A 54,008-nucleotide genomic window follows, 5' to 3' on the forward strand; every position below is an offset into this window, starting at 1 on the left:
TGGTGTGCCCCCATCGGGTGGTCCAGTTTGAATGTTAGTGCATAGTCGGCCTTTGGTCTATCGGGACAATGCTCTTGGGCGCTGGCGGCCGGTATCCTAAGGCGCTGTGGGGCCTGACCGTATTGTAGTGACGCCGCCAGCGTTCGATCAGGATCTGGGCCTCGCGTAACGTGGTGAAGACCTCGCCGTTGAGCAGCTCATCCCGGAAACGGGCATTGAAGCTCTCGCAGTAGCCGTTCTCCCATGGTGAGCCGGGGGTGATGAATGCGGCTTTCGCACCGACGGCATCGATCCAGGCACGCACCTTCTTGGCAATAAATTCTGCACCATTATCCGACCTTATGTATTCCGGCGGGCCGCGTAGGATGAACAAATCCGTCAATGCGTCGACCACATCCGTTGAATTGAGCCTGCGTTTGACCCGGATCACCAGCGCCTCCTTCGTGAACTCATCGATGATATTCAGCGTGCGGAAGATCCGCCCGTCGTGGGTTCGGTCCTGAACAAAGTCATAGGACCAGACATGGTTCGGGCGCTCCGGCCGCAGCCGGACGCAGGAACCATCATTCAGCCAAAGTCGGCCTTTCTTGGGTTGCTTTTGCGGGACTTTAAGCCCCTCCTGCCGCCAGATCCGTTCAACGCGCTTGTGATTTACATGCCAGCCGCTGTTGTTCAGCAGCCCAGTGATCATGCGATATCCATAGCGGCCAAACTCTTCGGCCAACGCGGTGATGTCCTCGGTCAGCCGGGCTTCGTCCGGTAGACCACAGGGCACCTTGCGCTGCGTAGAGCGATGCTGACCTAATGTGCGGCAAACCCTGCGCTCCGATACGCTGAGGGTTTGCTGCACATGGTTGATGCACTGCCTGCGGCGGGAAGGGCTTAGAAGTTTCCCCGTGCGGCCTCGGCCAGGATCATCTTGTCCAGTGTCAGATCCGACACGGCTCGTCTGAGCCGGGTATTCTCAGCTTCCAGCTCTTTCAGCCGCTTGAGCTGATCGCGGCTCATGCCGCCATACTCCTTGCGCCATCGATAGTAGGTCTGAACCGTCACTCCGATCTGCCGCACGGCCTCCTGAACTGATTTGCCTTGCCCTTGCAGCACTTCAACTTGTCGCAGCTTCAGCACGATATCTTCGGGCTTCTCTCGCTTGCCGGCCATCTCGTCGTCCTCCTGAAAACGGGATAATTCTATCCCAAAAGGTGGACCACTTCAGTGGGGGCGTTCCACTTGTCGACGTCAAGGGCCGCAAGACAGGCCTGCGCAATGTCGCGATCCGGGGCCTTAGCTCCAGGAACCGTTGCCCAGCCAGCTTGCATCAGAGCGTCTCGCCGCTTGAACGTCGGAGCCGCTCTGATCGTTGCCAGCTTTGCAGACCGATCCAAATCTGTCTGGGCCATGTTCAGGCAGACCGGCACCAGTGCGGTGACGACATGGTCGCGGGCCATCGCCGCGGATCTGTCGCTCGAGGTTCCGCCGGTTACCCAGCCTCCCCAGGAAAATCCTGCTATGCTGACCATTACTGCGCCGATCGCGACGCCGTAGAGACCGGGTTTAAGCCATTCGGGAGCATTCATTGTGGTTCCTCCAGCGGGGAGAGCGCCGCCTCGCTATACTCAGGTGTTGCGTTTCTGGTCTTGGCCGAGCGCTGCTTCCAAATCCGCCCAAGTAATAGGCCGCATCTCTGTTCGGCCGGGCAAACGCCCCTTGCCGTGTACGGTCAAGTAAATCGCAGTTCTGCGGTAAGCCGTGAAACTCAGCCCTTCGATAAGCTCCTCCTCGACCAGCACTTCGTATTCGCCGGAAGGCAGTTCGTCTGGATATCCGGATAAGGTAAACGGCTGCGGGAAAGTCATGGTGGATTTGATTGAGCGTAAGGCCATCACCGGTCTCCGCGATGTTTGCATGTCTTCCGCGCTGGCTTGGCTGTAGCATTCCGGTTGCAGAGTGGCCGCCAAACTTTGCGGTCATCATACATTATCCCAGAACCAGGCGGGTCGCGCTGACCCATGTTAGCGCCGCCGAGACCAGGGTCGCGCGGGCCAATCTGGACCTGCCCTGCGGCTTGGCTTCAGGGGGGCACCGACTGATCTGCGTCAGCGCGTGATCCGGGCGATGCGTGTACGATCGGAGGTATCCGCAGCTTTTCCCGGCAAGGGGCGGCTCCGCTCACCCGGAACAGCCGCTTTCAAATCCGGGCACATCAAAAGGGAGAATACGCCGATGCCCGCCGCTGGCATTCTTCATCCGCATGACCCGGAGTTTGACCGGTTCTTGCAAGCCTTCGTTGGTGAAGACCGGAATGGCAATGCCGTTACCGTTCTTTCGGCCTTTGCGCGGCTTGAACTCGAACCTTGGGAGGAGGCCGCCACGCTAGCCTCCCTGAAGAAACAGGCCGCGGGCTCGCGACTGGAGATGCTGCTGTTGCAATTCCGTGACGTGCCTGCACTCAAGCAGGATGGTGGATCGGTCGCGCGAAAATTGACTCGCCTTCTCCCCAAACATCGCAGTCTCGTGACGGCCGTTTCTGGTGGCGCAGAAACCGGATCGGCAAATTTTTCCGGTTTGATCTGGGCGGTACTGACGCTCCTCTTTCTGATTTTGCAGTTTATACTCGCGGGCATTCAGGGAACTGGCCAATGATAGTGGGCAAAGCACAGAACGGCGACCGCAAGCAGGGTGGCCTCTCCGCCCGGGACAATGCGATCCTCTGGGATCAGGAGGAGCGGTGCTGGACCAGCGGCGCGGAAAGCGCCCGCACCGTGACTGCAAAAAACGCAGTGATGGTGCTTCCCTATCCGCCGGGCATCCTGCAGGGCGGGCAGATCATTGAGCATGTGAAGCAAAACACGGGCTGGCGAACAGTGGTAATGAAGGACCGCAGCCAAGTCAGGCAGGGACCGGTTGCGGTGCTTGCCTACCGCGTATCTGCTGAAAAGTCTGGATTACCGATCTATGAGGCGCTTTGCACGTCCTCATATCTGCAAGACAACGGGCGTTGGCTGCGCCTGTCACATCAGCAAACCCCCACCAGCTGACGTCGGCTGCTTGAATCCTCACCACGGAGCAAAACCTTGAACGCGCATACCGGCATGTGAACGGGCTGCTGAAATGTTCGTTCAAAAATCACCGGTCAGAAGACCCGGATCCCGCCTCAAGCTAACCTGAGTCAGTGCTGCGCTGCGCGGAAGATGGGTACATGGGCCCGTGCCCGCCGAATCTCCGGCGGCACTCATTTTCGGGCAATAGTGAAGCGCGGGATGCGTGCGGTTCCTCAAACGGACTGTACAGCACTGCGCGTTCTATTCTCGGAATGTCCAGGAAAGGACAATCCAATGACACCTGAACAGACCAATGCCACCGAAAAGATGACCTCGGTCAAAGCAGCCTGTGACAAAGCAACCGCCGGTCCCAAAAAGGACCGGGCCTTGAAACATTACCAGGCTGCAGAAAAAGCGCATGAGGCGCATAACTACGCCGAGACGAACAGGGAACTCGACGCGGCGAAGAAAGCAATCTCCTGACACGTCCTCGTTCTAAATGAAAATCAGGTCGCCCCAAGTTATTCCGGGGGGGGGGCGACCTTCGTCGTTTCAAGAGCGGGCCTGTCTGGTCCAGATATGCCGGATCGAAGCCCGAAAAGTCGATCAATCCGTTATAATTGTCGAACCTCACACGGCCGTCCCGAAAGGTTAGCAGGCCGCTGTCGCGAAGCTGCCGCAGAACGCGGTTCACATGGACGGCGCTTAAGCCGAGTGCATCAGCAAGCTGATACTGGGTCAAAGGACAGGCGTACCCTTTTTTGCTCCCCATTCCGACCAGTTTCAGCCTTGCCCCCAGTTCCAGAAGGAAATGGGCCATGCGTGCATCCGCAGCGCGTCGGCCAACTCCGACGAGATGCTCGACCACCATGGCTTCGTCCCGTGATGCCGCCCAGAGAATGGCTGCCGCCAGGCGAGGCGTCTTCTCGAAGGCTTCCAGAAGGTCGTCCGCGAAGACTTCGACAGCCTGAATATCCGTGACCGGCTCAAAGCTGTGGTCGGACGTGCGCAGCAGCACGCTGCGCAATCCAAGAAAATCTCCTGGTATCTGGAAATCCACGATCTGGCGGGTGCCGTCCGGCTGAAGCTTGTAGGAACACACCCAGCCGGCGACCAGAATGTAAGCGGCCTGATCCGACTGCCCCTGATGCACCAGATCACGCCCCGCCACAAAGGACCGGCGGCGCAGATGCAAACGCTTCAAGACGCCTAATTCATCATCAGACAGGGCGACAAAAACTTGCAGCTTGCGTGTAAGCGGGCTTTCTAAGATATCCGTCATCGGGGCCTCGCAAGCCGGAAAGAAACTCCAGACGCAATGGCGCGGAGACTGCTTTCGGTTAGCCCAGCATACCATTTTTTCTGCGAAGATGCTTGGGACAAGCGAGGCCATTCGGCCGCGCATTATTTTACCGTCACCCGGAAGGAATACATGAAATGCTTAGCGAGAAGGACTTCCCGGGAGTGGCCGCCCTTTCGATCTGCGAAGCACTGCTGCTGGCTATGAACGATAACAAAGTCCTGCCTGAACACGAGATCGTGGGTATCCTGCGCGATGCGGCAAAGACACATGAGAACGCAGCTGGCACTGACAACGATATAGAGGCGCACCTGGCCGTGGCGGCTCTGATTAACCGGATCATCGCTGGTGGTAACTCCGTTCGGAGGCCGCCGACATGACATACTCAATCGCAGCGGGTTAGACATCGCCTATGCCGCTTACGTCCGACTCGTACGATGCACGGGGCCAACAGCCCGGTCTGCAGGACATGCCGGATGGCACATGCCGCCAAGACGGCAGCGTCCAAACTGACAAGCAGGATGCCGGATCCGCCTCAAGGGCGCGGCAAGCGCGGATCCAGCCACGACAGTTGCCTGTCAGTGGCGGTGCAGGCGTTTATTGGTAGGCCAACCGAAGGAGACCGTTATGCAACTTCCAAATTCCAGGCTGGAACAACTACATTCAGAAATGTGCTCTGCGCATACGGAACGTCAGAGTGAACAGTTACGGACACGGCAAACTGACAGCGCTGCATCCGAAAAGCTTGAACAGGTCCAAGCAGAGATTAAGAGCTGGACTGACGATGCCCGCAAGGTTGAAGCCGATGACCGCGACGAGCAATCTGTCGCTGATTTGTTGAAGCGAGCCAGGGAAATAAACCGGGAACTTAGTGAGGGCTATGCATAATTTGGCCAAACCTTCTGCATTGTGATCCCGATCCAAGATGCCCGCAGCTTTCTGACCTCGTGGCCACCATTCGCCTGAGCTGCAGGCCCCAAGCGCAATCGGAAATTGCGGAGTCCAATCGTTTATTTACCGTAACGCGCAACTTTCGCGAAAGGAGATTGATATGAACTGGGACCAGATCGACGGTCGCCGAGAAGCGCTGGCAGGCAAGATCCAAGAGCGTTAAGTCGCGCGTCTATCCTGTCCAGACGCCATGCAGCGAAAGCGCGGTTTTGATCTACCTTTCGAACTCAGCAAGCATTAACCGTTTCCGTAACAAGGGCTGCAAAGCAGCGAGAAGCCCGCCGCATGTGCAAAGCGATGCTGCGTCAGCGAAGAAGAAAAATCCAAGGTCGGCGTTGTCCCGCATCCCTTCCGTTCGATTATGATTGGTGGCTGCGCGTGCGGCGAAGGTCTGCTCCTTTCATTGCTCGTGCAGCATGGGATCGCCGCCCGGCTGGCAGACCCCAAGACTTTGCAAACGTCGCTGTCTGCGCTTCGTTGCCATTCGAACCAGGCGCAGCATCGCCTTCGCTGCGCCTGGTTCGAGTGTCGAGATTGGGCTGTCTGCCGTCAACCAGCGGCCGGGACCGAGTGCGGTATCGCTGCAACCATGCTGCCGCAACGCCGCAATTCCCCAATAAGTTCAAGCTGATGTCCGCCGGGCGCATCGGCATCCGGAACCATCCGCACCTGCGAAATTAGCGCCCGCAGCGCTGCCGTGGCTTCCCGCTTCACCTCCGGCGCGTTCAGCGACCGAGCGAGATCCTCGACCAACTCGCGGTAGCGCTGCAAAAGGCTGGGGCCTGAGCCTAACGAAAATCAGCCGCCGGCAGACCAAGCGCGGTTCGCGAGGGCCAGGGCTGCTTCTATTGGATCGATGAACGCCAGGCCCAGCTCTTTCGATAGGTCGGTGGCCAACCCGCCCATGCCTGCGCAGCCCAGGACCAGCGTGCGGGTTCCGGCGAAGTCATCGCAGGCCTTCTTTGCCGTTTCGGCCAGCCGGTTCCGCGCGCTGGCGCGGTCGTGTTCGAAATCCAGCACCGGCACTCCGGAGGCGACAACCGCAAGACAGTGGCGTTCCAGACCGTAGCTTGTGATATTGGCTTCCAGCACCGGCACCGACAATGCCGAGGTGGTCAGCACGACAAAAGGTGCTGCCCGTTCATCCGCCTGGGTGAAGCTTGCCTCGCCCAGGCCTAGGATCGGCACCGGGCAGCTGCGGCGCGCCGCGGGCAGGCCAGTGTCGTCAAAACAGCCGATCACGCCGAGGTCAAAGCCGCCCGCGGCCAAAAGCGCCAGGGTGCCCGGCTCTGCCGCGTCACCATCAGCCTGGCCCTGGATCGCGGCGGGCCCTTGTGTGTTGGTTGCGCCGGATACCTCAACGCCTTGCGGCGCGAGGTTGCGGGCCTGCTCCACCATTCGGCGGGTCATCTCGGCGGTGGCGTTCGGGTTCACGAAACACAGCTTCATCCGTGCAGGCTTTCGCTCTGGCGGTTGGTGAAGGCGGTCCATTCCTCCAGTGACATGGTGGGGAGATCAAAGGTCTGGTTCGAGCGGCAATAGCCGTGGCCGCCCATCCGCCCCAGCGCGTCGAGCGCCACCGGGTCGACATGGTGGCGGTCGTTCACCAGTCCGGGATGGCTGTGCATGGCCAGCACCTCGCCCAGAATGATTTCGCGGGATTTTCCGATGTTCAGAGTGGTGTGGCGGCGGCACTCAAAGCGCACCGGGGCCTCGGCGATCTGCGGGCAGGAGACAAATTCGCCCGGCAGCATGGTCAGCCTGGCCTCTGCAATCTCGTCGACCTCCGGGCCGAAGGGCACCGCGGTGGTGTTCATCGCGTGCAGGTTGGCGTGGGCGGCGATGTTGACGGTGAATTCTTCGGTCACCCGGATGTTGTGGGCAGTGTCCTTGAACCGCATGTCGGCGTGGTTTTCGACGCCGATGGCCAGAATGGCGGGGTCGGAGGACAGGCAGTTGAAGAAACTGTAGGGGGCGGCATTGGCGATGCCCGCCTCGCTGACCGTAGTCACCCAAGCGATCGGCCGCGGCACCACAGCGCCGATCAGCAGCTTGTAGCGTTCGCGCGGCGTCAGCTTGGCGAAGTCGAATCGCGTCTGCCCGGTTGCGGGCTGGGTGTCGTGGGTCATGGCGGGTCTCCCGGTGTCTAGGGTTTTGTCTTGGTAGGCCGGTAGCGTGACAGGATCTGCGCCACGTTGTCGGAGTCGGCGTCTTCGGGGTTGAGCAGGGCGCGGTTCTGCACCCCGTGCAGATGGCTCTGCATGCAAGCGCTGGCGCGTGCGGCATCGCCCTCGGCGAAGGCGGCGATCAGTTCGGCATGTTCCTCGACGCCGCATTCGGCAGAGTGAACCTGCGCGAACCGCGCCAGGATCAGCGAGCAGCGCGAAACGATTTCATTTACGTAATTGGCCAGGATCTTGGAGCCGGTCAGCTCTGCCAGCAGGATGTGGAACTCACCAGCCAGCCGGATTGAGCGGGTATGATCCTTGCCGAGGTATTTCTCTTCTTCCTTCACATGCGCCTTCAGCGCCTTGATGATCGGCTTGGGGTCCATCTTGCACAGGCGCTGTATCACTTCGCGTTCCAGGCACTGGCGCATCTCGAAGATGTCATAGGCTTCTTCGATGGTGGGTTCGGCGACTGATGCACCGCGATTCGGCTGCAGATCGACCAGACCTTCGGCGTCCAGGCGCACCAGCGCATTGCGTACAGTCGTGCGGCTGACGCCGAAAGTTTCGCCAATCGAATCTTCGGGAAGTTTCACGCCGGGCTTCAGCGCCTGTTCGATGATGGCTTGGCGGAGGGAATCGTAAACTGGAAAGCTGCGGGTCGATGATTTGTACATTTACTGTGCTCTCATGCTTGAAATTTAAGCGTTTTCAGGCGGAGGCCTGAGGCTTCGGCGAAACTAGCAGCTTTCGGTTGCTTTGTGTTGGATACAGTTACTGAATACAATCTGTAAACATTTTTGTAGACATAAATGAATCTGATCCATAACCTCGCCTCAACATCCGGCAGGATCCGGGTGCTGCGGAAACCGCAAAAAGGCACAGAGAAGGCCGTGTTCGAAATGGATGCAAAAGTAACGAATTTTGTATTCGCAACAGGGAGACCACAGAATGATCTCAAAGACTGAACTGAAGGCCGCGCTCCTCGGCGGCATGGCGGCGGTGACGCTGGACTCCGCGGCAGCGGCGGAGACGGTGCGCTGGGGCGCGCCGCGCGACATCGTCTCGCTAGACCCGTATTCCTATGGTGACAGCTACACGATCAATTTCCTCAACCACATCTATGAGGGGCTGGTGCGCTTTGACCGCGATCTGCAGATCGAGCCGGCGCTGGCGGAAAGCTGGGAGATCATCTCTCCCACGACCTGGCGGTTCAGCCTGCGCAAGGATGTGAAATTCCATAATGGCAACGCCTTCACCGCCGAGGACGTGCTGGCCTCGCTGACCCGTGTCAGCGACGAAAGCTCACCGCTGAAAGGCAACCTGCCGGCCTACAAAAGCGCCACCGTGGTCGACGATCATACCATCGATATTGAACTGACCGGTGCCTATCCGCTGCTGCTGAACGACCTGACCAACATCCACATTTTCGACAAGGACTGGCTGGTTGAGAACAATGCTGAGATGCCGACCGACGTCAGCGCCGGGGTCGAGGGCTACGCCACCTTCAACACCAATGGCACCGGCCCGTTTGTGCTAGAAAGCCGCACCCCCGAGGCGCAGACGGTGCTGGCCGTGAACGAGGGCTGGTGGGATGAGCCTCAGCATAACCTGACCCGGATCGAATTCCAGCCGGTGACCTCGGCCGCGACCCGTGTTGCAGCGCTGCTGTCCGGCGAGGTTGATTTTGTCGACAGTGCGCCGGTGCAGGATCTACCGCGTCTGGAGGCGGCGCAGAACCTGAAGGTTCTGGAGCGCACCGATCTGCGTACCGTGATGCTGGGCTTCAACCGGCGGGATGAACTGGTGGCCGGTGGTGAGAACCCGATGAACGATCTGCGCGTGCGCCAGGCGATGCAGCTGGCGGTGGACATGGATCTGATCCAGTCCCGTGTCATGCGTGGCAAATCCCGCAATGCCGGCACGCTGGTTGCGCCCTCGATCCCCGGCTATTCCGAAGCGCTGGATGATGTCGTGGCGGCCGATCCCGGAAAGGCAAAGGCACTGCTGGTCGAGGCCGGGTATGAAGACGGTTTCGAATTCGACTTTGTCTGCACCAATGAAAGCTACGTGAACGAAGAGCAGTTCTGCCAGGCGATCGCCTCCATGTGGTCGCGGATCGGGTTGAGCCCGCGTCTGGACATCGGCCCCACAGCCAAGCAGACGCCCAAGCGCGCCGGCGGCAAGGCGGATGTCTATACCATCGGCTGGGCGACGCTGCCGATGCTGGATACCTATTCGATCCTGGTGCAGATGCTGCACAGCAAGGAGGGCAACTCCGGCGTGTTCAACTGGGGCAGCTGGTCCTATCCGGAAATTGACAAGCTGACCCAGGCTGCCTCGGTCGAGCTGGACCGCGAAAAGCGCCTGTCGATGGAAACCGAGGCGCTGCGCATTGCCAAGGAAGAAATCGTGATGATGCCGCTGCACCAGCAGCCGATGGCCTGGGCGGTTTCGGCGGACTTCGAGGACTTCCCGCAGTTCCCCGACAACAAGCCGCGCATGTGGTTCGTGATCCGGTAATCCCCCACTGGGGCAGCGCCTGCCGGGGGCTGCCCCGTTTTTTCAACACTACAGGGGAGAGGCACCGATGCTGGCTTTTCTGATCAAGCGGACGGCGAATGCGATCTTCGTGATGCTTTCCGTCAGTTTCATCGCGTTCATGATCTTCCGCTTTGTCGGTGATCCGGTTGAGCTGATGCTGAACGAACAGGCCACCCAGGCCCAGCGGGATGCGCTGCGCGCCAAGCTGGGGCTGGATGAACCGTTCATCGTGCAGTTCACCACCTTTGTGAAAAACGCGGCGCAGGGGGATTTTGGCATTTCCTTCCGCAACCAGCAGGATGTTCTGGCGATGATCGCCGAGCGCTTTCCCGCAACCTTTGAGCTGGTGATCGTGGCGACGCTGATCTCGCTGGTGGTTGGCATCCCGCTGGGGGTCATCACCGCGATCCACCGCCAGCGCTGGTATGCGGAAACGCTACAGTTCACCTCGATCATCGGCATATCGCTGCCCAGCTTTGTGGTTGGCATCGGGCTGATCCTGATCTTTTCGGTCTGGCTTGGCTGGTTCCCCGCCTTTGGGCGCGGTGAGACGGTGGATCTGGGCTGGTGGTCGACCGGGTTGCTGACCCCGTCGGGGCGGCTGTCGATCATCCTGCCGGCCCTGTCGCTGTCGCTGTTTCAGATTACCCTGGTGATGCGGCTGGTGCGGGCCGAGATGCTGGAGGTGCTGCGCACCGATTTCATCAAGTTCGCCCGCGCCCGCGGCATTCCGGCCCGCACCATCCATTTTCGCCACGCGCTGCGCAACTGCCTGATGCCGGTGGTCACCATGACCGCCATGCAGATCGGCGGGCTGATCGCCTTTGCCTTGGTGACCGAGACGGTGTTCCAATGGCCCGGCATGGGGCTGCTGTTCATCCAGGCCGTGACCTTTGTCGATGTGCCGATCATGGCGGGATACCTCTGCATCGTCGCGCTGATTTTCGTCACCCTCAATGCCCTGGTCGATATCACCTATGCGGTGATCGACCCCCGCCTGCGCGGAGCTGACAAATGACCGATATCCGAACCCAACCCGAAACCGCCCGCGCGCCCCTTGCCGCCCGCCTGGCCCGGATCGCTGACAGCGACCTATGGTGGAGCTTCAAGAACTCGAAATCCGCGGTTGGCGCGGCGGCGGTGCTGGCCTTTGTCACCGTGACCGCCTTTCTGGCGCCGGTGCTGGCACCGCAGAACCCCTATGACCTTGCGGCGCTGGAGCTGTGGAACGCCGAGCTGCCGCCGGTATGGATGCAGGGCGGGCAGATGCCCTTTGTTCTGGGCACTGACGTGCAGGGGCGCGATATTCTGTCGGGTATCCTGTACGGGACGCGGATTTCCATTTTCATCGGTATTGCCTCGGTTGCGGTATCGCTGGCAATTGGCCTGCTGGCCGGGCTGGCCGCTGGCTACTATGGCGGCTGGGTCGACAATGTGCTGATGCGCATTGGCGATGTGCTGCTGTCGATCCCGATCATCCTTGCGGCCATTCTGGTCAGCTCGGTCGCGCAGGCGCTGTTGCCGCCGGAGTTGCGTGAGGCTGGCATCGCCGCGGTGCTGGTGCTGGCCATCGCGCTGTATTCCTGGGTGCAATACGCCCGCGTCGTGCGGGCCCAGACGATGGTCGAGCGGCGCAAGGAATATGTGCAGGCTTCGCGGCTGGTGGGCACGCCGGGGCGGCGGTTGATGCTGAAGCATATCCTGCCCAACACGCTGACGCCGGTGTTCGTGGCGGCAACGCTGAATTTCGGCCTGGCGATTCTGATCGAGGCAACGCTGTCCTTCCTTGGCGTTGGCATGCCGCCGAACCAGCCCTCGCTGGGGACGCTGATCCGGGTCGGCAACCAGTATCTGTTCTCCGGCTCCTGGTGGATCGTGCTCTTCCCCTCGGTGCAGCTGTGTATCCTGGTAGTGGCCGTGAACATGCTGGGCGACTGGCTGCGCGACGCGCTCAACCCGAAACTTCGCTAAAGGACGACTGTGATGACTTCACTCTTGATCAAACAGGCCCGCATCGGGGATGGCGACAGCGCTGACATCCTGATCCGCGATGGCCGGATCGCAGAAATCGCGCCGGGGCTGGACGCCCCCGGCGTGCCTGCTGAGGACGCCGTGGGTGCGATCGCCATTCCCGGGCTGGTGGATGCGCATACCCATCTCGACAAGTCGCTGATCGGCTGGCCCTGGTACAAGAACGATGTCGGCGGCGGCAACCTGATGGCGATGATCGACAACGAACGCGCGATGAAGGCGCGGCTGGGGCTGGATCCGCATGTGCAGTCGATGCGCCATGCCCTGCAGACCGCCGCCTATGGCGCAACACTGATCCGCAGCCATGTGGACATCGACACCGACGGCGGGCTGCGGGCGCTGGAAGGCGTGATGGAAACAGCCGACAAGCTGGCCGACGTGGTCGAGATCGAAACCGTGGCCTTCCCACAGTCCGGGCTGACGATCCGCGAGGGCACGGCGGAGCTGATGGATCAGGCGCTGGCGATGGGGGCGGATCTGGTCGGTGGGCTGGACCCCTGCGGCGTGGACCGTAATCCCAAGGGGCATCTCGACGTGGTCTTTGGGCTGGCGGAAAAACATGGCAAGGGCGTCGACATTCACCTGCATGAACGCGGTGAGATGGGCATGTTCTCGATGGAGGAGATCCTGACCCGCGCCGAGGCCTTGGGCATGACGGGGCTGGTCACCATTTCCCATGCCTTCTGTCTGGGCATGAACGACTATCAGCGGGTCGAGGCGATGCTGGAGCGGCTGGCCGCGCTGGATGTGCGGATCATGACCACCGCGCCGGCGTCCTCGCCCGCGCCGATGGTCAAGCGGCTGATGGCGCATGGCATCCGCATTGGTGCCGGCAATGACGGTATTCAGGACACCTGGGGGCCCTATGGCAACGGCGACATGCTGGAACGCGCCAAGTTCATAGGCCTGCGCAACAACCTGCGCATGGACAGCGAGGTGAAGACCGCGCTGGATATCTGCGCGGGCGGCGGTGCCGAGGCGATGGCGAAACCGCGCCGCGCGCTGGAGGTCGGCGCGCCGGGCGATGTGGTGCTGGTGCAGGGCGAAACCGTTGTGCAGGCGGTGGTCACCCACGCGCCGCGCCAGCTGGTGGTCAAGGCGGGCAAGGTTACGGCGCGCGGTGGCAAGACAGTGGTGGAGGCCCCATGAGCCGCTTTGCTGACCTGCCGCTGGGGGCCCGCCCGCCGGGACGCTGGGCGTTGCGGGCGGCCTGGGTGATCGCCGACACGCCGGACGGTCGCCATCTGGTGCCAAACGGCGAGGTGGTGATCGACGGCGGCCGAGTCATCCACGTGGGCTTGCCGTTCGAGGGCGAGGTTGCGGCCCGCTACGACATGGGGCAGGCGCTGATCGCGCCGGGTTTTGTTGATCTCGACGCGCTGTCCGACCTCGACACGACGCTGCTGGCGCATGACAACTGGCCCGGCGACAAGAAGGGCCGCGTCTGGCCGCGCTCTTACGTCGATCGTGGCCCCTATGAAATGTACAGCCCAGAGGAACTGGCGTTTCAGAAGCGCTTTGCCTTTGGCCAGTTGCTGCAGAACGGGATCACCACCGCGGCACCCATTGCCTCGCTGTTTTACCGCGAATGGGGTGAGACGGTGGAGGAATTCACTACCGCTGCCGAGGCCGCAGAAGAGCTGGGCCTGCGCGTCTGGCTGGGGCCCGCTTATCGCAGCGGCGGCATGGTGGCCGAGGCCGATGGCCGCCTGGTGGCCGAGTTCGACGAGGCGCGCGGCTTGGCGGGGCTGGAGGCGGCGCTCGGCTTTGCCGTCGCGTGGGAGGGGCATGACCTGATCTCGCCGTTGCTGGCGCCGGATCGGGTGGAGACCTGCACCGCAGAGCTTTTGCGCCGTACCATGGCCGCGGCGGAGGAGCTGAACTGTCCGGTGCGCCTGCATATGGCGCAGGGTCAGATGGAGCGCGACACCGTTCAAAAGCTGCATGGCATGAGCGCGCCGCAGTGGTTGAACAGCCATGGCCTGCTGAATGCCCGTCTGCTGGCACCGCATGCCACGGTCGCCGATGATGCGGATCTTGATCTCTACGCCGAGCATGGCGCCAGTGTGGTGCATTGCCCGCTGGTCGCGGCCCGGCACGGCGGTGCGCTGCGCTCATTCCGGCGGTTGCGCGACAAGGGCATCGGCATTGCCATGGGTACCGACACCGCGCCGCCGGACATGGTGCTGAACATGGCGGTTGGCATGATGATGTGCCGGGTGGTGGAGAGCGATCTGACCACCATCACCTCGGCCGAGATGTTCGATGCCGCCACCCTGGGCGGTGCGGCGGCTCTGGGCCGCGACGACATTGGCGTGCTGCGAGTCGGGGGCAGGGCGGATATCGCCGTCTTTGACCTGTCGGATAGCGCAATGGCGCCGACCATCGACCCGGTGCAGACGCTGATCCTGGGCGCCACCGGACGGGTCACCAGGGCCGCCATCGTCGATGGCCGCCTGTCGATGCGCGACGGCGAAGTTGCCGGCATCGACATGGCTGCCGCCCGCCTGCGCGCACAGGCGCAGTTCGACGGGCTGCTGGCCAAATACCCGGACCGGACGGTTGGCCATCCGCCGCTGGCCGAGATCTTTCCCCCGACCTACCCGCCGCTGACGCGGCCCCAGACCTGAAGGATAACGAGATGATGCTGAGGCAAGCACCTGCACCACAGGACCCAAGCAGCCAGCCCGTGCCCGAGGGGACGCCAGCACTGGAGGTCGACAGGCTGACCGTAGAGTTCCCGACCCGCCGCGGGTTGCTCACCGCCATTGATGATGTCTCGATCCGGATTGCACCGGGGGAGATCCTTGGCGTTGTTGGCGAATCCGGGGCCGGTAAGTCGATCACAGGTCTGGCGGTGCTGGGCCTGTTAGAAGCGCCGGGCCGGATCGCCAAGGGCGAGATCCGTGTTGGCGGCCGCCGGGTCGATACCCTGACAGAAGAAGAACTGACCCGCGTGCGCGGGCGTGAAATGGGCGCGATTTTTCAGGATCCGCTGACCGCGCTGAATCCGCTGTTCTCGATCGGGGCGCAGCTGATCGAGACCATCCGCCTGCACAAGCCGATGTCGCGCGAGGCGGCACAGAAAAAAGCCATCACCCTGCTGCGCGAGGTCGGCATCCCGGCACCGGAGGAGCGGCTGAAGCAGTATCCGCACCAGTTTTCCGGCGGCATGCGGCAGCGGGTGGTGATTGCACTGGCGCTGGCGGCGGAGCCGCAGCTGATCATTGCGGATGAACCCACGACGGCGCTGGACGTGTCGATCCAGGCGCAGATCACCACGTTGCTGCGGCGACTGTGCGACGAGCACCGCACCGGCATCATGCTGGTGACCCACGATATGGGCGTGATCGCCGAGACTGCCGACCGGGTCGCGGTGATGTATTCGGGCCGGGTGGTGGAAACCGGCCGCGTCGAGGACGTGCTGCATGATCCGCAGCACCCCTATACCCGTGGGCTGATGGCCGCGATTCCCAGCCTGCACGCGCGCAGCGGCACACTGGCGCAGATTGACGGCGCGATGCCGAGATTGAACGCGCGCCCTTCGGGCTGCGCTTTTCACCCACGCTGCCCGCAGGCCGGACCGCGCTGCCTGCGCGAACGGCCGCAGCTGGTTCCGGCGGCACGCAGCGAAGCGGCCTGTTTCATCCAAGACGGAGGCACCCAATGATGCAGATCAGCGATCCAATTCTGACCGTCGACCGCGTGTCAAAACGTTTTGACGTCTCTGCGCCCTGGCTGAACCGGGTTCTGGAGGGCAAACCAAGGCTGCTGGTGAACGCGGTGAACGAGGTCAGCTTTACCATCGCCCGAGGCAGCTGTTTCAGCATCGTCGGCGAATCAGGCTGCGGAAAATCCACCGTGGCGCGGCTGGTGACCGGGCTTTACGCCACCAGCGGCGGCGATATCCGCTTTGGCCGCGGCGCCGAAGGGCGCCCGGTGCGGGTGCAGATGATTTTTCAGGATCCGCACTCCAGCCTGAACCCGCGCTGGCGCATCGGGGATATCATTGCAGAGCCGATCCGCGAGATGAAGCTGCGCAGCAGCGAAGCCGAGACTGCCGCCCGCGTCGAGGAGCTGCTGCAAACGGTGGGGCTTGCGGCGGATGACGCAAGCAAGTTCCCACATGAATTTTCCGGTGGCCAGCGGCAGCGCATTTCGATCGCGCGGGCGCTGGCCTGCGAGCCGGAGCTGCTGGTCTGCGACGAACCCACCTCGGCGCTGGATGTGTCGGTGCAGGCCCAGATCCTGAACCTGATGCGGCGCCTGCAGCAGGAGCTGGGGCTGACCTATCTGTTCATCAGCCACGACCTGAGCGTGGTGCGCCATATGTCGGACATGATCGCGGTGATGTATCTTGGCCGCATTGTCGAAATGGCGCCGGTGGAGGCCCTGTTTAGCCAGCCGCTGCATCCCTATTCGCAGCTGCTATTAAACACGATTCCCGACATCCACGCGCCCAAGCGCGGCCGCAGCGTCGACAATGGCGAGCCGCCCAGCCCGCTGAATCCCCCTGCGGGCTGCGCCTTTCATCCGCGTTGCGCGTTGGCAACCGAGGCCTGCCGCAAAGCGGTGCCGCCGCTCAGGCATGTGTCGGAGCAGCACCATGCGGCCTGCCTTCTTGCAGGGTGAATTGGAGTTCATGCGCAGCGGTATCACACCCCGCAACTGCGAACGGAGAGCGTGACCGCTATACCCGTTGGATCCAGCGGATCCGGTAGAGGTCGGCACGCTTTGATCCGCAAGTAAGGAGGCCTGCCAGCGGAAAACAGTTTACAGTCGGGCGGAGGCCCCGTGGAAAGAAGAGATGACTGTGTCCCCAGCGCTTCGCGTTTGCGTGCTTTCACTAATTGGGCCTTTATGGGCACTTGCATCTATCTGGTTTCCGCAACCTACGTCAGTCGGTCCGGATTGGACGCGCTGGCTGATGGCCTAGTAGTTGCAGGGGCCTTGGATGGCGGAGGTGCGGCTGGCCGTGGCAGGCTGCAATTATTGGGCTTGGACAAAACAGTGTCCAAATCCTGCTCCCGCAACCAGCTTTAGCGAATGACCGTTCGCCACAAAGCCCGCCTCATCGGCGGGCTTTGTTTTTGCAAGCAACTCCATAAGCTTACCTTGAATCTCAAGCTCGTGGTGTTCCTTCTGGTCATCCCAGCTCACCACAGCCGTGTCGACCAGCGTGTGAAGTTCGTCAGCTGCCGGACCTGCCACCGCCTCATCCGAAAGCGTTCTTGCAAGGTCAGCCACGTAGGTTTTGTAAAGACCGGGCAGGTCGTCCGGCAGGTCGATCGGAGTGGGAACAAGGATCTCCCGCTCGGCCCGCAGGGCCTTCAGCTCGGCATCCACCGCATTCAGCCGCTCGATCAGCGCCTCTAAGAAGGTGCCGCCCTCGACCGCGCGCATGAGGTTGGCGTGGGTCTTCTCGGTCTCCCGGATCCGCTCATCGTGGCGACGCAGGGCCTCGCCAGTCTCGTGCTCTTGGGCCCGCATCTTCTCGACAAACTTCTTCCGAAAATCCTCATAGGCGGCGTCTTGCATCAGGCCAGTGCGAAGACCGCTCAGGATGCTCTCGGCGGCGTCGGTCTCGGCCAGGCCGGGCATGCCTGTGCAAACGGCCTTGCCCTTCTCCTTATGGTTGGCACAGTAATAGCGTCGGCGCGCGCCTCTGCCCGCGACAGTAAGGTTGCCGCCGCATTGGCCGCAGCTCAGCAGCCCTGAGAGAAGGTACTTCCGTCTGCGCGCGCTTTGCGCGGCTCCGGCTCCGGAGCGGCCCCCGGCTTTGGCGCGCGTGCGTTGGCTGTCAATTCCCTCCTGGCGCGCTTTGACCTCGTTCCAGAGGGTCTCATCGATGATCCGCAGTTCCCGCTTCTCGGTGAGCAGCCAGTCGTCGGGCGGGTTGGGCTTGGAGACCCGTTTGCCGGTCTCGGGGTGTTTGGAATAGCGTTGCCGGTTCCAGACGTGGCGCCCGGCGTAGAGTTCGTTGTTGAGAATACCTGTGCCTCTGGCCCGGTGACCGTAGATCGTGTTGGCCTTCCAGTGACCGCTGCCTGCGCCGCGCCCGCGCGGGGCAGGGACGGAAGCCGCATTGAGGTCGGCCGCAATTTGGCGCGGAGATTTGCCTGCGGCGTATTCCGCGAAGATGCGGCGCACAATCGTAGCTTCTTCGGGGTTGATCTCCATGACGCTGCCGTCTGACTTTCCGTCGCGCTCAGGAAGCGCTTTCGAGAGATAGCCGTAGGCCCGTCCTCCAGTGTTCTTGCCCGCCTCAGCACGGCCGATGAGGCCACGACGGGTCTTGTGTGACAGTTCTTCCAGAAACAGCTGTGCGAAGGTGCCGAGAATCCCGATGTCAAAGATCCCCAGCTTTCCACGATGGGGCTGGTGCATCTCGACATCGGCGTGGCGGGCCTTCTTGTAGAAGAGCATCAACACTTCAAGATCGCGCGCCAACCTGTCGAGGTGCTCGAACAGGACGATGTCGCAACCGCCATCAGCGATGAAGTCCTGCAAAGCGTCAAAGCCGGGAGGACCGCGTGTCGCGCCGCTGATCGCCACATCCTGGAAGACCTTCACCACAGTCCAGCCGTCCTGTCGGTCCGCGTGTTGGCGGCACAGGCGGACCTGGTCATCGATCGATGTCGGGTTCTGCAGGTCGGTCGAGTAGCGCGCATAGATCGCAACGCGGAGGGGCTTGGCGGCGTGCAGCATTCAATACGTTCCATAAAGGCGGGCGCGTGGAAATCTTGCGCCTGGCAGCGGCTTTGTTCAGCCTCGCCCAAAACACGGTTACCGCGACCAAAGACGGTGCAGGTTCCTTGTTTTGGCCAAAATCAGAGGCCAGTGTGACCTTACCTCGTCCGGAGTGTCCGCCTTCGCGTTGGCCTCCCGGGCCGCCCGCTTGGCGGCAACTTCGGCGATGAGATCGATCAGGTTCGTGAGGGCCATGGGCTTCTCCTTCGGCTGTGGGCACCGAAAACCGACAGACCGGCGAGACCGTGCTCTCGCGTGTGATTGATGAGGCCGTGCGGGGGTGACCTGCACGGGCGTCTTCTTTGCGGGCGCGCCGACATCTGTAGCAGCAGAAGGGTCGTCAGCGCGCCCTGACGCGGGTGTTCCAGCCCGCGTGTTCTGTCAGGCTGCGCTGCTGCGCAGCGCTTCCAGGGCCTTCTCGGCCTTCAGGATGTCGTGCACCGCTGCGAGCGTCGCATAGAGCTCGAAGAGAGCCGCCACGGCGTTGGCTAGGCGGTCGGCTTCCGACCTCCATCGACACGGCGCGGTAGATGACGAGACCGGCGCCCTCGATCCGGCTGCCTGATTCGTCGCTGAGCGGGCCGGCCAGAAAACAGGATGCCCGCGGTTTCGAGCTGCCGCCGATAGGCAAGGTGGTCCGGCAAAACCGCTGCGATGTCAGCGCCTTCGCCGTTAGGTGTACTTTCGGTTACATATAGCTCGAGCGCCAGCGCGCCGCGCGCCCTGGCCGTTTCGCTGTAAGCATTCCAATCCGGCATCACGCCATTTCTACAAAATCGATATTCATTGACATTAGAGATTTATATCGAAAAAATAGACGGAGTTCTGAAAGGAGAAATCATGAAGCTTCTGGTGGGATCCTATGCGGGGACCGTGTCCGTCTTTCGAGTGGAAGGTACTGAAGTCGTCAATCTGAGCACGGCGCTGCCGACTGTCGGGCAGGATCTTGCAGCGCTTATCGCGTCAGCGGACTTGAGGGCGCAGGCGGCCGCCGCCGATGGCCCCCGTGCCGCGGTGGTGGAGATTACTCCGGCGCTGCCGGTTGACGCACCCGGCAAGATCCTGTGCCTGGGCCTGAACTATATCGAACACATCAAGGAAGGCGGCTATGACATCCCCGACTACCCGGCGATGTTCATGCGCACACGGCAGTCGATCATGGCGGCAGGCGCGCCGCTGGTGCGCCCGCAATGCTCCGAGATGCTGGACTACGAGGCGGAGCTGATGCTGATCGTCGGCAAGGGCGGCCGCCATGTCGCGGAAGAGGACGCGCTGGAGCACGTTTTTGGATACACCGTGTTCAACGACGGTTCGGTGCGCGAATACCAGCGCAAGACGCATCAGTGGACGCCGGGCAAGAACTTCGACCAGACCGGCGCCATCGGCCCCTATGTGGTCACCCCGGACAGCCTGCCCGAAGGTGCCAAGGGGCTGAAGATCGAAAGCCGCGTTGGCGATGAGATCCTGCAAAGCTCCAACACCTCGAACATGATCTGGGACGTGGCGCAGACCATTGCGATCATGAGCCAGTTCACCACGCTGGAAGCCGGCGATCTGATTGCGTTGGGCACGCCGCCAGGCGTTGGTCACGCCAAGAAACCCGGCCCGCGCTGGCTGAAGCCCGGCGAAGTGGTGGAGGTCGAGATCGAAGGCATCGGCGTCTGCGCCAGCCCGATTGTGGACGAAGCGGAACAGGTCCAGGCGGCGCAATGACCGCAGGGGTCGATACCAGGGCCAAGGCTCAGGCCGATCTGCGGGCGCTGCGCGGCCGCATATCGCGGCTCAGTGATGACGCCATCGACCTGAGCCTGCGCGATGCGTTCGCATTACGCCTGGCAGGACCGGCCGGTGCCGGAGGCGCTGCTGCGTGAGATCTACGAGATCGCCATCGCAGGCCCGACCAGCATGAACACCCTGACTGCGCGGTTCGTCTTCGTCAAAAGCCGCGAGGCAAAGGAACGGCTGGCAAAATCGTTGTAGGTCAAAAACGTCGGAAAGATGATGGCGGCGCCGGTATCGGCGATCATTGCCTATGATCCCGCGTTCTAAAATGGCTGCCGGAAACTTCTCCGCATGAAGACCGCCGCCCGCATTTGGAGGGCAAGCCGGAACATTGCAAAATAACGGCGCTCCGCAACTCGTCGCTTCAGGCGGCCTACTTCATGATCGCAGCCCGGGCGCTCGGCCTGCACGTGGGGGCGATGTCGGGCTTCGACAACGCGGTGGTGGATCAGGAGTTCTTTGCCGACAACGGCTGGAAGTCAAACTTCCTGTGCAATTTCGGCTACGCCAACGAGCAGGCGCTATTCGGCAAGCTTCCACGGCTGCCCTTCGAGGATCTGCGCCGCCTGGCCTGACCGGGAAAACGCCGCTGACGCTCCGGGAGGTCGCGTCAGCGGCGCGACATCCAGACCGGCTGCGGCGGGTCCGGTTCAAGGCGCCTGAAGCGGCGCAAAAGTGGGAGGAGAGACCATGATTATGCCGTGTGGCGGTTGGTGTCGCGGACCTTGCGGGCAGCGCCCCCCCAGCTGACGCAGCAAAGCACCACAATCAACGTGATCGACGGCTATCCGGCGCGCTCGATGTGGGTACAGGAGTTCAGCAGCTTTTTCACCCCCGAGGTGGACAAGCGGTTGAAGCACGCGCAGCCTACGTTGCGGCCGACGGCAACATTATCAGGATGAGCGATGAGCAGCGCGCCGCCCGGGATGCGTCGATGCCGGACATCGCGGCGGAGTGGGGCGAGACGCTGGAAGGCGAGGGCAAGCCCGGCGCCGAGATGCTGCGCGCCTATCTGGCCAAGCTGGGCGCCAGTGGTGCGGTTCCCTTGCGTGATTGGGCCTCGGCGCTGTCGCATTGATCCCGCACCCCGACAAGAACGGCGCGCCGGGCTGGAGGCAGTGGAATGGGCCGGGCGGATCACTACGCCGGAGCGCAACGAATTCGTGCTGCGGTCGAGCGTGCTGGGGCTGTCGTCGCTGGTCGATATGATCAACTCTCACCCGGCGGCCACCAGTTCCAGCGTGTTGGGACCGTTCCATGTAACCGATGCGTCACCGATGGCGATCGGCGACGATCTAAAAAAGCATCTCGAGGGTGAGGTGCTGCGGGTGCAGGGCCATGTGCGGGACGTCGACGGCAACCCGGTTCCTGGCGCCCAGCTGGGCATCTGGCAGACCGCCCCCAACGGGCTCTACTCCAGCCAGGACCCGGAGCAGGACATCATGTCCTTTCACGGGCTGATGACCGCGGATGAAAACGGCTATTGCGCCTTCACCACTGTGCGGCCGGAGGAAGATACCGTGCCGACCGACGGGCCGGTCGGGCAGATCTTGGATGCGGCGGGGCGGCATCCCTGGCGGCCCACGCATCTGCATTTCATCATCACGGCAGAGGGCTACCGCGAGCTGGTGACCGAAGTCTTTCCGGAAGATGACCCCTATCTGGACCAGGACACCGTATTCGGCGTGCGCGAGGATCTGGTAATGCGTTATGGGCCGCAGACGGCAGGCAGCTTTCCCGACGGCTTTGTGTTGTCGGGGACGGTGGACGGCGTCTTTTCCACGGTCGATTTTGACTTCAAGCTGGTTGCGAAGTGACGCATAACTGTGCGGGAAAAGGTCCGGCGGGCAGAGGTATCGAGCTTTCTGACCGCCGGACCATGTTCTGGATTGCAGCGCCGCGGCGTGTTCAACCGCAGGCTGCCTTCGGTGCCGGGACGGACCGCAGGGCACAGCCTTGTCTAGCCCTTGGGCATATCCGGGGCTTCGTACAGGAAGGTGCCGGTCTGCTGGTAGTGGTTCAGCAGCCGTGAGGCGGCCAGATCGGCATCCCGCGCCAGTGCTGCATCCAGGATCTCGCGGTGTTCAGTCGGCACGTCGCGCTTGCCGTAATTGCGCGAGCGCCCGGCAAGATAGCGGTAGCGCACGTTCAGATCATAAAGCTGGCTGCAATATCCCAGCAGGATAGGAGAGCTGCAGCGCGCCAGCAGCGCCATGTGAAAGCCCTTGTGCTGCTCCTCGAACAGCGCCATGTCGCCCGCGCCGACCCGAACCATGCGGTGATGGGACAGCACCAAGGCCTCTTCCCAATCTTCGTCAGCGGCGGCGATGGATTCGCGCAGGGCCATTTCCTCCAGCGCGCAGCGCAGGCGCAGGATCTCTGCGAAGTTCTGCTGGCTGACGGGCGAGGCACGGAAGCCGCGCTGGTCGAGCCGTTCCACCAGCTTGTCGGAAACCAGCAGCGTCAGTGCTTCGCGGATCGGCGAGGCGCCGGTCTGGATCCGCACCTTCAGGTTCTCGATCTTGAGCTTTTCGCCAGGGGGCAGCTCGCCGGTGATGATCATCCGGCGGATGGCCTTGTAGGCGGCTTGCGTGGCGGATGTCACGGCGGTGGTGTCTTGATACAGATCGTTCATAGCCATGTCATAAACTTGGTTGCCGAAAACACAAAGCGCGTTGCGCGCGCCCTGGCGCTCATTTTGCCGGACGCGTCATGGCCTGTCACCACACGGCGGAATTCTGTCAGTTTCATTGCTGTCAATCCTTTCGATCAGGCGGTGCTGCCCGCTCCCGGCAGGCCACGGCATCGGCCACGAGGGTGGCGTTGGTGATACCGAGCTCGACCTCTCCGCGGTCCACAACCCGCGGGTTTTGCACCGTGCCTTGCGTGACTGACGGCACCATGGTGATGTGCCCGTCGGCATGTTTGTTTACTGGATCGGAGATGCGCGGACCCATGGGGCAAAAGGCGCCGCCGACGCTGGTGGTGCCGATCTGGTACTCTTCAGCGCGGGCGCCGGGCGCAAAAGCGGCGAGGGCCGCGCCAGGATGAGTGACTTGATGGTGAGGCGCATGGTTTATCCTCCCTGTCGGGAGAAGTGAAATCGGCAAAGTGCCTTTCCAAGGTAAAGTATTTGTACTCTATCGGTAGGCTGCGCTTGCTCGGAAAAAACCGCTCCCTCCTGCAGGCGGAAGCGGTCTTGTTGCGTGAACCGGGACTTAGGCCCGCGGTGGTCAGGCGATCACATCGGCGGCCATGCGGGCAATCACCAGCAGCAGGAAAACACCAAAGGCGATTTCCAGCCGACGCGGGTGCAAGGCGTGTGCGGCCCGCACGCCCCAAGGGGCAGCAACCATCGAGAAGGGCACGACCAGTGCTGCCGCCAGCAGGTTCACATATCCGAGAGAACCCAGCGGCAGATCCGGGTGGCTCCAACCCGCATAGATATAGCCAAGCGTTGCAGGGATCGCGATCAGGATGCCCAGACCCGCCGAGGTGGCAACCGCCTGGTGGATGGTCTGGCCAAAGCTGGTCATGAACAGGTTGTTCAGATTGCCGCCGCCAATCCCCATGAAGGTGGAGACAAAGCCGATACCAAACCCCACGCCATTGGTGACTGGGCGGGCTGGCAGGGTCGGCGCCAGAACCCATTCGGCGCGGTTCAGCAGCATTTTTGTGGCGATCAGCAGCGCCACGGCGGCAAAGACCACCCGCAGCACATCACCAGAGACATTGCCGACAATCAGCGAAGCGGCAAACACGCCGGACGGCACCCACAGGATCCAGTCCCGCAGCATTGCTTCGTTTCCGGCGCCCTTGGCGCGGTGGGCGCGAAAGGAGCGGAAGGCGGTTGGAATGATGATCGCCAGTGAGGTGCCGACGGCCAGATGCGCGGTAACCGCGGCCTCGATTCCCAGCAGCGGAAAGGCGGTGATCAGGATCGGCACCAGGATTGCACCGCCGCCAATGCCGAATAGCCCGGCGAGAAAGCCGGAGAGCAGACCAGCAGCGGCGAGCCCCGCGCCGAGGGTGATGAATTCAGTCATGGGAAGGGTTCCATTGGTTGGTGCGGGGGCGACGCTTGCAGTGAGCCGCCCCCAGTGGTCAGCGGTTTGCGGCGTAGTAGGAGACCTTGCGCTCCAGGTAGCCGAGGAATTCCGAGATGCTGAAGGCCATGGCAAACAGCACAAGCAGCACCGCCCAGAAATGCGGCATCATGAAGTTGGCCGAATACAGCTCAAACAGTGCGCCAAAGCCAGCGATCGAGATCAGCAGCTGGCCAATGATGACCCCCTTCACGGCTCGAATGATGCCGATCCGTAGGCCGCCGAGGATTTCGGGCAGAGCGGCCCAGAAGTAGACCTTGTAAAAGGCGTCGATGGGTTTGGCGCCGAAGCTGCGCGCCATCTCGACCAGCGAGCGGTTGATCTGCCGCACCCCGGTGCGCGAGTTGAGGATGATGATCCAGACCGCAAACAGCGAGGTGGTGATGATGATCGATTTCATCCCGAAGCCGAACAGCACCATCAGTACCGGCACCAGCGCTGTCAGCGGCGCGCTGAGGAACACGTTCACCCAAGGCAGCAGCATCTCGTCCAATAGCCGCGAGCGGCCCATCAGGATGCCCACTGGCACCCCGATGGCGACGGCGAAGAATACCCCCATGCCAAAGGCGTAGCCTGTCTCTGCAAGGGCCTGAAGGAAACTGGAGGTGGGCAGTACCTTCAACAGGGTGGTGACGACCTCGCTGAGAGGGGGGACGAAGAACGTCAGATCGGCGTGGCCGACCAGCTCCCAGACCAGACCCCAAAGCAACAGCGAAGACATGGCCGGAAGGCGATAACCGAAGATATGCATGGCTTACTCCACGTAGCTGCGCAGCGACGCCCAGATATCATCGACAATGTCGAGATATTCCGGATCGCGACGGATCTGGTCGTGACTTTTCTGGCGGAAGCCGGTGGGTCGGATGATCTCTGACACCCGGCTGGGCCGGGGCAGCAGGATGGCGATCTGGTCGGAGACATAGACCGCTTCTTCGATCGAGTGGGTGACAAAGATGAAGGTCTTGTTCTCATTCTGCACCAGCGCCAGCAGGTCCTCTTGGAACTTGCGGCGGGTCTGCTCGTCCACCGCCGAAAATGGCTCATCCATCAGCAAGACCTGCGCATCCACCGACAGCGCCCGCGCGAGGCCGACCCGCTGCCGCATGCCGCCCGACAGCTCGTGCGGATAAGACTGCTCAAACCCGGCCAGGCCGACGTCCTTGATGTATTTCTCGGCGATCGCCTCGCGCTCGGATCTTGCAACGCCGCGCAGCTCCAGCCCGAAGGCGACGTTGCGCAGCACCGTGGCCCAGGGCAGCAGCGCGAAATCCTGAAACACAAAGGCGCGGTCCGGCCCCGGTCCCGTCACCGGCTTGCCGTTGACTTCGACTTTGCCCGACGTCGGCTCCAGCAGCCCTGCGATGATCTTGAGCAGCGTTGTCTTGCCGCAGCCCGAGGGCCCCAGCAGCGAGGTCAACTGGCCGCGCGGGAACTCCAGCGTCATGTCTTTGAGCGCCTCAACCGCCCCGTAATTCTTGCAGATCCCGCGGGTGGACACCGCAATATCCTGCACCGGTTCTGCGTTTTCGTAGACGGATTTAATCTGAGACATAGCCACGGTCGTTTCCTTTGAAGAGCAGGGTTTCGGTGCGCTCCAGCAAGTTCAGGAACAGAACCGCAAGAACGATGATCGAGAAGATGGCCGCATACATGCTGGGGTAATCAGCGATGGAGCGGGAGAAGGTGATGATGTCGCCGACCCCGGTCGGGGTGATTTTCAGCTCCGACAGGATGGCTCCGATGAAGCCGGCCGAAACGCCCAGGCGCAGGCCCGAGAAGATCAGCGGCGAGGCGGCGGGGATGATGATCTTGAACAGCATGTCGATGCGCGAGCCCATGAAGGAGCGGCACATCGCCTTAATGTTTTCCGGTGTGTGCCGCACCGCGCCTGCGGTGTTCAGCACAATCACCGGCATTGCCATGATGCAGACCACAAAAACCTTGGAGGTCAGGCCGATGCCGTAGGCCATCACCAAGAGCGGGATGAGCGCTGCCAGCGGCGCCGACTGCATGACGATGAAAATGGGCGAAACCAGCCAGTCAAAAAACCGGCTGAGGCCAATCCAAACGCCAAGCGCAATGCCCGCAACGGTGGAGATCGCCACCCCGGCGATGAGCGGTTTTAGCGTTTCGGCGTAGGCAACAAAGAGGGTGCCGTCCAATGCCAGATTGAACAGGGCGGCCATCGACTCGGTAAAGGTTGGAAAGGCGTAGCTGACGGGGATCCGTCCAGCGATTTCCCAGGCGCCAAACAGGATAAGCGCCGAGAGCAGTTTGAGATATAGCGATCGGTTCGCCATTTGTTGTCCTCGCAATGTCGGGGGCAGGGCGGGGCACCGGACCGGCCGGTGCCCCGGGCGGACTTATTGCCGTGCTGCTTTGAGCGGGGCGAGGTGCCAGTAATCCTCAATGTTCATGTCGGCCGGATCGCCATCAAGCTGACCTGCTGCGGTGTACCATTCCAGGTCTGCGCGGGCCGCCGTCTCGCCGCCGCCATCCATCGAGTATAGCCCGGCCTTCACGGCGTCGGCGTAAAAACCATCCAGACCTTCGAGCAGCTCGGGCGGAAGCTGGCCGATGGGGCCGTTCGGGTCGGTCTCTCGGCGTACCACGGTGGGATCCTCGGCCATGTCTCGATACACGCTGAGCAGGGCGTCGACAAAGATCTGGACCTGCTCCTCGTTGGTCTTGATCCAGTCGAGGTTGGCAAACAGCGCCTCGTCGCTGGCCTCCACCTCAAACAGGTCCAGCACGTTGAAGCGGTCAGCGGCCGGGCCGCGCATCAGCTTGTTGGTGTTGGACAGATCGACGATGGTCGCATCGGCCTGGCCGCCCAGGAGTGCCGCTACCCGGTTGGAGGATCCGGGCACATAGGAGCGGCGGCCGAATTTCATGCCGAGCCGCTCCTCGATGACATTGGCGATTGCGTCGGTGCCGCCGCCGCGCGAGTGCAGCAGGATCGGCTCGCCATCCAGATCCTCCAGCTTGCTGTAGGCCTTGGTCGTGACGGGGAAGAATTTCAGCTTGGACAGTTGATAGATGATACGGATCGGCGCCTTGGAGCGCTGCATCGCCGAATAGGGCGTGCCGAAACCAATATCCATCTGCCCGCTCAGCACTGCCTGAATGGCAAGCTCCTCATCCGAAAAGGCGGTCCATTCATAGTCCAGACCGTTGGCCTTGGCCCGGTCCAGCGCCACGAAAAACGCGGCCAGCTCGTCGGACGGTGTCTCGGCCAGCGCAATTTTTACGGTATCGGCGCCCGCTGCCGCGGGAACCCAAGCCGCCGCGGCAATAAGCGCGGATGCGGCCAGGTTCGAGGCTGTTCTTAGAATGGTCTTCATGATCTTCCTCCCTGTCAGATCGGTTCCGGTCGTCTTCCGTCAGCGCCTTCTCCTCTGTGCACCGGCGAAACTTTCGCCCTCAGATTTCTCCGAACAGGCGTGCCGAGACCGAGCCGATGTGCCGCCGCATCGCGTCATGAGCCCAATTGGCATCATGGGCAGCGATCGCGTCGACAATAGCTCGGTGTTCGGCAAAACTGGTGTGGGTACGCGGCGGCCGGTCGGTGGTTCGCACCACGCTGTTCCAGGCCACCGCGCGCTGCACGTTGTTGAGCTGCTGGTAGAGTGCCAGCAGCAGCGGGTTGTCTGTGGCCTCGGCGATGGCCAGATGAAGCGCGTCGTCATGCGCTTCATAGCCTTCCCAGTCGGAGGCCTCCTCGGCGCCTTCGACCGCGTCGCGGATCCGGCCGAGCATCGCCTCGGAGGCATTGATCGCCGCCTCGCGGGCGATCGCCGGTTCGAGGCACAGCCGGGCGCGCATCATTTTTACCGGGGTCAGCTGGCGGCCGATCTCGCTGGACCAAGCGCTCAGATCATCCTGGCGCTCCTCGGCCAGAAAGGTGCCCTTGCCCACATGGCGCCAGATCACGCCCTGCTGCTCCAGCACTTCCAGCGCCCGGCGCAGAGTAGCGCGCTTCATTCCTAGCGCCTCAGTCAGCTCGCGCTCCGGCGGCAGCCGGTCACCCGGCGCAAACTTGCCCTCGGCGATATAGGTCTTGAGAGAAGCGAGCCCCGGGGCCCGTGACACATCCATTGGCGCTTCCATGGCTGATCAAACTCCTAAATTGGTTGCCCAATTAAGGTCTATTGGGTCAACTATTGCTGATCAAGCGCACAAATCAAGTGAAAAAAATCGATAAAAACTATTGATCGTGATTGATCTGACTGCGTGAATGTTCTAGCACTGCTGTGAGGAAATGCCAAAGGGAGGCTGTAATGTCCGGTTATGTAATTGATATTCCAAAAATAACTTCTCTTCCCGTGGAGGGAGAAGAATGCCGGTTTCCGGTGCGCCGCGTTTATTGCATTGGTCGTAATTACGCCGCTCACGCCATCGAAATGGGTCACGACCCGAACCGCGAGCCGCCGTTCTTCTTTCAGAAAAACCCTGACAATCTCGACCCTTCCGGTGAATTCCCCTATCCGGACCAATCCTCGGATGTGCATTTTGAAGCGGAGCTGGCGGTGGCCCTGGGCAGCGGCGGCCGCAATATTCCTGTCGATTCGGCACTGGAGCATGTTTACGGTTACGCGCTTTCGCTCGACATGACGCGCCGTGATCTGCAGGGTGTGGCCAAGAAAATGGGTCGCCCGTGGGAGATAGGCAAGGCGTTTGAGCGTTCGGCGCCGATCGGGCCGATTCATCGGGCCAGCGAGACCGGCCATTTGTCCGAAGGACGCATCAGCTTGGAAGTGAATGGTGAAATCCGCCAAGAGGGCAACCTCAACCAGATGATCTGGAAGGTGCCAGAGATGATCGCCTATCTGTCGGAGTATTTCGAGCTGGCGGCGGGCGACGTCATCCTGTCAGGCACGCCTGCCGGTGTCGGCGCCATTGTCAAAGGTGACGTGATGCGGCTGGACATCGACGGGCTGGGCGGGATGGAAGTCACCGTCATCTGAGACCCGGGTGCCGTTTGGGGCACCCACCTCAGCGTCGTCAGAATAATGGTGCATGACACTAGCACTGTGCTAAATTACGGGCGTTTCGCGGAGGCTCGACCAGCCCGCAAGAGCGTGTTGGTCGAGTCCTTGCCTCATTATTTTCCCATATACGAGCGGTTTCACAGAAGCGTCCGGACAGATTGGTTCCTGGCGCTTCTCGAGAAGCACCCGTCGCCACACATGATCCCGGCCGTGCGCCTACAGGCTTTCGTCGCCGATAGCGCAGGCGGTTCCAGATGTGTCGCCCCCGGTAGAGTTCGTTGGTCAGTTTTCCTGTGCCGCGCTCACGGTTGCCGTTGATGGTATTGTGTCTCCAGTGGCCAGTTGCCGCGCCGCGTCCGCGCGGGGCAGGGATCTTGCCGGCATTGAGGCCTGGGCTTTGTAAACCTCGAGTTGACCTTCAATCGGGTCCCCGCGACCGCCCAAGGGATGTCGATAGCTGTAGGACAAGGCCCTTGTTCAGCCGCGACACCTGCTCCCGTAAGCCCACCTTGGCGCAAACGGCTTTCAGCGTCTGGACCACGTCCTCGGCCCGATAGCTGAACCGCGGATCCCTGATTGCTGAGAGCACTGCGTGTGGATCGCCCGAACCAAGTCCCCCTCTCGGGGATTGCGGGCAATCCCATGCCGGTCAGCGGGTGCTCGGACATCACCTGCTGCATGCCGGGCAAACCGGTTCGGAGACGAAAGCGGCCATCCGGAAACGGATGACCTTCTACAATCACCAGCGTCCTCATTCAGCCCTTGGCGGCAAGCCACCGGCGCTGGCCCATTGGCAGAGAAATGATATCAACTAACCCGTTTAGCAGATGCAACGAGTGGCTTAGATTAGCGCAGCTCCTTTCCAACGATCAGGGAGCAGGTCTGCCGGTCAAGACGGCACCAGCCCTAATGCTTCATCGCTGGCCGTGCCTGCATACTTGTCCCGTGGGGGCCAGGGGCGGTGCTGCCAGTGCGGCTGAAACGCAAAGCTGGAAACCGAACGGCCATCAACCAGCGCGCCGTTTCCTGCGCCAAGGGCGTAATCGTAGTAGAGCTTTACGATCTCCTCCCTTGAGACCTGTTGGGTCGCAAGGTGGGACAGGCAGGCATCTTGCCACGCCCGGACCCTTCGGTAGCCCGGAGTATCGGGCACATGAAAATCCTCGTAGTACGCCAGGAACCAAAACCGCTGGAACAGGGGGGTGAAGACGGTCTCGGCGAGACCGAATTCACCGAAGAGATAGGGGCCCCCGCGGCTGTTGCGATCCAGGAAACCGTCGATATCACGATAGATCGACAACAGCTTGTCCGCGAAGACATCGCGTTTGTCGGGCTGCTGGTTCATGACAAAGAGATACCCCGCCTGCGTGAACGCCCCTTCGTGAGCGATCAGCATCATCTCCGTCGCATGTTCCAGTGGATTGTCGCGACGCAGCGCCGGACCTGCGATCACTTCGTCCAGATAGCGCAGGATCACCAGACTTTCCTTGAGGATCGTACCATCCGGTGTCTCCAGTACGGGCAGCGCCGTGGTGCCTTGCGTCTTGGCCAGCAAGTCCGGGTCGCGGGGTTTGGTGATGTCGACCGTGCGGAACTCGACCGCGTCGTGCTGCCCGCGCAAGGCCAACAGGATCTCGAGGCGCTGAGAGAAGGGGCAGACGGGGATGTGATGGACGATGTATGCGTCGGTCATGGGGTCACTCCAGAGGGGGACCGGTGAGGGTCAGGTGGTGGCGCTTCGCGGACGCCTCAATGGAAGCCATGTCGTCGGGAATGCGGAACTGACCTTCTGCCATCTCAGAAAAAAACCGCTCGAATCCCCCTGGCGTCAGGATAACCAGATGCCGCGAGGGCGCATCGCCGATCACCTTGAAGGTATGGTTTGTGCCGCGAGGTATGAACACAGATTCGCCCGGACCGACGGTTGTTTCCGTGCCTTCGATCCACATCTTGCAGGTCCCGGTCAGGATCACGAAGGTTTCGTCCTCTGCTGCGTGGATGTGTCGTGGCGGGCCGCTGCCCGGCGGTGACCAGCTGTCCACGATAGACATGGCGCCATCGGATTGCTCGGCAGAGAGGAGGGTCTTGTATCTGACGCCAAGCCATTCGATGGCAGCAGCATCGGTTGTCAGGTCTGTCATCGCTTCACTCCGTATAGGGGAACTGAAACGAAAGCGCTTTCGTAAGCTGGAGTGTAGCCGGAGGCGGCGGAACCTGCCAAAGTGTATTTCCCGATATAGGCTATCGATGAAATGAATTTCGCGACCTTCGATCTCAACCTGCTGCGCGCGCTGGATGCCCTTCTGGCGGAAGGGTCGACGGTGAAAGCGGCGGCGCGGCTGGGACTGTCGCAGTCCGCGGTCTCCGGGGCGCTGTCGCGCCTGCGGCATGCCTTGGGGGACCCCCTGTTTGTCCGTCACGGCAACCGGCTGGTCGCGACGGATTATGCCGCCGGGCTGATCGGGCCGGTACGGGAGGAGCTTGAGCGCATCGAGGCGATGCTGGCGCCGCCCGCGCCGTTTGATCCCCATACGGCCAGCGGTACATTCCGTATCACGGCAAGTGACTTCTTTGCCGAATTGCTGATGCCCCGACTGGCCGATACCCTGCACAAAAAAGCGCCGGGCATTCGCGCGCAACTGGTCGATCTCGTCGCCACGGACTATGTCGCAAGCTTGGAGCGTCGCAATGCGGATCTTGCGCTGATCCCCGATATGCCCCTGCCTGATTGGGTCAGCCAGGAGCCGTTGTTTCGCTCGCCTTTTCATGTGATCGCGCGGCGCGGCAATCCGGGCGTTTCGGAACTCGAACCGGGCCAGGGGATGCCCTTGGACGTGTTTTGCGCGCTTCGCCACGTCCTGTTCTCGCCGGAAGGCAACAGTGCGTCGCTGGGCGATGCGGCGCTTGCGCGGGTTGGCCGGACACGACAGGTCGCGATGACAGTGCCGGTCTTTTCCGGCGTGTGCCGCGCCGTGCGCGAAAGCGATCTGATCGCGCTGGTTCCGGCACAGTTGGCAGCGGATGCGGCAAATACCTCTGAGCTTTGCGTGTTTGAGCCGCCGATGCCGATCGATCCGCCGGTCATCATCGGGGTCTGGCATAAGCGCTCAGAGACGACACCTGTCGCCGTCTGGATGCGGGAGCAGGTGTTTGCACTTCTGCGAGCGCTGGATCAATAGAACGCGGAGGGGTATCCTGCGGATTGGCGGGCTGAATTTGCAGCTGACCGAACCAGGACAGGGGCGGGCTCTCCGTGCGTTTCCGTCTTGTACCTCCGCCCCGCTGTGGCCCAATGTGGCGGCAGTTCGCAGAGGGAAGGACCGCATCATGACGCATGACCGGTGTCGCATTGCTATTGTCGGCTTCGGGCCGCGCGGTCTGGGCGCGCTTGAGGCGCTGGTGCGTCGGGCACAGGTCACCGGGACCGCCGTGGCGGTAGATGTGTTTGACCCTTGCCCTTGGCCCGCGGCAGGTCCGAGCTTCAGCCCGGGTGAGAGCGACGTCTGTCTTCTCAACCTGCCTTTGCGCAGCATTTCCCTGCCGCGGCCACCCTTGAGCACCGGGCGGTGTAACAATTTCGCGCAGTGGCTGGGGGAGGCCGGCCGCGACGGAGAGGTCTATCTGCCCCGCGCCAGGTTGGGGGCCTATTTGCATGATCGCTACAAGGCGCTTTTGGCAGGGTTGCCTGCGCAGGTTTCGGTGGCCCATCACCCGGTGCGGGTCAGCGCGGCGCATCGCGATCAGTCAGGATGGCGGTTGTGCGCTGACGGAGCGGCAGGACGCGGTGACGGTCCCTACCAGCATATTCTGGTATCGGTAGGGCAGCCGGAAACCCGGTCGGATCCGCAGCTGGAGCGATGGCGCAAGCACGCGGACGGCCATGATCTGCCGCTGTGGCCAGCCTATCCGGGTGCCGCGTTGATCCAAGCTGCCGGGGATTGGGCAGGGCGCACCGTGGGCATTCGCGGCTTGGCCCTGTCGGCGCTGGATGTGATCCGCATGCTGACACTCGGTCTTGGCGGCAGGTTCGAGGGCGGACGCTACATCCCGTCGGGGCGGGAGCCGGCCCGGATTGTTCCGTTTTCGCTGGATGGCCAGCCGCCAGCGCCAAAGCCGCTGAACGCGGCGCTGGATGCGCGGTTTGACCCTCTGCCAGAGGAAAATGCCGCATTTGCATCTGCCGTGCGCGCAGCACTTTCTGACTCTGGTAGGGAAGGCCTGCCGATGGTGTTTGAGGGGCTTGCAGCCGCTGCATCGCGTGTCGTCCGCGAAGACGGTGGGACCGCGGCGCAAGATGACGTGCTGGCGTGGCTGCGAGTGGAGGCCGAAGCGCCAGGCAGTCAAGAGCAGTGCGGCACCCTGGATGCGCTGCGAAAGAGCATTGGGCAAGCTGAAGGGCGGGACGTGCCGACCGTCGGTTACACCGTCGGGCAGCTGTGGCGCAAATGGCAGCCGCTGTTGCGCCAAATCTATGACAGCAGGCCGGTTGCCCCGGCGTCAGCGCGCGCCTTCACCGCGTTTGACGAGGGGCTAAAACGGTATTCCTACGGCGCACCGGTGGACGTCGCCCGGCAGCTTCTGACGTTGATCGAAACCGGCCTGGTGGATCCGCGTGCGGCGGATGATCCTTCGATCGCCCTGTCGCCGTCCGGCTGGGAGCTGCGGTCCGGTGGAGCGGTTGTGACCGCAGAGGTGATGATCGACAGCGTGCTGCCGTCCCCGGTGCTGGAGCAAATCACCGAGCCGCTGGTTGCGGGGTTGCAGGCTGCTCAGGCCCTGCTGGCGGTCGACGAAGGATTGGGCGCGCGGTGCAGGTCGGATGCCGTTTCGATGCGGCCAGATGGCACTCCGGTGCAGGGGCTTGGGCTGGCCGGACGTTTGTCGAACGGCAGCAGTATCGCGACGGACTCAATTCACGATTGCTTTGGGGACATTTGCGACCGCTGGGCGGAGACGGTGCTGGGCCCCCAGTAGCCGCCGTTCCTGGCGGCACGTGGAGGCACGGCTTGGGCTCGTCACCTATCGGGGAACTTTCCCGGGCACTTGTGCGTTTGCCGTAGGAGCCTACGCGAGGGAAAGTTGATATGACCGATAAGAAGGGCAACCCGCCAACCACGACCGACGCCGGTATTCGGGTTCAGAGCGATGAGCATTCGCTGACCGTAGGCCCGGATGGGCCTATCGTACTAAACGACCATTATCTCCTTGAACAAATGGCCAATTTTAACCGGGAGCGCATCCCGGAACGGCAGCCCCACGCGAAGGGATCCGGTGCGTTCGGACGGTTTGAAACCACCCAGGACGTCTCGCGGTACACCAAGGCGAAGATTTTCCAGCCGGGCGCATCTTGTGACGTCGTCGCACGGTTTTCCACCGTGGCCGGCGAACGTGGCAGCCCCGACACCTGGCGCGATCCGCGTGGCTTTTCCGTCAAGATGTACACCGAGGATGGCAACTTCGATATGGTCGGAAACAACACGCCGATCTTCTTCATCCGTGACCCGCTGAAATTTCAGCACTTCATCCGCAGCCAGAAACGCCGCGCAGACAACGACATGCGCGACCATGACATGCAGTGGGACTTTTGGACACTCTCGCCCGAAAGCGCGCATCAGGTGACCTACCTGATGGGGGACCGCGGCATTCCGCGAACCTGGCGCGAGATGAACGGCTATTCCAGCCACACGTATTCGCTGGTGAATGCCGAGGGCGAGAAGTTCTGGGTGAAGTTCCATTTCCATACCGACCAGGGCGACGGAAACGCCTACCTGAGCCAGGACGAGGCGGATCGGCTGGCCGGTAGTGATGGGGATTATCACCGTCGGGACCTTTTTAATGCGATCCGCGATGGAAACCACCCCAGCTGGACATTGAAGTGGCAGGTCATGCCGTATGAGGACGCAAAAACCTACCGGATCAATCCTTTTGATCTGACCAAGGTCTGGCCGCATGCAGACTACCCGCTGATGGAGGTCGGCAAGCTGACACTTGACCGCAACCCGACGGATTTCCACACGGAAATCGAACAGGCGGCGTTTGAACCCAACAACATGGTGCCGGGGATTGGCTTGTCGCCGGACAAGATGTTGCTGGCGCGTGGCTTTGCCTATGCCGACGCGCACCGTGCCCGGCTTGGCGTGAACTACAAGCAGATCCCCGTCAACAGCGCCCAATGTCCAGTACACAGCTACTCCAAGGATGGCGCGGGGCGGACCGAGAAGATTTGCGATCCGGTTTATGCCCCCAACAGCTATGGCGGGCCAGCAGCACAGCCTGAGCCGAGCAGCGAAGCGGGGTTGTGGCATGCGGACGGCGATATGGTGCGCCAGGCCTATACCCTGCGTGAGGATGATGATGATTGGAGCCAGGCCGGCAGGTTGGTGCGTGACGTGATGGACGATGCGGCCCGCGCGCGGCTGGTGGACAACGTCGTGGGGCATCTCTGCGACGGGGTCAGCGAGAAGGTGTTGCAACGTGCGTTCGATTATTGGCGCAACATTGACCCAGACACCGGCGAGAAGATCGAATCCGGCGTGCGCGACAAACTTGGCGGCCGCTCAGATGCGGCTGGCCTTGGCTCGGCCCGCAGCATCGGCGGTTAGCACGCTTCCAGCACACTCGGCTGGTCAGGCTGCGGGGCGCTGCGCTCCCGCAGCCTGTTTTATTTGAACGGCGCGGACACCCGACCATTCTGCCCGGTGCGGGCTGACAGCGCGCCTTGGCATTCCTTATCCCCCCTTCGGGCGCCATCCCGTCGCGATCGACGCGGCTGGGGGGGGGGCGAATGGAGGTAGCCGAAGGGGGTAGAATTGCGGCAATTGGCCCTGCCACTTCTGGTTGCAGCTGCGAAAGATCGGAACTTTACCGGTTGGCCGCGAGTTCTCCTTGTATCGATTTGACCGATACAGCCCGGGGAGGGAGCCATGCACAGTATCTTCTACATCATTGGCGTCGTTGTTGTCGTTCTCGCGTTGCTTAATTTCATCGCCTGACAAGAAGGAGAGTTTCAAATGTCCGGAACAGACAAAGTGAAATCCGCTGCAGAATCCGTTGCCGAAGAGGCGAAATCCGCGGCGCTCAGCGCTGCCGACACGGCGAAGAAAGAGGCACAGGCCCGCGCTGAGTCAGCCAGAGACGGCGTGGCGGATGAGGTGAAAACCGTGGCCTCTGCCCTGCGTGATGCCTCTGAGGATCTGCGCAGTGGCACCCCGCATGAGCGTGCAATCGGGCAGATGGCCGGAACGCTCGCAGATGCGTCCGATGCGATCCGCAATCAGGACCTGGGCGAAATGGTCAATTCGGTATCCGATTTTGCGCGCAAGAACCCGGCGGTGTTTCTGAGCAGCGCCGCGTTGCTGGGCTTCGCCGCCGCGCGGTTTGCCAAGGCATCTGACAGCGCTGAGACATCCCAATGTGGATACTCTGGCACCCAGGCACGAACAGCGCAGGTCGGCACCCGCCCGACGGGCGCCGCCGCGTCTAGCCACGCATCGCGCAGCGCTGCAACCTCAGCCACCGCGGCACCGGCCGTGCGGACCAAGGGAGACCAGCAATGAAACAAACCAGTGAAAATCCGAACACCGCGTCGGGTCCCGCAGCCATTTTGACCGATGCTCTCAACAACATCAGCTCGCTGATCCGCAACGAAATCGCGCTGGCGCGCACGGAAATCAGCGAAAACGTCAACCGGGCCGCCATTGCGCTTGGCCTGATCGTCGGCGGGGTGGTCGTTGCGCTGACCGCGCTGAACGTGTTGGCCGGCGCTTTGACCGCAGCCTTGACCGAGGCCGGGATGGATGCGGGCTGGGCCGCGCTGTTGGTTGGTGTGGGCTTTGCCGCGATTGCCTTTGGCATGGTCGCCAAGGGTAGCAACGACCTGAAATTGTCGAGCCTGGCGCCCTCTCGCACCGCTGAAAACGTCAAGCGTGACGCGCAATCCATCAAGGAGACTTACGATGACAAATGATGACCGCTCTGTTCATGAAATCGAGCGCGAGATCGAACGTGACCGCGCCGAGCTGACCAGCAACCTTGAAACCCTGCAAAACAAGCTGTCGGTGGACGGCATGGTTCAACAGTTGGGCGACCAGCTGCGGGAGCATGGCGGCGAAATCGGCAATGCCATCACCCGCACCGTGAAGGAAAATCCGGCTGCCGTGGTGCTGACGGGGGTTGGGCTGGCTTGGATGATTTTCGGCAGCGGTCGCTCCAAGGGCAGCTCCCAGACCGCCATGGAGCGTGGGCACGACTATTCAGGTCGCGGCTATGCCGGCACCGGGCGTGATCGCAGCGACGTCTATGCAGACGCTGGCTGGGACCGCCACGCGCCGTCGCACAGCCATCGCAGCGCAAGCGCCGGAGGCGGCACGCTGGTGACCCGCCCCGACCCGCGGATGAAGGGCGGCTACGACACCACGCCGTCTTGGGCCCGCACCGATGATCTGGACGATGACAGCGAGTCCTTTGGCGATCGCGCGTCGGAAGCCGCCGAGAGGGTGAAGCACAAGGCGTCCGCAACCGGGGCGGCCCTGCACGACAAGGCCGCATCGGCCAGTTCATCCGTGCAGAGCAAGGCGTCGGAGGCCACCTCCACGATCAGCGATGCTGGTGCGGCAGCCAAGTCCAAGGCAACCGCGGCCGGTCAGGCGGCATCTCAGACAATGCGCGAGCGGGCCGCGTCGGCATCCGCTGCGGCGTCAGACACCGTGGAACAAGCCCAGGCCCGCGCCGCGAAGCTGCGCGAACGTTTGGCGCAAGGCACGGAAAACCTGTCTGAGGAAGCCAGGGCGCGGGTTGTTGCTGCACGGGAAGCGGCCATCGATGCGCGCCGCGAGGCTGCGCGGGCCTTCCAGGCCAAGTCGCGTCAGGCCTCTGATTTCTATGACCGCCAGCCGCTGGTGGCCGGGGCGCTGGCATTGGCGCTGGGCGCTGCGATCGGGGGGGCACTGCCACGAACCAAGGCAGAGGATGACGCTCTTGGTGCCCACAGCGATGCGCTGATGGATCAGGCCGAGTCGATTTTCCGCGAAGAGCAGGAGAAGGCCAAGGCCGTGATGCAGGCCGCGGCGGACGAAGCGCAAACCATCGCGGAAGAGAAGCGCAAGGAGATGGACCGCGCAGCCCCGGAAGGCAAGTCTGCGGCCAAGGCCACCGCGGACGAAGTGAAGTCGGCGGGCAAGCGCATTACCGACAAGGCCGCCGAGAAGGCCAAGGAAAAAGACCTCGGCAAGCCTTCATCCTAACCTGAGTACGCGGAGGCCGCAGCTGCGGCCTCCGTCATTTCCGAAGTACGGATGTGGAGAAACGGTCATGGCACGCGGCAGGGATGCAGAAGCACCACAGGGGATCCCGGCAAAGGGTTGGAAAGACATCGCCCTGCGGGTGAAGGATGAGATTGCCACCGATCACGTGGGTCTGATCGCCGCCGGTGTGGCCTTTTACGGGCTGATGGCGCTGTTCCCTGCGATCACCGCGCTGCTGGCGATTGGCGGCCTGATGGTGGAGCCGAGCCAGATCGTGGACAAGATTTCCCAGTTCGAAGGGGTGGTGCCCGCACAGGTGATGGACATCATCGTTACCCAAGCAACCAAGGTCGCAGGCTCCCGCGAAGGGGGGCTGGGGCTCGCCGCTGTTGCGGGCATCCTGGTCGCCATCTACTCAGCCTCCAAGGGCATGAACAGCCTGATCGAAGGCATGAACGTCGCCTATGACGAAGAGGAAACGCGCGGGTTCTTTGTAAAGACTTTCGTGACGCTGGCGTTGACGGTCTGCCTGATTGTCGGGCTGTTGATGGGGCTGCTGGCAACGCTCGCGGTTCCGTCGGTGGTGGCGCTGGTCGATGCGGGGCCGCTGACAGAGATCCTGGGAACGGTCTTGGTGTGGGCGCTGCTGATGCTGATGACAATGGCCGGGCTGGCGGTTGTCTACAGATATGGTCCGTCGCGGGACGAACCGGAGCTGCTTTGGGCCTCGCCTGGTGCCATATCTGCCTGCGTTCTGTGGCTTGTCGGGTCCGCAGGGTTTGCTTTTTATGTGGGCAACTTCGCGTCCTACAATGAGAGTTTTGGTACGTTGGCCGGGGTCGTGGTGCTGCTGATGTGGTTGTGGATTTCCGCTTTTATTGTCCTTCTGGGGGCGGAGATAAACGCCGAGGTTGAGGCGCAGACAACCTATGACACCACTGTTGGCCCGGACGAGCCGATGGGCCAACGGGACGCCGAAAAGGCCGACAAGCTTGGCGCGCGTCAGGGTGACTGAGGCGGCTGATTACGGAGCGCGGCCAAGGCGCCGGTGGCCGAAATTGCCGGGGTGCCGACATGTCCGACTTTCTTTTCTGAATGCGGCGGCCGCCTTCACTTGTCAGACCGTGCAGCCGTGACGGCCAGTCGAATGCGTTGTCGCCGGGAACGCTTCTGATACCTTCGCGCGCCTTCAGCCGACCGCAGAGTTTGCCGACGTCGCGCGCCAGTTTCCTGACCAGTGGAGACGAGTCCGAAAGCCCAGACGTTCTGGCATCTGCCAGCCGTTGTTGCAGGGCCGTAAACTGTTGTTTGAGCGTCCCAATGCGCAGTGTCTCATTGGACATCTGGCTGACCTTCCGCTTCAGTTGCACAGAGATCCCGATGTCCTCGCGGTACACCACCAGCTTTTCTGGGATGTGGTGCAGGCTGTCTTCCAGAACCGCCCAGGAGCCCAGGATCAGATCTTCGTAGCCATGCTCCTTTGGGAACCCGCCGTATTTTCGGCACGAATCCTTGTGCCATGCCGCCGTCGCGCCGAGATACAAGGAACAGGAGCCGACGGCATCATTCAGGTCGAACGCGTTGTAAAGCAGGGCATTGCGGTAATCGTGCGCGCCGGGGCGGCCATCCGGGGTCAGCGTCTCTGCGTCGGAGTATAACAGTTTGGCGGCTGTTTGGCGGTGGCAGTCGACGACACGCTGCGCCCGGTTCGGGGCGTTCCCGTCGTCCCCGGTAATCCAGATCATCAGGTCGGATGAGGCGAGGGAGATGGCCAGCTCAATATGCTGATTAACGCCAAGATTCACCCCGTTGCGCCGCGCCACAAGCCCGTGCGGACCGTCGTAGATTTCTGCCAGTGCCCGGATCTTGTCGAAGGTGCTGTCGGTTGACGCATCGTCCGACACGATGATTTCAATCAGTTCGCAGTCCTGCTCCAGCAGCGACTGCATCGCTTGCTCGAACGTGTCTTCCTGGCAATAGGACAGCAGAATGAAGCTGGCAGCAGGGGGGCATGGCGTATCCTTGTCCTCCAGGCAGCGCAGCGGGGACCGGTCAGCGTTTTGCCGACGCGCAGCAGGAACAATATCAAGCCAGGTTCCAGCGGTATTGCTGATAGACCGTGCTGCGTGCGCCGAACATTTCTTTCTGCCGGGCAAGGCCCGTGTTCAGGGACTGCCCCTTATCAGTCGTAGAAATGCCAAAATCGAACCAGGTACGGTCTGCAAAAACAGATTCAAGCAGGTGGTGCACGATCAGGTCGACACCGCCTTTGATGCGTCCTTGGTCGGACGAGGCGATATACTGAACATGCACCGTCTCGCCACATTCGAACACCACCAGGGATGAAATCATGCTGTCGCCGTCAAACGCGCCGAACAGCCGTATCTGGGTGGGGAACCGCTCTGCCAGCAGACGGATTTCCGCTTCGCTGTGCACAGGCCGCGCGCTGTGGCGTTCGTCCAGCACCTGGGTCAGCAAGCTCCAGCAGGCGCTCCAGTCCGTGCTTTCGCGGACCTCCAGGCCGGCCTTGCGGGCCTTGCGCAGGCCGTCTTTCTTGCCGCTGCCAAAGGGCAGTCGCCGCGGAACGGCGATGGTGGCCGAAACATCCGTGCGCACTGGCTGCGCGCCCTGCCGGAACAGAGCATACAGGTCTTCGTCAGCGGGCTGGCGGTGGTAGATGTAGGGGATCGCCTTGTAGATCACGTCAGTGAACCCGGCGCTGCGGCAGTGGTCGGCCAGAGCCTCAAAAACCAGAAGCATCCGCTCGGCGCTCATCCTAGCGCCGGAAATCACCCCGCCATAGGTGAGGCCGCCGTGGGAATTCAGCACGGGTCCATCGGAGTTGGCGGGCAGCACCGCCAGCAGCTTTCCCTGTTCATAGAACATCAGCGAATGATCCTGAAACCGGTCCGCGTGATAATCCATGAAACCGCGCTGATGCAAAAACGTGCCGTTCTTGGAGGCCTTGAGAAACGTATCCCATTGAGTTGCATGGTCCTGCGCATAGCGCTGCACTTCGATGGTCACGGTCTACTCCTCCAGCACGGCGACGCCGACGCCGGTTTCACCCATGTTGTTGCTATTGTAGAAGAGATAGCTGCGGCCCTGGCGGGTGTCGATCCGCGCAGGATAGCAAGTCATCTCTGCGTCCCAGCTGCCCGCGGGGGCACGCGGCAGTTCCTCATCGCTGGTGCGGCTGAAGCTCTCCCCGTCCGGAGAGGTAAAGCGGAAACTGGCGTATTGCTTTGACAGGGTGTCGGAGGTGGCCCGAAGTTCCCAGGAGCCATCCGGCAGCTGGTTCGCCCGAGGGCGGCCGATGCGGTATTCGTCCTTGGCTGGGGGTATGATCCGTCGGGCGGTGGCATTGTCGAACCTCAGACCGTCGGGGCTGGTCAGCGTCCAGCAGTCGTACTGTGGAAACAGGCGACCGCCAATGTCCTGCCAGCCGTACCCGCGGGAGATCCAGGCGCGGTAGGATCCATCCGGCAAAGCGGCGATGGAATGCAGCGCGCCGATGAACGCGCCCTCCGGGCAGCGGTCTATGATCGGGGTCTGCTGTACCCGCTCGAAATTGTCGCCGCGGTCGCGGCTGACTGCGACACCGCTGAAGGCTAGGAACTTGGCCTTCTCGACGACTTGGAAGCCGACGTAGTAGAGCCGCAGCTCGTTTTCCGACACCTCCAGCACGTCGCCCAGGATCATCCCGTTGTCGTCAAACATGCCCGGTGCGCCCAAACCGATCGCAGGCTGTTCGGATACGGCCTTGACCTGCGTCGGGTCGGCGGCATCCACATCGACCCAGCCAATCCGGCTGATCCCCTGCGCGTCACGCATGCCGCCGTATAGTCTTATCGTGTTGTCATCCCGCTGCCAGGGGCAGGGGGTCATAAAGGAATGCCTGGGCCAGTCCCGGCTGCCGTCCGGCGCGAAGACCAGACCTTTCTTTAGCCAGCCCATGTTATTGCTTGATCCTGAAATAGCGGTAGGAGGACACTTTCGCCGGTTCCGCCGGGTTGCCGTTGAGGATCAGTCCCGGTTTGTCAAAGCTCTTGTTGACCGCCGCGGCCATGCCGACAAAGCAATCGCTGCCGATTTTGACATTGTCCGCAAAGGTGGCGTTGACCCCGACAAAGCTGCTGGCACCGATGTCGCAGTAGCCCGAGAGCACCGCGTGGGAAGATATAAAACAGTTTTCGCGGATGCGGGTCTGGTGACCGATATGGTTGCCTGACCACAGCACGCAGCCGCTTTCGACCGTCACCCCGTGCTGCACCACGTTGTTTTCGAAAATGAAGACATTCTCCCCCAGGTCGGCGGTCCGCCAGACCATGGCATGGGGGCTGATGAAGTTTGCCAGCTTGTAACCCTTGTCGCGTGCCATCGCGATCAGCCGGGCCCGGATCCGGTTCAGTTTGGTCGAGGTGATCGCCACATGCGCTTCGGTCGTGGCGGGCGGAAACACGCTCTCCGCGGTGTCCAAGGCGACCACCGGAAGCCCGAATTTCTCGGTCTCAGCAAGGTATTCAGCCTCAACCGCAAAGCCTGCGACCTCGTATTCGCTGTCGACTGTGAAATATTCATAGGCGATGTCGGCAAATTCACCCGCACCGATGATCAGTAGCTTTTTGCTCATTGGCTGTAATCTGTCCTCGATTGAGAGCGCAGAGGCTGCCGCCTCGGCTTGCTGGCCCGGTTCAGATATGCATATACACAATGGACATTCAAATGCGAAGGTGGGACCCGTGCCTCTGAATGACTGCAAGCTCATTGATTTGCCCAAGATCACGGATGTGCGCGGCAACCTGACCTTTGTCGAAGGTGGCAACCATATTCCGTTTGATATCAAGCGGGTGTACTACCTCTATGACGTGCCGGGTGGGGCGGATCGGGGCCAACATGCGCATAAGAACCTGCATCAGTTCATCATCTGCATGTCCGGCAGCTTTGACATTCTGTTGGATGATGGGGCCGAGGCCAGGAAGTTCCACCTGAACCGGTCGTATTACGGCCTGTATGTCTGCCCCATGATGTGGCGCTACCTTGACAATTTCTCATCCGGGGCCGTCTGCATGGTGCTGACGTCGGAATTCTATGACGAAGACGACTACATCCGCGATTACGATGAATTCAGAACCGCTGTAGGTGCATCATGAAGGTTCCGTTCCTCGACATCGCTGCGGCGCATGCGGAACTCCAGGACCAGCTCGACGAGGCAGTGCTGCGGGTTGCGCGTTCCGGGTATTATGTTCTGGGACCCGAAGTCGAGGCGTTCGAGGCGGATTTTGCCCGCTATATCGGTGCGCCGCATTGCCGGGGTACGGGCAACGGCTTGGACGCGCTGGTGCTGGGGTTGAAGGCAATGGGCGTGGCGCCGGGGGACGAAGTGATCGTGCCGGCAAACACCTACATCGCAACCTGGCTTGCGGTGAGTTTTTGCGGTGCAACGATCGTGCCCGTCGAACCGCTGGAATCGACACATAACATTGACCCAGACGCCGTCGCCGCCGCGATCACGCCGAGAACCAAGGCCATCATTCCGGTCCACCTCTATGGCCAGCCGGCCGACATGGATCCGCTGCTGGACCTGGCTGACCGGCACGGGCTGCACCTGCTGGAAGACGCGGCCCAAGCCCATGGTGCCCAGTATAAGGGCAAACGCATCGGGAGCTTCGGAGAGGCCGCATGCTGGAGCTTTTATCCGGGCAAGAACCTTGGCGCGCTGGGGGATGGGGGCGGATTTACCACCCTGTCATCCGCCCTTGCCGAGCGGGTTGCCATGCTTCGGAACTATGGTTCTGCGGTCAAGTACGAGCATGAGCTGGCGGGGCAGAACAGCCGACTTGATCCGATGCAGGCGGCTGCGTTGCAGGTAAAGCTCCGCGTTCTCGATGACTGGAATGGCCGCCGACGCGCGATTGCCGCGCGGTATCTGGAGGGGTTGTCTTCGGCCGGTCTGGGCCTGCCGGTTGTACCAGACTGGGCCGACCCGGCATGGCACCTTTTTGTGGTGCGCCACCCCGACAGGGAAGGCTTTCGTGCCAGGCTGGAGGATGCCGGAGTTCACACCGTGATCCACTACCCAAAGCCGCCGCATCTGCAAAAAGCTTACAGCGATCTTGAAATTGCAAAAGGGGCCTTCCCCCTGTCGGAAGTCTTGGCGTCTGAGGTGATCAGCCTGCCCATCGGTCCTGCGCAGACCGAGGCACAGACGGAATTTGTCATCAAGCAGGTTCTGCGACTGGCCTGATGCCGGGGCAGGACGCTTGGGGCGTTCAACCTGTCGAACAAGGCCATGGGGCGATTGCGACGCAGGATGTATGCGTCGAGCACCACCCTTTTCCCTTGGCCGCAGCGCCCCACATGCTCTGTCGGAACAAACCCGTTCATTGGAACGTTGAGTGGCTTGAAAGCCATTTCATTCGCCTGCGCGGGGGCCAGTCGGGTCACATCGCGGGAATGGGGGCCAAGGAAACTGTCACAACATGGAAGGCTAGGCCTATGGAGCAGATCGCAACGATAGACAGCAATCACATTGTGGGACTCTTCAACCCGGATGAGCAGACCCTCCGCCAACTGGCGTCCAGCGGCATGATGAGCCTCGTGAACTTCAAGGCAGAAGGTGATAAAGGGCTGTCCAGCGAGGCCGAGCGAAAGTTGGCCGAGGCCGCGGGGCTGAATTATCTGCATGTCCCCATGACGCCAGACGACCTGAACGACGATTTTGTCGATGACTTTCGGCGCTCTCTTGACGATCTTCCGCAGCCGGTTTTCCTGCACTGCGTGTCGGGGCAACGCGCAGCGGCTATGACCCTTATGGCCCTGGCCGCAGATAAGGGCTGGAACGGCGAGGCGGCGCTCAGCGAAGGTGCGAAGCGGGGCATTGATCTCTCGGAGGCGAAAATCGGCCGGTTCGTCAAGGCGTACGCCGACCAAAAAGCCGGTATCTGAGGCGCTGGTGGCGGCAACTGTCAGCCCGGTCTCAGGACGGGCAGTAGAATCGGCGTAGGGTCGCGAGGATCTCAATGACCTCCGGCTTTGCCAAGCGATAGAGGATCGTCTGGGCGTCGCGCCGCCTGGCGACGACCCCCATATCCGCCAGCCGCCGCAGCTGCTGGGACATCGTGGGCTGTGCCGTGCCGCAGGCCTGCGCGAGGTCGCCGACAGAGCACTCCCCCTCAGCAAGGTGACAGAGGATCTGCAAGCGGGTCTCCGACGCAAGCATCTTCATCAGATTTGCGGCGCCCCGAACGTCACCTTGGGCCAGATCGTCTGCTTTCACTATATTCCTATCCTTGAATATTAGAATTATAGAATATATAAGGGTCGGGTAGGAATCAAGGCCGCATCAGGCGCGCGATTGGAGTTGAGAGATGGAAACCACGTTCACACCATGGCTGTCGCTGGGCGGCGGTCTGATGATCGGGGCCTCGGCGGTCCTATTGATGGCGACCAACGGGCGGATCGCGGGGATCAGCGGCCTGACCTCGCGCGCCCTGTCGCGCAGCACGGATGGTGAGGCGCGCGGGGTGTCGCTGCTGTTTGTTCTGGGGCTGCTGCTGGCGGCGCCGATCTGGCTGCTGGTGACGGGGGGCTGGCCTGCGCAATGGGTGCCCTCGAACCCGCTGGTGATGGCGGCGGCCGGGCTGCTGGTGGGGTTCGGCGCGGTCCTGGGCAATGGCTGCACATCGGGGCACGGGGTTTGCGGCATCTCGCGCGGCTCGATGCGCTCGATCATCGCCACTGTGACCTTCATGGGGTTCGCATTTGCCACCGTTTTCATCGTCCGACACGCTGTGGGAGGCTGACATGAAACAGGTTTTTGCCCTTCTGTCCGGTCTTGTCTTTGGCCTTGGACTCATCATCTCAGGCATGGCTGACCCAGCCAAGGTCCTGAACTTCCTCGATCTGTTTGGAACTTGGGATCCTAGCCTTGCCTTTGTGATGGGGGGCGCGATCGCGGTGACCGCACCTGGCTTTGCTATCCTGTTCCACCGCCGCAATGCGCCGCTGTTTGACAGCAAGTTTCGCCTGCCGACCCGCACCGACCTTGACCCAAGGCTGCTGGCGGGGGCGGCCATCTTTGGAACCGGATGGGGCCTTGGCGGGTTTTGCCCAGGACCGGCGCTGACGGCGCTGCCGATGGCTGCCAGCGGCACCCTGGTCTTTGTGCCGACGATGCTGATCGGCATGTGGTTGGCACGCCATGTCGACGACTTCAGCACCCCAGTTGCGAAAGGAACGCCACAATGAGCAAGCCCCTCGAAAGCCCCGTTGTTCGTCACTCTCCGTCAACCGGAATCGGCAGCCCGGACGTTTGGGGCATTTACGAGCCCGACACTGGCTCGATCCAGTACATCTGCGCGGATCCGGCGACCAAAAAAGCGGCGCTGATCGACGTGGTCTGGAACTTCGACCCCAAGAACTATCGCTTCTCGACCGAGAGCATGGATCAGGTGCTCGATCTGGTGCGCGACAACGGGTTGGAGGTACAATGGGTCCTCGACACCCATCCGCATGCCGATCACATGATGGCCTCGGCGCATCTGAAGGCGCGCACCGGCGCGCCCAATGCCATCGGCGCAATGGTGCCCGAGATCGCCAAAATCTGGGCCGGCCTCTACAATATGCCCGATGCCTTTGATCCGTCACGCGACTTTGACCACCTGTTTGCGGAGGGCGCGACCTTCAAAGTAGGGGATCTTGAGATGCGGGTGATGCTGTCGCCCGGCCATACGCTTGGCTCAATCACCTATGTCTGTGGCGATGCGGCCTTTGTGCACGACACGTTGATGCACGCCGATGTCGGCACCTCGCGGGCGGATTTCCCTGGCGGCACTACCGAGGAGCTCTGGCAGTCGATCCAGGACATCCTGTCGCTGCCCGAAGACACCCGGCTCTTTGTCGGCCACGATTACGGCACCGAGACACGCGAGGAACCGGCTTGGGAGGCGACTGTCAGCGATCACAAGGCGCGCAACCCGCATGTCAAGGATGGCACCTCGCGCGAGGAATTCATCCAGCAGCGCAACGAGCGTGATGCCACCCTGGCATTGCCCGACCGCATACTCGCCGCGTTGCAGATCAACCTGCGTGGCGGGCGGCTGCCCGAGGCCGAGTCTGATGGCAACCATTATCTGAAGTTGCCGGTCAATCGTTTCGATTGATCCTGCGCCGTGTGGCCCTGCGTCGCTCGGCCTGCTGTCACTGCGAAGGCCCGCCCATGCTGACCCGTTACCTGCCGATCCTTGACTGGGGCCGCCAATATGATCGTGCGGCGCTGACCGGTGATCTCATCGCGGCGGTGATCGTCACCATCATGCTGATCCCGCAGTCGCTGGCCTATGCCCTGCTGGCTGGGATGCCGCCAGAGGCCGGGATCTATGCCTCGATTGCACCGATCGTCCTTTACGCCATCTTCGGCACCAGCCGCGCGCTTGCGGTCGGGCCGGTTGCGGTGGTCTCGCTGATGACGGCGGCGGCGGTGGGCAACATCGCGGACAGCGGCACGGCCGGCTACGTCACCGCGGCCCTGACGCTAGCCTTTCTCTCGGGTCTGATGCTGCTGGCGCTGGGCGTCTTGCGGCTGGGCTTTCTGGCCAATTTTCTGTCACACCCGGTGATCGCCGGCTTCATCACCGCTTCGGGCATTCTGATCGCCGCCAGCCAGTTGCGCCACATCTTGGGCATCAGGGCTGAAGGCCACACTCTGGTTGAGCTGGGCGCGAGCCTGTGGGCGCAGCTGCCGCAAACCAACCTGACGACCCTTGGTCTGGGGGCCAGCGCGACGGCCTTTCTGTTTTGGGTGCGGGGTGGGTTGAAGCCGCTGCTGCGCAGGCTTGGCCTTGGGCCGCGGATGGCCGACATCGGTGCAAAGACAGGGCCGGTTCTGGCCATCGTCGCAACCACCCTTGCGGTCTGGTGGTTCGATCTGGCAGCGCGGGGCGTAGCCATCGTTGGCGCGGTGCCGCAGAGCCTGCCACCGCTTACCCTGCCGTCCTTCACGCCCGATCTGTTGCGCCAGCTGCTGCTACCGGCGATGCTGATCTCGATCATCGGTTTCGTCGAGTCGATCTCTGTCGCCCAGACGCTGGCGGCCAAGAAACGTCAGCGCATCGACCCGGATCAGGAGCTTGTCGGGCTGGGGACTGCCAACCTCGGCGCCGCCTTCACGGGTGGTTTCCCGGTGACAGGCGGGTTTTCGCGGTCGGTGGTGAATTATGATGCCGGGGCGGAGACACCGGCAGCCGGAGCCTTTACCGCCGCCGGCCTGGCGCTGGCGGCACTCTATCTCACGCCGCTCATCCACTATTTGCCAAAGGCGACACTGGCGGCCACCATCATCGTCGCGGTGCTGAGCCTCGTGGATCTTTCGATCCTAAAGCGCGCCTGGGCCTTCAGCCGGGCCGATTTCGCGGCGGTTTCGGCAACCCTGCTGCTGACCTTGCTGGCCGGTGTCGAAATCGGGGTCAGCGCCGGTGTGGTGACGTCGATCCTCGTGCATCTTTACAAGACGTCGCGGCCGCATATGGCGGTGGTCGGCCGGGTGCCCGGAACCGAGCATTTTCGCAACGTTCTGCGCCATACGGTCGAAACCCAGCCCCATATCCTGTCGCTGCGGGTTGATGAGAGCCTTTATTTCCCAAACGCGCGGTTCCTCGAAGACCAAGTCGCGGCGCTGGTGTCCGACACGCCAGAGGTGACCGATGTGGTGCTGATGTTCCCGGCGGTCAATGAGGTCGATCTGTCAGCGCTGGAATCGCTGGAGGCAATCAACACGCGCCTCGCCGATGCAGGGATTCGCCTGCACCTGAGCGAGGTGAAGGGGCCGGTGATGGATCGGCTCCAGCGCAGCCACTTTCTCGACGCGCTAACCGGCGAGGTCTTTCTCAGCCAGCACCAGGCAGATTGCGCGCTGCGCACGCGCGCGTCTGCGTCCGGTTCCTGAGACACGGCCCGATGGGGGGGGGCGGTTTCAGAACCGCCATGATGGCGGCTGCCCCCACATTCTCTACAGCCCTGCCGACGTCGCGTTCAGGGCGAGGCAATCCTGCACCTTGTCCTGCATGTCATTGATCGAGCGGCACAGCTGGGTGCTGAACCTCTTGGAGGTCAGCGACTGGGTTGCGTAACCCGGTGTCAGTATCGAAACGCCGGTGCCAATCCGCGGTCGGAAACGGCGCAGTACCAGTTCGCTGGTGGTCTGGCTTTGCTGAAGGCAGCTGTAGGCGGTGATCATGTCGCAGACCATGTAACACATCCCCTCTGCGACGAATTGCAGGCCGGGCGCCCAGGTCCGCAATTCCAGCCGTTTGCGGAACCGACAGCCGCTTCGTTGAAACGCGGCCTCGGTCTTGATGGTCATTGGGTGTTCTGCAAACAGGGCGGCCATCGGTTTGCCGTCCAAATCCTGCGGCGTGATCTCTGCGGCGGCGGCCAGCGGATCCCCAGCCGGTATAACGCAGATAGATTCGAGATCGAAGTCCACCTGGCGAACGGAGGGGCGCGGTGCGGGCGTTTCCGCAAAGCCAATGTCGAATTGTTGCGAGGCGATCAGATCCTCAATGACATCGGAGGAACGCATGATCAGGGAAACCTCAAGGTCTTCCTTGCCTTGCATGAACTCCGTGAGGATCCGCGGCATGAACAAACCGGCTGCGGCCGGGTGACAGGCGACGCGCAGCTTGCCCGCATCGTGCGAGCGGATCTTGCTGACAGTGCGCTCGATCCGTTCGATGCGCTCCAGCACGGCGTCGCATTCTTCAACAAAGAAACGGGCTTCCGGTGTCGGGATCAGCTTGCCCTGTTCGCGGACGAACAGGCTGAAGCCGAGTTCGGTTTCCAGTGTCGCGATCATCGTGCTGACAGCGGGCTGGGTGCGGCCGACCGTCCGTGCCGCCTGGGAGATGGAGCCGCTGCGCATGACCTCGCGGAAGGTGAAGAGCTGGCGGATCGAGAGGTTCATGGCAGCACCATCAATTGAGTTTATGGAGATAGAGATATTTTGAAATTGATTTTATGGCCCGTGTCCAGCCAAATCCCCCAAAGCCGGTGAGGACAGACCGGGAGGAGAACCGATGGACACATTTGCGAAATACTTGCTTACCGGGCTGATCTGCCTGGTGGCCCTGGGGCAGTTCGTCCAGGTTGTCACCCGCTACGTCCTGCAGATTCCGGTAATGGGTCTGGAGGAAACCATGCTCTATCCGACCGTCTGGCTGTATCTGCTTGGCGCGGTAAACGCCTCGCGCGAGGACACCCATATCCGCGCCAACGTTCTGGAAATCATCATCAAGACACCGCGCGGCCACACCGTGCTGGCGATCATCGGCGAAATCATCAGCCTGACCGTTGGCCTATGGCTGCTGAGCTGGGCCTGGGACTACACCCTCTATGCCTGGCGGGTCTGGAAGGAGAGCCCGACGCTGTATTTGCCGACATTCTACTCCGAAGTGGCTTTGGTCGTCGGGCTCGCGCTGATGATGCTCTACACAGCGGTGCATCTGCTCCGCCATGTCAACACTCTGCGCACCGGAGCGGAAGAATGATCGAGATTGCCCTGCTAGCCATTGCCGTTCTGGTGTTGACCCTCACCCTTGGCGTGCCGCTGCCCTACTGTTTCGGGGCCGCCCTGATGATCATGTACTTCCTGGGTGATGTGACCATGAAAGGCATGATGCTGTGGGGAACACAGCAATTGGGTAACCCGGTGCTGCTGGCCATTCCGCTGTTTGTGCTGGCAGGAACCATCATGTCGGCCAGCGGCATCGCCGCTTCGCTGCTGAACTTCGTCAATGCCTTTGTCGGCCATGTCCGCGGTGGCCTGGGCGTAGTGGCTGCAGTCAGCTGCGCCATCATCGGCGCGATCTCCGGCTCCGGGTTGACCGGCATCGCAGCCATCGGCCCGCTGCTGATCCCGGAGATGGAAAAACGTGGCTACCCGCGGGAATACGCCACGGCGCTGATCGCCAATTCTTCTATCCTGGGGCTGCTGATCCCGCCGTCGGTGACCATGATCGTCTACGGCTGGGTGACCGATACGTCGATCCTCGCCTGTTTCCTCGCGACGCTGGGGCCAGGCCTGCTGATCATGTTCAACTTCTCGGCCATGAACCTGTGGATGAGCCGCAAGTTCGATCTGGTGCTGGACGATGCGCCAAGCGTCTCGCAGCTGGCGGGCGATGTGGCCAAGAAGGGTTTCAACGCCACGCCCGCGCTGTTGATGCCGGTCATCATTCTGGGCGGCATCTACGGCGGCATCATGACCCCGACCGAAGCTGCTGCCCTGTCAGTAATCTATGCGCTGCCTGTCGGCTTCTTCATCTACAGGGGTCTGACGTGGGAAAGTTTTTTGGAGGCGGGCAAGGAAGCCGCGACCGCTGTCGGCGCGATCATGGTGATGATCCTGTTCTCGATGATCCTGAGCCAGATGTTCGTCTATGAAGCGATCCCGCAAAAGATGGTCAGCGCGATCTTCGCGATCACCGAGAACAAGGTGCTGCTGCTGATCTTCATCAACATCCTGCTGTTCCTGGTCGGCATGGTTGTGAATGACGTCACCGCCATCATCCTGATCGCGCCGCTGTTGCTGCCGTTGATGCAGGCGATCGGTGTCTCTCCGGTGCAGTTCGCCGCGATCATGGGTGTGAACACCGCGATGGGCGGGGTGACGCCACCCTATGCCTCGATCCTCTATCTCGGCGCGCGGATCGGCAACGTAAAGGTCACCAAGGTGATCCCGCCTGCGATGATCCTGATCCTGACAGGCTATGTGCCGGTGGTCTTTCTGACCTCGCTCTGGCCCGACCTGTCGCTCTTTCTGCCCCGCCTGTTCGGCTACTGACCCAACCCTGATACTTACGGAGGAGACTACCCATGAAACACTTTCTGACCGGCACCGCGGCCGCCGCCCTGATGTCGCTTGCAAGCTTTGCCTCGGCCGCTGACCTGAAGATGAGCCACGTGCGCCCGCAGGACACCACCATCGACAAGGAGCTGCGCGTCTTTGCAGCCCAGGTGAGTGACGCCACTGAAGGGGATGTGTCTATCAACATCTTTCCGGCCTCGGCGCTGGGCGATTACACCACCGTGCAGGAGCGTGTCAGCGTTGGCGCGATCGACATGGCCACCCAGCCAGCCGCCGCTGCCGCAGACCGTCGGATGCAGATCAGCTCCTTTCCCTATCTGGCAAACAACTGGGAGGAAGCGCGCGCAATCTATGGCCCGAATGGCCCGGTGCGAGACGTGATGGCGGAGCTTTATGCCAAGCAGGACATCACCATGCTGGCGGCCTACCCGGTGTATTTCGGCGGCATCGCGCTGAACACCGATCCGGTCAATCCGGGGGATCCGTCGCAGTCCAACGGCATCAAGGTCCGTGTGCCCGGCATCAAGAGCTTCCAGCTGACCGGCGAGGCGCTGGGTTACATTCCCTCGCCGATCCCGTTCTCCGAGGCGTTCACCGCCATCCAGACCGGCGTCGTAGATGGCGTGATCGGCTCTGGCGCCGAAGGGTATTACGCGTCTTTCCGCGATGTGACCAAAGCCTACGTGCCTGCCAACACCCATTTCGAGGTTTGGTACATGATCATCTCCAACAGCTCGCTTTCCGAACTGGATGCTGAGGATCAGGAGGCCCTGAAAGCCGCGGCAGCGGCGTTCGAGGCGCAACGCTGGACCGTGGCCGAGGAAGACCAGAGCAAATGGGAACAACGGCTGGCGGATGAGCTTGGCGCCAAGGTCGTCGATTTGAGCGAGGCGGAGCGCGAGGCGATGGCAGCCAAGGTGCGCAGTGAGGTCTGGCCGGTGGTTCTGAACGACGTTGGCGCCGATTGGGGGCAAGGCATTCTGGACCAGATCGGCAAATAACCCGCAGACGGACGGGGCGGCCGCGCGCCGCCCCGCACGCAATCCCGGAGAAACGGCAGCATGGAAGCAGATTATGCAGTGATCGGCGGCGGCGTCGTCGGCCTGTCGGTGGCCTGGGGGCTGCTGAGGCGCGGCAAGCGTGTCACGGTTCTGGACGGCGATGACGGCTCGTTCCGGGCCAGCCGCGGCAATTTCGGCCTTGTCTGGGTGCAGTCCAAGGGCATGCAGCAACCGCGC

60 protein-coding genes and 2 pseudogenes (1 of these 62 running past the window's edge) are annotated in these 54,008 nt (G+C 62.0%); 37 read left to right on the plus strand and 25 right to left on the minus strand.

Features of this window, described 5'->3' with window-relative positions; all coding sequences use genetic code 11:
• Positions 1-34: 34 nt before the first annotated feature.
• From AC0IPL_RS15135 to AC0IPL_RS15145, 3 genes are all read right to left on the minus strand, one after another.
• Positions 35-1,161, minus strand: a protein-coding gene (locus AC0IPL_RS15135; RefSeq protein ID WP_474275345.1) for an IS3 family transposase whose coding sequence is annotated in 2 segments (ribosomal slippage) — positions 35-897 and positions 897-1,161 — 1,128 coding nt in all. Because the reading frame shifts where the segments join, the coding sequence is not laid out codon by codon here.
• 29 nt (positions 1,162-1,190) lie between these two features.
• Complete coding sequence (locus AC0IPL_RS15140; protein WP_474275346.1) at positions 1,191-1,577, minus strand: hypothetical protein; 387 nt, start codon at positions 1,575-1,577, stop codon at positions 1,191-1,193.
• 39 nt (positions 1,578-1,616) lie between these two features.
• Positions 1,617-1,883, minus strand: a complete 267-nt coding sequence (locus AC0IPL_RS15145; RefSeq protein ID WP_474275347.1) for a hypothetical protein — start codon at positions 1,881-1,883, stop codon at positions 1,617-1,619.
• 340 nt (positions 1,884-2,223) lie between these two features.
• Between AC0IPL_RS15145 and AC0IPL_RS15150 the strand changes: the two genes are divergently transcribed.
• Both AC0IPL_RS15150 and AC0IPL_RS15155 read left to right on the plus strand, forming a co-directional pair.
• Entirely contained in the window at positions 2,224-2,643 is a 420-nt protein-coding gene (locus AC0IPL_RS15150; protein WP_474275348.1) for a hypothetical protein, read from the plus strand.
• The gene (locus AC0IPL_RS15155; protein ID WP_474275349.1) at positions 2,640-3,038 is read left to right on the plus strand and encodes a hypothetical protein; all 399 of its coding nucleotides are present in this window, start codon (positions 2,640-2,642) and stop codon (positions 3,036-3,038) included. The genes AC0IPL_RS15150 and AC0IPL_RS15155 overlap by 4 nt, the downstream gene beginning before the upstream one ends.
• A 553-nt stretch (positions 3,039-3,591) precedes the next feature.
• Here AC0IPL_RS15155 and AC0IPL_RS15160 read toward each other — a convergent pair.
• Positions 3,592-4,323: pseudogene (locus AC0IPL_RS15160) on the minus strand (Crp/Fnr family transcriptional regulator); the annotation flags it as partial.
• A gap of 155 nt (positions 4,324-4,478) precedes the next feature.
• Here AC0IPL_RS15160 and AC0IPL_RS15165 point away from each other — a divergent pair.
• Both AC0IPL_RS15165 and AC0IPL_RS15170 read left to right on the plus strand, forming a co-directional pair.
• Positions 4,479-4,721: a hypothetical protein gene (locus tag AC0IPL_RS15165; RefSeq protein ID WP_474275351.1), complete on the plus strand. Its 243-nt coding sequence runs from the start codon at positions 4,479-4,481 to the stop codon at positions 4,719-4,721.
• Between the two features lie 247 nt (positions 4,722-4,968).
• Positions 4,969-5,229: a hypothetical protein gene (locus tag AC0IPL_RS15170; protein WP_474275352.1), complete on the plus strand. Its 261-nt coding sequence runs from the start codon at positions 4,969-4,971 to the stop codon at positions 5,227-5,229.
• 861 nt (positions 5,230-6,090) lie between these two features.
• On the opposite strand, the gene AC0IPL_RS15175 is transcribed toward AC0IPL_RS15170, so the two are convergent.
• The 3 genes from AC0IPL_RS15175 to AC0IPL_RS15185 are packed head-to-tail and all read right to left on the minus strand — an operon-like array spanning position 6,091 to position 8,137.
• Positions 6,091-6,741: an aspartate/glutamate racemase family protein gene (locus AC0IPL_RS15175; RefSeq protein ID WP_474275353.1), complete on the minus strand. Its 651-nt coding sequence runs from the start codon at positions 6,739-6,741 to the stop codon at positions 6,091-6,093.
• Entirely contained in the window at positions 6,738-7,421 is a 684-nt protein-coding gene (locus AC0IPL_RS15180; protein WP_474275355.1) for a flavin reductase family protein, read from the minus strand. The genes AC0IPL_RS15175 and AC0IPL_RS15180 overlap by 4 nt, the downstream gene beginning before the upstream one ends.
• A 17-nt stretch (positions 7,422-7,438) precedes the next feature.
• Positions 7,439-8,137 carry a GntR family transcriptional regulator gene (locus tag AC0IPL_RS15185; RefSeq protein WP_474275357.1) on the minus strand — a complete coding sequence of 233 codons (699 nt, stop codon included), beginning with the start codon at positions 8,135-8,137 and terminating at the stop codon, positions 7,439-7,441.
• 274 nt (positions 8,138-8,411) lie between these two features.
• Between AC0IPL_RS15185 and AC0IPL_RS15190 the strand changes: the two genes are divergently transcribed.
• From AC0IPL_RS15190 to AC0IPL_RS15220, 7 genes are all read left to right on the plus strand, one after another.
• A complete protein-coding gene (locus AC0IPL_RS15190) occupies positions 8,412-9,983 on the plus strand; it encodes an ABC transporter substrate-binding protein (RefSeq protein WP_474275358.1) in 1,572 nt (523 codons plus the stop codon).
• 67 nt (positions 9,984-10,050) lie between these two features.
• Entirely contained in the window at positions 10,051-11,022 is a 972-nt protein-coding gene (locus AC0IPL_RS15195; RefSeq protein ID WP_474275359.1) for an ABC transporter permease, read from the plus strand.
• On the plus strand, positions 11,019-11,975 hold the full coding sequence (locus AC0IPL_RS15200; protein WP_474275360.1) for an ABC transporter permease: 957 nt from the start codon (positions 11,019-11,021) through the stop codon (positions 11,973-11,975). The genes AC0IPL_RS15195 and AC0IPL_RS15200 overlap by 4 nt, the downstream gene beginning before the upstream one ends.
• Positions 11,976-11,987: 12 nt before the next feature.
• Positions 11,988-13,184: an amidohydrolase family protein gene (locus AC0IPL_RS15205; RefSeq protein WP_474275361.1), complete on the plus strand. Its 1,197-nt coding sequence runs from the start codon at positions 11,988-11,990 to the stop codon at positions 13,182-13,184.
• Positions 13,181-14,665, plus strand: coding sequence for a chlorohydrolase family protein (locus AC0IPL_RS15210; RefSeq protein WP_474275363.1), 1,485 nt, complete (start codon positions 13,181-13,183; stop codon positions 14,663-14,665). The genes AC0IPL_RS15205 and AC0IPL_RS15210 overlap by 4 nt, the downstream gene beginning before the upstream one ends.
• 14 nt (positions 14,666-14,679) lie before the next feature.
• Positions 14,680-15,705, plus strand: a complete 1,026-nt coding sequence (locus AC0IPL_RS15215; protein ID WP_474275510.1) for an ABC transporter ATP-binding protein — start codon at positions 14,680-14,682, stop codon at positions 15,703-15,705.
• Positions 15,702-16,667 (plus strand): ABC transporter ATP-binding protein, encoded by a 966-nt coding sequence (locus AC0IPL_RS15220; protein ID WP_474275364.1) that lies wholly within the window; start codon positions 15,702-15,704, stop codon positions 16,665-16,667. The genes AC0IPL_RS15215 and AC0IPL_RS15220 overlap by 4 nt, the downstream gene beginning before the upstream one ends.
• Before the next feature lie 357 nt (positions 16,668-17,024).
• Here the strand turns inward: AC0IPL_RS15220 and AC0IPL_RS15225 are convergent, their stop codons facing one another.
• Both AC0IPL_RS15225 and AC0IPL_RS15230 read right to left on the minus strand, forming a co-directional pair.
• A complete protein-coding gene (locus AC0IPL_RS15225) occupies positions 17,025-18,743 on the minus strand; it encodes a recombinase family protein (RefSeq protein ID WP_474275366.1) in 1,719 nt (572 codons plus the stop codon).
• Positions 18,744-18,821: 78 nt separating this feature from the next.
• Positions 18,822-18,980, minus strand: a complete 159-nt coding sequence (locus AC0IPL_RS15230) for a hypothetical protein (RefSeq protein ID WP_474275367.1) — start codon at positions 18,978-18,980, stop codon at positions 18,822-18,824.
• 645 nt (positions 18,981-19,625) lie between these two features.
• On the opposite strand from AC0IPL_RS15230, the gene AC0IPL_RS15235 reads away from it, so the two are divergent.
• From AC0IPL_RS15235 to AC0IPL_RS15260, 6 genes are all read left to right on the plus strand, one after another.
• Complete coding sequence (locus tag AC0IPL_RS15235; protein WP_474275368.1) at positions 19,626-20,498, plus strand: fumarylacetoacetate hydrolase family protein; 873 nt, start codon at positions 19,626-19,628, stop codon at positions 20,496-20,498.
• 102 nt (positions 20,499-20,600) lie between these two features.
• A complete protein-coding gene (locus AC0IPL_RS15240) occupies positions 20,601-20,765 on the plus strand; it encodes a nitroreductase family protein (RefSeq protein ID WP_474275369.1) in 165 nt (54 codons plus the stop codon).
• Between the two features lie 113 nt (positions 20,766-20,878).
• The gene (locus AC0IPL_RS15245) at positions 20,879-21,142 is read left to right on the plus strand and encodes a nitroreductase family protein (RefSeq protein WP_474275370.1); all 264 of its coding nucleotides are present in this window, start codon (positions 20,879-20,881) and stop codon (positions 21,140-21,142) included.
• 138 nt (positions 21,143-21,280) lie between these two features.
• Positions 21,281-21,469, plus strand: a complete 189-nt coding sequence (locus AC0IPL_RS15250) for a hypothetical protein (protein WP_474275372.1) — start codon at positions 21,281-21,283, stop codon at positions 21,467-21,469.
• Positions 21,466-21,645 (plus strand): hypothetical protein, encoded by a 180-nt coding sequence (locus tag AC0IPL_RS15255; protein WP_474275374.1) that lies wholly within the window; start codon positions 21,466-21,468, stop codon positions 21,643-21,645. Before AC0IPL_RS15250 ends, AC0IPL_RS15255 begins: the two co-directional genes overlap by 4 nt.
• The gene (locus AC0IPL_RS15260; RefSeq protein ID WP_474275375.1) at positions 21,617-22,384 is read left to right on the plus strand and encodes a dioxygenase family protein; all 768 of its coding nucleotides are present in this window, start codon (positions 21,617-21,619) and stop codon (positions 22,382-22,384) included. The genes AC0IPL_RS15255 and AC0IPL_RS15260 overlap by 29 nt, the downstream gene beginning before the upstream one ends.
• A gap of 143 nt (positions 22,385-22,527) precedes the next feature.
• On the opposite strand, the gene AC0IPL_RS15265 is transcribed toward AC0IPL_RS15260, so the two are convergent.
• The 8 genes from AC0IPL_RS15265 to AC0IPL_RS15300 all read right to left on the minus strand — a co-directional run bounded on the left by AC0IPL_RS15265 (position 22,528) and on the right by AC0IPL_RS15300 (position 28,783).
• Positions 22,528-23,202 (minus strand): GntR family transcriptional regulator, encoded by a 675-nt coding sequence (locus AC0IPL_RS15265; protein WP_474275377.1) that lies wholly within the window; start codon positions 23,200-23,202, stop codon positions 22,528-22,530.
• A gap of 121 nt (positions 23,203-23,323) precedes the next feature.
• On the minus strand, positions 23,324-23,677 hold the full coding sequence (locus AC0IPL_RS15270) for a TAXI family TRAP transporter solute-binding subunit (RefSeq protein ID WP_474275378.1): 354 nt from the start codon (positions 23,675-23,677) through the stop codon (positions 23,324-23,326).
• Positions 23,678-23,800: 123 nt separating this feature from the next.
• Positions 23,801-24,613 (minus strand): sulfite exporter TauE/SafE family protein, encoded by an 813-nt coding sequence (locus tag AC0IPL_RS15275; protein WP_474275379.1) that lies wholly within the window; start codon positions 24,611-24,613, stop codon positions 23,801-23,803.
• Positions 24,614-24,671: 58 nt separating this feature from the next.
• Complete coding sequence (locus AC0IPL_RS15280) at positions 24,672-25,424, minus strand: ABC transporter permease (protein ID WP_474275381.1); 753 nt, start codon at positions 25,422-25,424, stop codon at positions 24,672-24,674.
• Positions 25,425-25,427: 3 nt separating this feature from the next.
• A complete protein-coding gene (locus AC0IPL_RS15285; RefSeq protein WP_474275512.1) occupies positions 25,428-26,225 on the minus strand; it encodes an ABC transporter ATP-binding protein in 798 nt (265 codons plus the stop codon).
• The gene (locus AC0IPL_RS15290; RefSeq protein WP_474275383.1) at positions 26,212-26,973 is read right to left on the minus strand and encodes an ABC transporter permease; all 762 of its coding nucleotides are present in this window, start codon (positions 26,971-26,973) and stop codon (positions 26,212-26,214) included. The genes AC0IPL_RS15285 and AC0IPL_RS15290 overlap by 14 nt, the downstream gene beginning before the upstream one ends.
• 63 nt (positions 26,974-27,036) lie before the next feature.
• Positions 27,037-28,017: an ABC transporter substrate-binding protein gene (locus AC0IPL_RS15295; protein WP_474275384.1), complete on the minus strand. Its 981-nt coding sequence runs from the start codon at positions 28,015-28,017 to the stop codon at positions 27,037-27,039.
• 79 nt (positions 28,018-28,096) lie between these two features.
• The gene (locus tag AC0IPL_RS15300; protein ID WP_474275385.1) at positions 28,097-28,783 is read right to left on the minus strand and encodes a FadR/GntR family transcriptional regulator; all 687 of its coding nucleotides are present in this window, start codon (positions 28,781-28,783) and stop codon (positions 28,097-28,099) included.
• Positions 28,784-28,953: 170 nt separating this feature from the next.
• Here AC0IPL_RS15300 and AC0IPL_RS15305 point away from each other — a divergent pair, with 170 nt between their 5' ends.
• Positions 28,954-29,640, plus strand: coding sequence for a fumarylacetoacetate hydrolase family protein (locus AC0IPL_RS15305; RefSeq protein ID WP_474275386.1), 687 nt, complete (start codon positions 28,954-28,956; stop codon positions 29,638-29,640).
• 680 nt (positions 29,641-30,320) lie between these two features.
• A complete protein-coding gene (locus AC0IPL_RS15310; RefSeq protein WP_474275387.1) occupies positions 30,321-30,479 on the plus strand; it encodes an integrase core domain-containing protein in 159 nt (52 codons plus the stop codon).
• Between the two features lie 74 nt (positions 30,480-30,553).
• Here the strand turns inward: AC0IPL_RS15310 and AC0IPL_RS15315 are convergent, their stop codons facing one another.
• Both AC0IPL_RS15315 and AC0IPL_RS15320 read right to left on the minus strand, forming a co-directional pair.
• Positions 30,554-31,357 (minus strand): glutathione S-transferase family protein, encoded by an 804-nt coding sequence (locus AC0IPL_RS15315; RefSeq protein WP_474275388.1) that lies wholly within the window; start codon positions 31,355-31,357, stop codon positions 30,554-30,556.
• Between the two features lie 4 nt (positions 31,358-31,361).
• Positions 31,362-31,805: a cupin domain-containing protein gene (locus AC0IPL_RS15320; protein ID WP_474275389.1), complete on the minus strand. Its 444-nt coding sequence runs from the start codon at positions 31,803-31,805 to the stop codon at positions 31,362-31,364.
• Between the two features lie 111 nt (positions 31,806-31,916).
• Between AC0IPL_RS15320 and AC0IPL_RS15325 the strand changes: the two genes are divergently transcribed.
• The 7 genes from AC0IPL_RS15325 to AC0IPL_RS15355 all read left to right on the plus strand — a co-directional run bounded on the left by AC0IPL_RS15325 (position 31,917) and on the right by AC0IPL_RS15355 (position 39,921).
• On the plus strand, positions 31,917-32,843 hold the full coding sequence (locus AC0IPL_RS15325; RefSeq protein WP_474275391.1) for a LysR family transcriptional regulator: 927 nt from the start codon (positions 31,917-31,919) through the stop codon (positions 32,841-32,843).
• 148 nt (positions 32,844-32,991) lie between these two features.
• Entirely contained in the window at positions 32,992-34,638 is a 1,647-nt protein-coding gene (locus tag AC0IPL_RS15330) for an FAD/NAD(P)-binding protein (RefSeq protein ID WP_474275392.1), read from the plus strand.
• 110 nt (positions 34,639-34,748) lie between these two features.
• Positions 34,749-36,266 (plus strand): catalase, encoded by a 1,518-nt coding sequence (locus AC0IPL_RS15335; RefSeq protein WP_474275394.1) that lies wholly within the window; start codon positions 34,749-34,751, stop codon positions 36,264-36,266.
• Between the two features lie 408 nt (positions 36,267-36,674).
• Positions 36,675-37,220: a hypothetical protein gene (locus AC0IPL_RS15340; protein ID WP_474275395.1), complete on the plus strand. Its 546-nt coding sequence runs from the start codon at positions 36,675-36,677 to the stop codon at positions 37,218-37,220.
• Positions 37,217-37,630, plus strand: a complete 414-nt coding sequence (locus tag AC0IPL_RS15345) for a phage holin family protein (RefSeq protein ID WP_474275396.1) — start codon at positions 37,217-37,219, stop codon at positions 37,628-37,630. The genes AC0IPL_RS15340 and AC0IPL_RS15345 overlap by 4 nt, the downstream gene beginning before the upstream one ends.
• Positions 37,620-38,906: a DUF3618 domain-containing protein gene (locus tag AC0IPL_RS15350; RefSeq protein ID WP_474275397.1), complete on the plus strand. Its 1,287-nt coding sequence runs from the start codon at positions 37,620-37,622 to the stop codon at positions 38,904-38,906. The genes AC0IPL_RS15345 and AC0IPL_RS15350 overlap by 11 nt, the downstream gene beginning before the upstream one ends.
• Positions 38,907-38,973: 67 nt before the next feature.
• Positions 38,974-39,921 carry a YihY/virulence factor BrkB family protein gene (locus AC0IPL_RS15355; RefSeq protein ID WP_474275399.1) on the plus strand — a complete coding sequence of 316 codons (948 nt, stop codon included), beginning with the start codon at positions 38,974-38,976 and terminating at the stop codon, positions 39,919-39,921.
• A gap of 670 nt (positions 39,922-40,591) precedes the next feature.
• On the opposite strand, the pseudogene AC0IPL_RS15360 reads toward AC0IPL_RS15355, so the two are convergent.
• From AC0IPL_RS15360 to AC0IPL_RS15375, 4 genes and pseudogenes are all read right to left on the minus strand, one after another.
• Positions 40,592-41,062, minus strand: a pseudogene (locus tag AC0IPL_RS15360) (glycosyltransferase family 2 protein); the annotation flags it as partial.
• Positions 40,992-41,933: a GNAT family N-acetyltransferase gene (locus tag AC0IPL_RS15365; protein ID WP_474275400.1), complete on the minus strand. Its 942-nt coding sequence runs from the start codon at positions 41,931-41,933 to the stop codon at positions 40,992-40,994. The gene AC0IPL_RS15365 and the pseudogene AC0IPL_RS15360, both read right to left, overlap by 71 nt.
• Before the next feature lie 3 nt (positions 41,934-41,936).
• Positions 41,937-42,863 carry a hypothetical protein gene (locus tag AC0IPL_RS15370; RefSeq protein ID WP_474275401.1) on the minus strand — a complete coding sequence of 309 codons (927 nt, stop codon included), beginning with the start codon at positions 42,861-42,863 and terminating at the stop codon, positions 41,937-41,939.
• 1 nt (position 42,864) lies between these two features.
• Positions 42,865-43,539: an acetyltransferase gene (locus AC0IPL_RS15375; protein ID WP_474275402.1), complete on the minus strand. Its 675-nt coding sequence runs from the start codon at positions 43,537-43,539 to the stop codon at positions 42,865-42,867.
• Between the two features lie 109 nt (positions 43,540-43,648).
• Between AC0IPL_RS15375 and AC0IPL_RS15380 the strand changes: the two genes are divergently transcribed.
• The 3 genes from AC0IPL_RS15380 to AC0IPL_RS15390 all read left to right on the plus strand — a co-directional run bounded on the left by AC0IPL_RS15380 (position 43,649) and on the right by AC0IPL_RS15390 (position 45,854).
• The gene (locus tag AC0IPL_RS15380; protein ID WP_474275403.1) at positions 43,649-44,059 is read left to right on the plus strand and encodes a sugar 3,4-ketoisomerase; all 411 of its coding nucleotides are present in this window, start codon (positions 43,649-43,651) and stop codon (positions 44,057-44,059) included.
• Complete coding sequence (locus AC0IPL_RS15385; protein WP_474275405.1) at positions 44,056-45,153, plus strand: DegT/DnrJ/EryC1/StrS family aminotransferase; 1,098 nt, start codon at positions 44,056-44,058, stop codon at positions 45,151-45,153. The genes AC0IPL_RS15380 and AC0IPL_RS15385 overlap by 4 nt, the downstream gene beginning before the upstream one ends.
• A 251-nt stretch (positions 45,154-45,404) precedes the next feature.
• The gene (locus AC0IPL_RS15390; protein ID WP_474275406.1) at positions 45,405-45,854 is read left to right on the plus strand and encodes a beta-lactamase hydrolase domain-containing protein; all 450 of its coding nucleotides are present in this window, start codon (positions 45,405-45,407) and stop codon (positions 45,852-45,854) included.
• Between the two features lie 31 nt (positions 45,855-45,885).
• Here AC0IPL_RS15390 and AC0IPL_RS15395 read toward each other — a convergent pair whose 3' ends face one another.
• Positions 45,886-46,185 carry an ArsR/SmtB family transcription factor gene (locus AC0IPL_RS15395; protein WP_474275408.1) on the minus strand — a complete coding sequence of 100 codons (300 nt, stop codon included), beginning with the start codon at positions 46,183-46,185 and terminating at the stop codon, positions 45,886-45,888.
• Between the two features lie 91 nt (positions 46,186-46,276).
• On the opposite strand from AC0IPL_RS15395, the gene AC0IPL_RS15400 reads away from it, so the two are divergent.
• Genes AC0IPL_RS15400 through AC0IPL_RS15415 form a run of 4 tightly spaced genes read left to right on the plus strand, consistent with a single transcriptional unit; the run spans position 46,277 to position 49,851 of the window.
• Entirely contained in the window at positions 46,277-46,711 is a 435-nt protein-coding gene (locus tag AC0IPL_RS15400; protein WP_474275410.1) for a YeeE/YedE family protein, read from the plus strand.
• 1 nt (position 46,712) lies between these two features.
• Positions 46,713-47,156 (plus strand): DUF6691 family protein, encoded by a 444-nt coding sequence (locus tag AC0IPL_RS15405; protein ID WP_474275411.1) that lies wholly within the window; start codon positions 46,713-46,715, stop codon positions 47,154-47,156.
• Positions 47,153-48,070: an MBL fold metallo-hydrolase gene (locus AC0IPL_RS15410; protein ID WP_474275412.1), complete on the plus strand. Its 918-nt coding sequence runs from the start codon at positions 47,153-47,155 to the stop codon at positions 48,068-48,070. The genes AC0IPL_RS15405 and AC0IPL_RS15410 overlap by 4 nt, the downstream gene beginning before the upstream one ends.
• 56 nt (positions 48,071-48,126) lie before the next feature.
• Positions 48,127-49,851, plus strand: a complete 1,725-nt coding sequence (locus AC0IPL_RS15415) for a SulP family inorganic anion transporter (RefSeq protein WP_474275413.1) — start codon at positions 48,127-48,129, stop codon at positions 49,849-49,851.
• Between the two features lie 63 nt (positions 49,852-49,914).
• Here AC0IPL_RS15415 and AC0IPL_RS15420 read toward each other — a convergent pair whose 3' ends face one another.
• Complete coding sequence (locus AC0IPL_RS15420) at positions 49,915-50,868, minus strand: LysR family transcriptional regulator (RefSeq protein ID WP_474275415.1); 954 nt, start codon at positions 50,866-50,868, stop codon at positions 49,915-49,917.
• Positions 50,869-50,980: 112 nt separating this feature from the next.
• Between AC0IPL_RS15420 and AC0IPL_RS15425 the strand changes: the two genes are divergently transcribed.
• The 4 genes in view from AC0IPL_RS15425 to AC0IPL_RS15440 are tightly spaced (at most 60 nt apart) and all read left to right on the plus strand, a layout consistent with a single transcriptional unit that may run on beyond the window.
• Positions 50,981-51,451 carry a TRAP transporter small permease gene (locus AC0IPL_RS15425; RefSeq protein WP_474275416.1) on the plus strand — a complete coding sequence of 157 codons (471 nt, stop codon included), beginning with the start codon at positions 50,981-50,983 and terminating at the stop codon, positions 51,449-51,451.
• Positions 51,448-52,746 (plus strand): TRAP transporter large permease, encoded by a 1,299-nt coding sequence (locus tag AC0IPL_RS15430; RefSeq protein ID WP_474275418.1) that lies wholly within the window; start codon positions 51,448-51,450, stop codon positions 52,744-52,746. Before AC0IPL_RS15425 ends, AC0IPL_RS15430 begins: the two co-directional genes overlap by 4 nt.
• Positions 52,747-52,778: 32 nt before the next feature.
• Complete coding sequence (gene dctP, locus AC0IPL_RS15435; protein WP_474275419.1) at positions 52,779-53,771, plus strand: TRAP transporter substrate-binding protein DctP; 993 nt, start codon at positions 52,779-52,781, stop codon at positions 53,769-53,771.
• 60 nt (positions 53,772-53,831) lie between these two features.
• Positions 53,832-54,008, plus strand: partial view of an NAD(P)/FAD-dependent oxidoreductase gene (locus AC0IPL_RS15440; RefSeq protein WP_474275420.1) — the 5' portion only. It continues 924 nt past the right edge of the window; the window shows 177 of its 1,101 coding nt (coding positions 1-177); its start codon is at positions 53,832-53,834; its stop codon lies off the right edge, out of view.

The organism is Leisingera sp. SA32 (genome assembly GCF_056033425.1).

Coding starts and splice junctions, on each gene's coding strand:
- AC0IPL_RS15140 (WP_474275346.1), bottom strand. CDS start 1,577: ATGAATGCTCCCGAATGGCTTAAACCCGGTCTCTACGGCGTCGCGATC.
- AC0IPL_RS15145 (WP_474275347.1), bottom strand. CDS start 1,883: ATGGCCTTACGCTCAATCAAATCCACCATGACTTTCCCGCAGCCGTTT.
- AC0IPL_RS15150 (WP_474275348.1), top strand. CDS start 2,224: ATGCCCGCCGCTGGCATTCTTCATCCGCATGACCCGGAGTTTGACCGG.
- AC0IPL_RS15155 (WP_474275349.1), top strand. CDS start 2,640: ATGATAGTGGGCAAAGCACAGAACGGCGACCGCAAGCAGGGTGGCCTC.
- AC0IPL_RS15165 (WP_474275351.1), top strand. CDS start 4,479: ATGCTTAGCGAGAAGGACTTCCCGGGAGTGGCCGCCCTTTCGATCTGC.
- AC0IPL_RS15170 (WP_474275352.1), top strand. CDS start 4,969: ATGCAACTTCCAAATTCCAGGCTGGAACAACTACATTCAGAAATGTGC.
- AC0IPL_RS15175 (WP_474275353.1), bottom strand. CDS start 6,741: ATGAAGCTGTGTTTCGTGAACCCGAACGCCACCGCCGAGATGACCCGC.
- AC0IPL_RS15180 (WP_474275355.1), bottom strand. CDS start 7,421: ATGACCCACGACACCCAGCCCGCAACCGGGCAGACGCGATTCGACTTC.
- AC0IPL_RS15185 (WP_474275357.1), bottom strand. CDS start 8,137: ATGTACAAATCATCGACCCGCAGCTTTCCAGTTTACGATTCCCTCCGC.
- AC0IPL_RS15190 (WP_474275358.1), top strand. CDS start 8,412: ATGATCTCAAAGACTGAACTGAAGGCCGCGCTCCTCGGCGGCATGGCG.
- AC0IPL_RS15195 (WP_474275359.1), top strand. CDS start 10,051: ATGCTGGCTTTTCTGATCAAGCGGACGGCGAATGCGATCTTCGTGATG.
- AC0IPL_RS15200 (WP_474275360.1), top strand. CDS start 11,019: ATGACCGATATCCGAACCCAACCCGAAACCGCCCGCGCGCCCCTTGCC.
- AC0IPL_RS15205 (WP_474275361.1), top strand. CDS start 11,988: ATGACTTCACTCTTGATCAAACAGGCCCGCATCGGGGATGGCGACAGC.
- AC0IPL_RS15210 (WP_474275363.1), top strand. CDS start 13,181: ATGAGCCGCTTTGCTGACCTGCCGCTGGGGGCCCGCCCGCCGGGACGC.
- AC0IPL_RS15215 (WP_474275510.1), top strand. CDS start 14,680: ATGCTGAGGCAAGCACCTGCACCACAGGACCCAAGCAGCCAGCCCGTG.
- AC0IPL_RS15220 (WP_474275364.1), top strand. CDS start 15,702: ATGATGCAGATCAGCGATCCAATTCTGACCGTCGACCGCGTGTCAAAA.
- AC0IPL_RS15225 (WP_474275366.1), bottom strand. CDS start 18,743: ATGCTGCACGCCGCCAAGCCCCTCCGCGTTGCGATCTATGCGCGCTAC.
- AC0IPL_RS15230 (WP_474275367.1), bottom strand. CDS start 18,980: ATGGCCCTCACGAACCTGATCGATCTCATCGCCGAAGTTGCCGCCAAG.
- AC0IPL_RS15235 (WP_474275368.1), top strand. CDS start 19,626: ATGAAGCTTCTGGTGGGATCCTATGCGGGGACCGTGTCCGTCTTTCGA.
- AC0IPL_RS15240 (WP_474275369.1), top strand. CDS start 20,601: ATGCGTTCGCATTACGCCTGGCAGGACCGGCCGGTGCCGGAGGCGCTG.
- AC0IPL_RS15255 (WP_474275374.1), top strand. CDS start 21,466: ATGAGCGATGAGCAGCGCGCCGCCCGGGATGCGTCGATGCCGGACATC.
- AC0IPL_RS15265 (WP_474275377.1), bottom strand. CDS start 23,202: ATGAACGATCTGTATCAAGACACCACCGCCGTGACATCCGCCACGCAA.
- AC0IPL_RS15275 (WP_474275379.1), bottom strand. CDS start 24,613: ATGACTGAATTCATCACCCTCGGCGCGGGGCTCGCCGCTGCTGGTCTG.
- AC0IPL_RS15280 (WP_474275381.1), bottom strand. CDS start 25,424: ATGCATATCTTCGGTTATCGCCTTCCGGCCATGTCTTCGCTGTTGCTT.
- AC0IPL_RS15285 (WP_474275512.1), bottom strand. CDS start 26,225: ATGTCTCAGATTAAATCCGTCTACGAAAACGCAGAACCGGTGCAGGAT.
- AC0IPL_RS15290 (WP_474275383.1), bottom strand. CDS start 26,973: ATGGCGAACCGATCGCTATATCTCAAACTGCTCTCGGCGCTTATCCTG.
- AC0IPL_RS15295 (WP_474275384.1), bottom strand. CDS start 28,017: ATGAAGACCATTCTAAGAACAGCCTCGAACCTGGCCGCATCCGCGCTT.
- AC0IPL_RS15300 (WP_474275385.1), bottom strand. CDS start 28,783: ATGGAAGCGCCAATGGATGTGTCACGGGCCCCGGGGCTCGCTTCTCTC.
- AC0IPL_RS15305 (WP_474275386.1), top strand. CDS start 28,954: ATGTCCGGTTATGTAATTGATATTCCAAAAATAACTTCTCTTCCCGTG.
- AC0IPL_RS15315 (WP_474275388.1), bottom strand. CDS start 31,357: ATGACCGACGCATACATCGTCCATCACATCCCCGTCTGCCCCTTCTCT.
- AC0IPL_RS15320 (WP_474275389.1), bottom strand. CDS start 31,805: ATGACAGACCTGACAACCGATGCTGCTGCCATCGAATGGCTTGGCGTC.
- AC0IPL_RS15325 (WP_474275391.1), top strand. CDS start 31,917: ATGAATTTCGCGACCTTCGATCTCAACCTGCTGCGCGCGCTGGATGCC.
- AC0IPL_RS15330 (WP_474275392.1), top strand. CDS start 32,992: ATGACGCATGACCGGTGTCGCATTGCTATTGTCGGCTTCGGGCCGCGC.
- AC0IPL_RS15335 (WP_474275394.1), top strand. CDS start 34,749: ATGACCGATAAGAAGGGCAACCCGCCAACCACGACCGACGCCGGTATT.
- AC0IPL_RS15340 (WP_474275395.1), top strand. CDS start 36,675: ATGTCCGGAACAGACAAAGTGAAATCCGCTGCAGAATCCGTTGCCGAA.
- AC0IPL_RS15345 (WP_474275396.1), top strand. CDS start 37,217: ATGAAACAAACCAGTGAAAATCCGAACACCGCGTCGGGTCCCGCAGCC.
- AC0IPL_RS15350 (WP_474275397.1), top strand. CDS start 37,620: ATGACAAATGATGACCGCTCTGTTCATGAAATCGAGCGCGAGATCGAA.
- AC0IPL_RS15355 (WP_474275399.1), top strand. CDS start 38,974: ATGGCACGCGGCAGGGATGCAGAAGCACCACAGGGGATCCCGGCAAAG.
- AC0IPL_RS15370 (WP_474275401.1), bottom strand. CDS start 42,863: ATGGGCTGGCTAAAGAAAGGTCTGGTCTTCGCGCCGGACGGCAGCCGG.
- AC0IPL_RS15375 (WP_474275402.1), bottom strand. CDS start 43,539: ATGAGCAAAAAGCTACTGATCATCGGTGCGGGTGAATTTGCCGACATC.
- AC0IPL_RS15385 (WP_474275405.1), top strand. CDS start 44,056: ATGAAGGTTCCGTTCCTCGACATCGCTGCGGCGCATGCGGAACTCCAG.
- AC0IPL_RS15390 (WP_474275406.1), top strand. CDS start 45,405: ATGGAGCAGATCGCAACGATAGACAGCAATCACATTGTGGGACTCTTC.
- AC0IPL_RS15400 (WP_474275410.1), top strand. CDS start 46,277: ATGGAAACCACGTTCACACCATGGCTGTCGCTGGGCGGCGGTCTGATG.
- AC0IPL_RS15405 (WP_474275411.1), top strand. CDS start 46,713: ATGAAACAGGTTTTTGCCCTTCTGTCCGGTCTTGTCTTTGGCCTTGGA.
- AC0IPL_RS15410 (WP_474275412.1), top strand. CDS start 47,153: ATGAGCAAGCCCCTCGAAAGCCCCGTTGTTCGTCACTCTCCGTCAACC.
- AC0IPL_RS15415 (WP_474275413.1), top strand. CDS start 48,127: ATGCTGACCCGTTACCTGCCGATCCTTGACTGGGGCCGCCAATATGAT.
- AC0IPL_RS15420 (WP_474275415.1), bottom strand. CDS start 50,868: ATGAACCTCTCGATCCGCCAGCTCTTCACCTTCCGCGAGGTCATGCGC.
- AC0IPL_RS15425 (WP_474275416.1), top strand. CDS start 50,981: ATGGACACATTTGCGAAATACTTGCTTACCGGGCTGATCTGCCTGGTG.
- AC0IPL_RS15430 (WP_474275418.1), top strand. CDS start 51,448: ATGATCGAGATTGCCCTGCTAGCCATTGCCGTTCTGGTGTTGACCCTC.
- dctP (WP_474275419.1), top strand. CDS start 52,779: ATGAAACACTTTCTGACCGGCACCGCGGCCGCCGCCCTGATGTCGCTT.